Here is a 56839-nt window from a genome sequence, read left to right on the forward strand (position 1 = left end):
GCGGTGCCGCCTGCAAACGCCCCGGCGGAGGTCATGCGAGCGATCTCGGCAGGCAACCGCATCTGCACGAAACCCTACCGGCGCGGCGGAGGCCATGCGAAGTTCGAGGACAGCGCCTATGATTGCTCCGGCACGGTGTCTTATGTGCTGCACGCGGCGGGAAAACTCGACGCGCCGACCATTTCATCTGCTTTCCGCAAATACGGTCGAGGCGGGGAAGGGAAGTGGATCACTGTTTATGCCCGGAAAGGACATGTTTTCATGGAGGTGGCCGGACTCCGGCTCGACACCGGCTACAGCGACGCCGACAGCGACGGGCCGCGCTGGAGCAGCCGTTCACGTCCGACCAAGGGCTACACCATGAGGCATCCGCCTGGTTTGTGATCTAAGAATCCTATGTTCCCCGCCGAAGCCATCGTCTATCGCCCGAACGTCGCCGCCATCTTGCAGCGCGCGAACGGCGACATCTTCGTGGCCGAGCGCATCAACATCAAAGGCGCGTGGCAGTTCCCGCAGGGCGGCATTGATGACGGGGAAAACGCCGAAAAGGCGCTCTTTCGCGAGCTGGAGGAAGAGATCGGCGTGAAACGTGAGCTGTTGGAGATCGTGCAGGTGCGGGAAGGCTACCGGTATGCGTTTGCGAAGGGCCGGCTGAAATACGGCATCTACGGCGGGCAGGAGCAGACTTATTTTCTCTGTCGTTTCCTTGGCGAGGACAAGGATTTCAATCTGGACGCGACGCATCGCGAGTTCGCCGGCTTCAAGTGGATCAAGCCCTCCGAATTTCAGATGGACTGGGTGCCGAAGTTCAAGCGTGCCGTCTATCGCCAGGTCATGCTCGACTTTTTTGGCATCGAGTTCTTGTGAACGCTCAGTTCAGGCCGAAACGACGCATCCAGGGCAGCGGGGACCTCAGCCAACGCATTTTGGAGCGGAACGGCGTGTTTTCAGCGGCATCTGCGGGCGCGTGCTCGATGAGCAGCGAAACATGGAAGCCTGAGGAGCCGTCCACACGGCGGTGTTTCGGGCATGCGACGACGAAGCCTTTCAACGTGACCCATTTTCCGGGCGAAGCACCGCTGTGCTGCGCGGCCGCGGGCAGCGCTGAGCGATGAATGCGCACCTGAATCTCCGCCCCGATCTCGAATCGCCTCCGTGACCAGAAGACGAGGCCGCTGGGCGATATTTCGCACAATTCGACGACGGACTGGCTGCCACCGCTTTTCGATTTGGCATCGTGCGCGGAGGCTCCTTGCTGGTGCTGGCTGTGTTTAGCCATACGAGTCGCGGAGTGACCACAAAAAGAGGCGCACGGGGCGTTGGATGTCAAACGATGAGGCAGGAACGCCGTCAAAATGACGAAATCAGAAATCCGAATGACGAACGAATCCCAAAGTCCGAATGAAAATCACAAACCAAGCCTGGCGGAGCACGCACATGCTCTTCGGGCTTCGGTTTTGCTCATTTCTTCGTCATTCGTGATTCTGGTTTCGAGATTTCGAGGCTGTGATCCCTGCGGCTACTCGTCAGCGCCGGATGAGCTGCCTTTTGAGGGCAGCTCGCCTTTTTTCTCGGCAAGTTTCTGCTTCACGGCGGCTTCGATCTCAGCGTAAACGGCAGGGTCGTTGCGCAGCACCTCCTTGGCGGCGTCGCGGCCCTGGGCGAGTTGCGTGCCCTTGTAGCTGATCCACGAGCCGCGTTTTTGCAGGATGTCGAAGTCCATCGCCAGATCGAGAAGCGAGCCGACATTGCTGATGCCTTCGTTGTACATGATGTCGAACTCGGCCTCGGTGTAGGGCGGCGCGAGCTTGTTCTTCACCACTTTGACCTTCGTGCGGTTGCCAGTGACGGTGCCGTCGGTGGTTTTGATCGCGCCGATGCGGCGGATGTCCACGCGCACGCTGGCATAGAACTTGAGCGCCTTGCCGCCGGGGGTCGTTTCGGGATTGCCGAACATGACGCCGATTTTTTCACGGATCTGGTTGGTGAAGATGACGCAGGTGCGCGCCTTGGATATGATGGCGGTGAGTTTGCGCAACGCGGCGCTCATGAGCCGCGCCTGGGCGCCGACGGTGCTGTCGCCGATTTCGCCCTCAAGTTCCTGACGTGTGACAAGCGCGGCCACGGAATCGATGATGATCACGTCGAGCGCGTTCGAGCGCACGAGTGTTTCGCAGATGCGCAGGGCTTCCTCACCTGAGCTGGGCTGCGAGACGAGAAGTTCGTCCATTTTGACACCGAGACGGCGGGCGTAATTGGGATCGAGCGCGTGCTCGACATCAATGAAGGCCGCGAGACCGCCGGCTTTTTGCGCCTGGGCCACGCAGGTGAGTGTGAGGGTAGTCTTACCGGAGGATTCCGGGCCATAAACTTCAACGATACGACCGCGGGCGAAGCCGCCGACACCGAGCGCCTGGTCGATGAGTAGGTTGCCGGTAGGAATGACGGCGATGTCGGCCTTGTGTTCCTCTCCCATGCGCAGGATGGCGCCTTCGCCATAGTCTTTGTGAATCTGCTGGATGGCCAGATCGAGGTTCCGGGCGCGGGCCTCGGCGATCTTGTTGGTGTTCGGCTCGGCGGTTTCTTTGGGTGCTCTGGCCATGGTCGGAATTTAGTTTGGGGTGAATAAAAGCTGTTCGGGCGAACAGAAAGCGCATTTCAAAGCTGCCGTAAAGCACTTTCACTGCTGCTGGCTGATTTATTTGAGCCGTGCCGGAAGCCCGGGCGCTAGATCAGCTCACCTCAAGCTGCTTCAGCATTCCGCCGTAGTAATTGCCCATCATGGAAATGATGCGGTAGGCCACATAAAGCACGACGATGCCGTAGCCGATCTTTGGCAGCCATTGGGCGGCGCGCTGCACGGCGTCGCCAGCCTCGATGGTCTCCGCGGCGGCCCAGCGGTTCATTTCGTGGTCGAGGGTGCCGGTTTCCTCCGCCGTGGCCGTTCCATGCACAAACACCAGCGGAAAACCATGCACATCCGCCATCGCTCCGGCGATGGTTTCGCCCGCGGCGATGCGGCGCGCAGCGTCCTCTGATGCGTGCCGCAGCAAGCCGCTGTGCGAGGCCGCGCCGGCGAGCCGCATGCACTCCGTCATGCGCATGGAGGCCAGCAGGCAGGCATGGAAGACCTGCGCAAAGCGTGCCAGCGCCCAATGCCTGCGCACGCTGCCGATGAGCGGAATGCGTCCCAGCCATGTGTCCACCGCCGCCGAGACTGCTCCGAGCCGCGACAGCCAGCGCCAGAGAAGAAACGTGCTCAGCAGAATCAACCACAGGATGGCCAGCGGCATCAGCATGCCGCGCAGCGACCACGGCTCGCCCTGCATGGATGCCGTCACCATCGCGGGCAGTTCCGGCAGCACGATGCCGAGGTGTGCGAGCACGAGGGGATAAATCACCGCGCCCAAGGCCTGCCTCATCGCCATGTCCCAGGCCTCAAAATAGCGCGCCAGATGCCGGAAACCATCGGTCAACCGTCCGCTGCGCTCGCCCGCGTCGATCAGCGCCAGTTCCAGCGTGCCGGTGAAGGACTCGCAATGCTTCGTGAGTGACTCGGTGATGTTTTTGCCCTCGCTGAGGCCGCGTTGCAGGCCCAGCAACCAGGTGCGCCGGGCATGCGAGGGGCTTTGGTTGAGGAGCAGTTGGATCGAGCGGTCGAGATGAAAATCCGCGCCCACCAGCTTGGCCAGTTCGCGGTAAAGGAGCGCTTTTTCGGACAGTTTCATCGTCTGTTGAAAAATAAGCCCGCGCAGGCAATCGCGGCCAGCTTAAACTTCGTGCTTCTCACCGCCGGGGCAGCGTCTATCATCAGCATCCCCCGCATGCCGCCGCCTCATGACAAGAACGAAACACCCGACCAACGCTGGATGCATCTCGCGCTCGACCAGGCGCAGCGCGGCGTCGGCCTGACGAGTCCGAATCCGCCCGTGGGCGCGGTCATCGTCGCTCAGGGAAAGGTCATCGGGCAGGGCTTTCATCGCAAGGCAGGCGGGCCGCATGCCGAGGTGGAGGCGATCCGTGTCGCGCAGCAAGCGAATGCGAAACTGCTGCCCGGCTCAACGATTTTCGTGACACTGGAGCCCTGCTGCACGCACGGCCGCACGCCGCCCTGCACGGAGGCGATCAAGGCCGCAGGCATCAAACGTGTCGTCTTCGGCGCGCATGATCCGAACCCGAAGCATGCGGGTCGTTGTCGCGACATCTTCCTGCTTGCCGGCATCGAAGTCACCGCTGGTGTTCTGGAGTCTGAATGCAGGGCGATGATCCGCCCGTTCACAAAGTGGATCGCCACAGGCATTCCTTATGTGATCGCGAAGGCGGGCCAGAGCCTGGATGGCCGCCTCACCCGTCCGGCGGGTGAAAGCCAGTGGATCACCAGCGACGCGGCGCGCTCGCATGGCCGCAGGCTGCGCATGCGTGTGGATGCCATCATCGTCGGTGCTGAAACCGTGCGGAAAGACAATCCGCAGCTCACCTTGCGCGATGGCAGGGGTGCAAGCGGCAAAATTCAGCCCTGGCGTGTGGTTTTGACCCGTAGTGGAGACATTCCTCCGCGTTCGCATCTGCTCACGGACGAGTTCAAGGATCGCACGCTCATCATGCACGGCAAGGATCTGCCGGATGTGCTCAAGGAACTCGGGAAAAGCGGCGTGCTCTCGGTTCTCATCGAAGGCGGCGGCATCATCCTCGGCCAGGCATTCCGCGAGCGTCTCGTCGATGAGGTTTACTGGTACATCGCGCCGCGTTTGTGCGGCGGCGGCCGCCCTTCGCTCGCCGGCCCGGCGCTGCCGCAGTCCATCGAGCTCGACAAGGTAACCGTCCGTCCCATGGGTGACAACGTCCTGATGCACGGTTTCCCCGTGTGGCCGGATCAACCCCCGACGAAACCATGAGTGCCGCGAGCCGCCCTGCCTTGTTCTTTGATCGCGATGGTGTCGTCAATGTCTCGCCTGGCGAGGGCTATGTGCTTCGCTGGGAGGATTTTCATTTAGCGTCGGGGATCATCGAGGCGCTCGCGCTTTGCAAAGCACGCGGCTACGCCACGGTCCTCGTCACCAGCCAGCAGGGTGTGGGCAAAGGACTCATGACGAGGGATCAGCTCAATGACATCCATGCGCGCATGCAGGAGGAACTGGGCCGCCACGCCGCCGCCTTCGATGGCGTCTATGCCTGCACCCATCTCTCCGGCACCTGCACGTGCCGCAAGCCGAGCCCCGAGATGATTTTCCGCGCGCAAAAGGACCACGAGATCGATCTCACGCGAAGCTGGCTCGTCGGCGACCATGACCGCGACATCCAGATGGCCATCAACGCCGGCGTGCCGCGGACCGTCCGCATTTTAAGCCACCACGAGCCGAAAGTGGCGGCGGAGTTCACGCTGGAAGACACCACGCGTCTCGCGGCTTTGTTGGAAACAAAACTTCCGTCCGTTTAGCGCTTCGCCATCGCCGTTTCGAGAGCCTTGCGATAATTCACCACGGCGTCGCCGATGGCGGCGGAAACCTGTTGGCGGTAGGTGTCGGAGGCGACGAGCAGGCATTCCTGGGCGTTGGTGACAAAGCCGCCCTCAAAGAGGATGCCGGGACGTTTGCAGCCGGTAAGCACGCTCCATTGCGCGCGCTTGATGCCACGATCGACGAACTTGAAGCGGCTGATGACACTGGCATGCACGGCGGTGGCGAGCGCGATGTTCGCGGAGTCCTGTTTGTTGCCGGTAACGCCGTTCACGTTGTAGCCGCCGCCGCGCGGGATGGTGGCCGCCGCGCTTTGCGGCGTGAGCGCCCATGTTTCGATGCCGGACGCCGCGGAGCCTCCGGAATTGAAATGAAAGCTCAGGAAGATGCTTTTCGGCGTCTGGTTGGCGATGGCCACGCGTCCTCCGAGAGTGAGGAAGGTGTCCGTGCTACGCGTGTAAACCACCTTGAAGCCGCGTGCCTTGCAGGCCGCTCCAACCGCCATCGCCATCTTCAGCGCAAAGTCTTTCTCATAGCCGTAAATGCCTCGAGCGCCGGCATCGTGGCCGCCGTGGCCCGCGTCAATGACCACGGTGTCGAAGTACTCGGCGTTCTGGATGTGGCTGGGATAGAGCACCGGATCGATGAGCTTGCACAGGTCGAGGCGCGAGAAGAGCACCTTGCCGTTGTAAGACTGCACCGGGAAGCTGAGAATGAACTTGATGTTGTTGATCAGCATCTCCTGCGAGCCGACCTGCGCTTTCAGGATGAGCTTGGACGAGCCGAGCCAGAAGTGGTTTCCCTGCAGCCGGAAGGTGGTGAAGCCATAGACCGGGTTGTAAAAATTCCGGATGCTTTCTGCGGTCACGTAATCGCGTCCGCCGATCTTCACGATTTCCCAGCCGTCCTTGGAAGGAAGCACGCTGACGGCCTCGGACGAGGATGGCTTGTCATCGCTGTCTTCTTTGAACTCGCCCTTCATCGGCCCCTCATTGTCCTTCGCCACGGACTTCGTCACATCCTGGATGGATTCGGTTTTCGGCTGCGGTTTGGGCGTTTCTTTTTTCGCCGTTGTTTTGGAGGACGTGGAAGTCGCAGGCTTGTTAAGCTCGACCTTCTTCTTCGATCCGCCGGTCGTGGTGATGATCACACGGGGCGGTCTGCCGGTCTCGATGGCCGGGGCTGGCTTGGCTGGCTCCGGTTTAGACTTGGTGGCCGGAACCGGCTTTGGCGCTGGTTTTGGGTCGCTTGCAGGCGCTGGCGCTTCACTACTACCGCCTCCGAAGATCTTCTTGAAGAATCCAGGCTTGCCATCTTCTGCGCGGACGCCACCCGGCGTGGCGATGCTCAGCGCGAGCACGGACACGAAGGCTGCGGTCAAAAAGGGTTTAAAGTGCGATCCGGTAATCATGACGGGAGTGACGGCGGAAATCGGGAAAAGACGGCTTTTTATAGTCCGGGTCCGGCTCCGGCGCAAACGTTCTGACAGCCCCGGGACTTTCCCGTCCTTGATTCTCCGGGGGATTTGGCACAAGGAGCGCTGACACACCCGATTTATGGCTAAAAAACCCGTTGTTCTCATCATCCGCGACGGCTGGGGCATCAACCCCGGCGGCAAAGCTCAAGCTCAAGCCAATGGCGATGCCACGCTGCTCGCGAAGACGCCTTTCCATGATCATCTTTATGCCACGTATCCTCGCGGCACCGTCAGCGCCAGCGGCGAGGACGTGGGCCTGCCCGAAGGCCAGATGGGCAACAGCGAAGTGGGCCACCTGAACCTCGGAGCGGGCCGCATCGTCTATCAGGACCTCACCCGCATCAACAAGAGCATCCGCGATGGCGAGCTGGCGAAGATGCCCGTGCTCGTCGAGGCCTTTGAAAAGGCCAAAGGCAAGCGCCTGCACTTCCTCGGCCTCATCAGCGATGGCGGCGTGCATTCGCATCAGGATCATCTCGCCGCTTTGTGCAATGCCGCGAAGGCGGCAGGCGTCACCGATTTGATGGTCCATGCCATCACCGATGGCCGTGACACCTCGCCGACCGGCGGCGCGGCCTACATGGCGAAGCTGGAGGCCGATTTGAAGCCGAGCGGCGCTCAAATCGCCACCGTGATCGGTCGCTACTACGCCATGGACCGCGACAAGCGCTGGGAGCGCAACAAACTCGCCTGGGATGCCATCGTGCTCGGTCGCGGCGAAGTGCGCAGCGATGCGCCGAGCGCCGCCGTGAAGGCCGCGTATCCGAGCGATCCGCGTGGCGATGAATTCATGCAGCCGATGATTTTTTCCAATGCCAACGAGCAGCGCATCCGCGATGGCGATGTCATCCTCTGGTTCAATTTCCGCGCGGACCGTGCCCGCCAGCTCAGCGATGCGTTCTTGAAGGCCGACTTCGCCGGGTTCGACCGCGAAGTGACGCCGAAGACCGGCTACTACACATTCACCGAGTATGACGCGACTTACGTCGATCTCGGCGCTCGCGTGATTTTCGGCACCGAGAGCCTCAGCAACAACCTCGGGCAGACCATCGCCGCCGCCGGCCTCACACAGCTCCGTGCCGCTGAGACGGAAAAATACCCGCACGTGACCTTCTTCTTCAACAGTGGCGTCGAGGAGCCAAATCCCGGCGAAGACCGTTATTTGGCCATTTCGCCCAAAGAAGTGCCTACCTACGACAAAAAGCCGCAGATGAGCGCCCCAGACCTCACCTTTGAGGTGCTGCGTCGTTTGGAAAAGTATGACGCCGTCATCATGAACTACGCCAACCCCGACATGGTCGGCCACACCGGCGTCGTGGAGGCCGGCGTGCATGCCTGCGAGACCATCGACCTCGGCGTGCGCATGATCGTGGAAAAGGTGCTCGAACTCGGCGGCAAGCTCTTCATCACCGCCGACCACGGCAATTGCGAGCAAATGCGCAACGCCGACGGCTCCCCGCACACCGCCCACACCACGAACCTCGTCCACGGCATCTACGTCGCCGCCGATTCAGCGAACTACACCGTCCGCAACGGCATCCTCGCCGACATCGCGCCCACGCTGCTCGACATGCTCGGAGTGAAGCAACCGGCGGAGATGACGGGGAAGAGCTTGCTGCTCAAAAAGTGATCAAGTTCCTCTTCCTCTGCTCCCGCAACCATTGGCGCAGCCCGACGGCGGAGGCGGTGTATCAAAACGATCCGCGAGTGGAGGTGCGCAGTGCCGGGTTGAGTGCCTCGGCACGGCGGCGGGTGTCGGAGAAGCTGCTGCGCTGGGCGGATCTCGTGCTGGTGATGGAGGCTGCGCACAAAAAGAAGCTGCGGGAGGATTTCCCGCAGGTGATTCACGACCTGCGCATCGAGGTGCTCGACATCCCCGATGACTACGAGTTCATGGACCCCGCACTCGTCGAGCTGATCAAGACCAGCGTGGAGCCGCTGCTGGCCTGAATTCACGCTTTGCGCAGCGGAACGAGCTGCCACAGGCCGACCACATGCTCCCAGCGGCGGATGCTGGTGTCGATGAGGAAAAGGAGCAGCAGGAGCACGAGCAACGAAGGCCACAGTTCCTCGTGCTGGATGGCCTTGGTGGTTTCGAGATTGGGAAGCCGCGTTGCATCAGCAAGATAATCACCACCGGTGATCTTTGTGGCTTGCTGGAGCAACGATTCATTCACCGTACCGAGGCTGGCTTCAGACGATGGGTTGTGAACGAGGCCGGTGGTCACCATCTCCGCGCCAGACTGTGCGCGGATGAGATAAATGCCCGCCTGCGTCGGCTGGAAGCTGCTTTCATACGTTCCGGGCGCGGACTGGCGCAGCGTGAGCTTCTGCACCGGCTTCATCGCCGCGCCGAGCGCATCGGCGGCCACGTGAAACACCTCGGCTTCAACAACGGCGTTGTTCGCGCGCGTGCCGGCATCGGAAAGGAGATCGACGCCGATCCGCGCATCGTCGCCTTCCATTCGCGTGGAAAGATCCATCAGTCGTCCCTGCGGAGCGCGGGCGGTTTCACGCAGCACCTGCGACCAGAAGCGGCCGTAATCCTTCCAACGCGCGATCCAAAGCGAGGCCCAGCGGCTTTTCGCGTCGGAGGTGAACGCGGTGGCCTTGCCAAGACCGAAACGCCAGTGCGCGAGCAGCGGATCGCCTGTTTCGGTGACGAGCGGCACCTGCGCGGAGGTACGGCGCGTCGTTTTCACATAGCCGAGCAGGGTGGGGGAGTCCCATTTCTCGAATCCTGCGAGGATCGGCTGCTTCTCTTTCAACTCCGGCATGAACGGGTCCTCGCGGATCATGCGGCCCGTGTGCATAAGCGTGTCCTGCGTGAAGATGCGCGTGATGCCGCTGGCATCGAGCGTCGAGTAGCTCTGTCCGCCGCCGCTGGAGGCAATCGCCTGCAACAGCGCCACATGCGAGCCCTCACCGATCGCCACCGTGGAGATCGTCATGCCTTCACCGCGGCACTGGGAGGCGAGTTGCTCGTAACCTGCGCCTGCCGTCTGACCGTCGGTGAGGATGATCATGTGCTTCACGCGCGCCTTCGTGCGCAGCAGTGCCTCGCGGGCGAGTTGAAACGCAGGCTGCAAATTGGTGCCGCCTCCGGAGGCCACGGCAGCGATCTGTCCCGACACGGCGTTCGTGGAAGTGAGCCGCGTCATCGGTGCGACGACGTGTGCATCCGAATCAAAGGCCCACACGCCGAGCGAATCGTTGTGCCCCAGCACTTCCGCCGTCGCAATCGCCGCGCTCTTCGCCATTTCGAGCTTTTCCCCGGCCATTGAGCCGGAGCGGTCCATCACGATGGCGACAGCGGCGCTCTGCTTTTCCTCTTCATCCGGTGCTTTGAGCCGCACCGGCAGCACTTCCTCGATCGGAGTGCGATAGTATCCGCCGACACCGAACGATCCAGGACCGCCGAGCATGATCAAACCGCCCCCCAGTTTATCGACGTAATCACGCAGCGCGTTCATGAGCGGATCGCCGAGTTGATGCGCGGGAACATCGGAAAGAATGACGCCGTCATAGCCGCTGAGCTGCTCGAAGGTGATCGCGAGGTTGCCCGGCTGGCGCAAATCGAGCTCGATGCCCTCTTTTTCCATCGCCTGTGTGAGGTAGCGTGCCTCGCTGGCGTCGGATTCGATGTAGAGCAGCCGCAAACGTCCGCGCACATCGACAATCGCGAGCGCACTGTCGTTGCCGGGCAAGGTGTCGCCTTGGATGCCTTCCAGGACGGCGCGATACTGGAACGTATTCCGAGTCGAAGGTGTGCGCGTGAAGGTGACTTCCTGCGTCGCGCCCGATTTGAGCGTCACAGGCCTCTTTTCCACCTCGATGCCGTTTTCGTAGAGCTTCAGCGTGCCGCTGCCTTCGAGGGTGCTCTCAAACACGGCCTTCAGGCTCAGGCTCGCGCCTTCAAACAAGCGTGTGCGGTTTGGCGTGAGCGCGATCAGACGCGCATCTGGTCGGCGAGGCCCGGAAACCGGCAGCGCATGCAGCTTGATGCCGGAAACGGCAGCTTCGCGTGCGGCGGCGAGCAAACTGCCGCGTGTCTCATGTCCGTCGCCGATGACGAGGATGTTGCGGCTTACGCCGGGAGGAAACATCGCCTCCGCATACTCAATGGCGGCAGCGTAATGGCTGTCGCTCCCGTTTTTCTTCTGCCATTCGGCCTGCATCGCGGGGGTGCTCGCTTCGGGCAGCAGTTCCGGCTGCGCGCCGAGCTGCACGACAAATGAATCAATCCCGCTGCCGAGCGCGGCGCGCACACGGGCGGTTTCAGCGAGAGATTTCGTCAAACCTTCCGCGCCCATGCTCTGGCTGGCATCCACGACGATACCGAGCGCCTTGCGTCCTGTTTGACTCACGCGTGCCGGTCCCGCCAGCGCGGCGATGGCGAGCATCACCCCAAGCGCCCGCGTGACCAGCAGCAACCGCTTCCGCAAGCCCGACATCGGATGCGTGGAGCGTGATTCTATCCACAGCAGCAGCGCAACGGCCGGCAGGATGAGCAGGAGGAGTTTTGGTGATTCCCAGTCCAAGAGGTGCGTGGAGTTCGGTGGCGGGCCCTATTTAGAGCGCGCTGCGCAGCGCCGCCAGCAGCTTCTCGACGTCTTCCATCGTGTTGTAGCCGTGGAGGGCGATGCGGATGCGGCCGACCTGGTGCATGACGTGGATGTTTTGCGCCAGCAGCGCCTCGTTGATCTTCGTCGTGTTTTCGTGACGGAAGGCGACGATTCCACTCGGGTTGTCCGGCTGCGCTGAGCACAGCGGAGCGATGCCAAGCTCTCTCAAGCCTTCATGCACACGAGCAACCAGCGGATCGGCATGCGCGGCGATTTTGGCGACACCAATCTGATCAAGGTAACGCAGCGAGGCGTTCAGCGCATACAGCGCGGCGAAACTGGGCATGCCGACGGAAAAACTCAACGCGCCGGGTTTGATGCGGGCGTTTTCGAAACGGTCGGCGTCGAACGCATTCGAGAGGTGATACCATCCGCCGGCCTTCGTGGTGAGACGTGCGGCGGATTTCTGGGGAATGCCGATGACGCCGCCGCCGTGGATGCCGAGCGTCCATTTGTGCGTGCTTGAGATGAGGATGTCCGCGTCCTGGCAGTCGAGCACGACACGGCCGAGCGCCTGCGTGACATCGACGGCGAGCACGGCGTTCGGCGCGAGCAGGCGCACCATGTCGCGCAGCTTCGCGTAGGGGATGCGGTGGCCGTTGTAGAAGCTCACCAGGCTGACCTGAACGAGTTTGGTGCGCTCATTCAGTAGCGAGGCGAGATCGACGAGGTTCAGCGCTCCATCGCGGCTTCTCCATAGCCGCGAGACAGGCCGCGAATGCTCCGGCGCGGTGAGCCATGGCGTGGCGCCGGCGGGGAAATCGAGATCCGTGACGACGACCTCGTGCTGCGGCTTCAGATCGAGCGCGTTGGCGAGCAGGTTATAGGCTTCCGAACTGCACGAGCAGAATGAAACTTCATCCGTGTTGAGTCCGAGATGCTTCGCGGTGATTTCGCGGCATTCTTCGACACGTGGGAAGTGGAAATCGCGTCCGCGCATGCCGAAAGACTTGTGCTGCATGTATTCGGCCACCGCTTCATTCACGCACAGCGGCGGAATGCTCTCCGCGGCGGTGTTGAGGTAATGGATTCCCTTGAGGCTGGGAAAATCGGCGGCGCGGGAGGAGTCGGTGAGCATGGCGTGAGGAGTGGCGACGATTCGTCGCCAAAGCAAGACGGGAAAGGCGACGCGTCATCGCCACTCCATAAGCACCCGACGCTACTCGGCTTTCAACTCCGGCGCGTTCTCCGGTAGTTTGATCGTCGGATCGCCGCCGAGATAGCCGAGGGAGATGAGGAACTCGTCCATCTTCTTCGCCGTCACCTGAATCCACGGCGCCTTGTTGAAGAAGCCATGCGGCATGTCCGCCGCGGCCCACATTTCGGCTCGCAGGCCGAGTTCGCGGGCTTTCTTCACGTATTCGTCGCCGCCAAGCTTGAGCTTGTCGGCGGTGCCGAAGAACAAGATCGCTGGTGGTGTGTCCTTGCTGACAAAACTGTTCGGTGTGATGGCCTCGGCCATGTCGAGCGTGATCGGGCTGTCGCCGGTGTCGCGCTGCTTGAAGAGCGTGGCGATGTTCATCGCCGGATTGAAGAGCACCATCGCGTTCGGCTTTGCCGAGATGTTTTTGTCGTCGGATTCGGCGTCGTAGGCAGACACGAGGGCCGTGCAGGCGGCAAGATGTCCGCCTGCGGAACCACCGGCGGCAATCACCTTGCTGGGATCAATGCCCAACTCGGTGGAATGCCCGCGCACCCAGCGAATCGCACTTTTGGCATCCTCGACACACTTATCCGGTGTCGTTTTGTGGATGCTCGCGATGCGGTAGTCGGCGCTGATGGCGATGATGCCGCGACTGGCGAGGTATTCGGCCTGCGGGACGAATTGCAGGTAGGAACCGCTCTTCCAGCCGCCGCCGAAGAAGAACACGATGCAAGGGCGAAGCGCCGTGATCTGGACTTCGCCCGCCGGCGAGAAGACGTGGAGCTTCAACTCGCCCTGCGGCGTGGTTTTATAGACGATCTCCTTGGTCGCGACCTCTTCGGTGGTCAGTTTGATGGTGGGCTTGGTTTTGCCGGCTTTTTGAGCAACTGAGGGCAGCGACAGGGCGAGGAGCAGCAGAAGGATGAGGCGCATGGTTGCGGGTGAAACGACGGAGAGGCGCGGATGTTGCGGTTTTGGAGCGGCGGCGATAGGTAGCCCAAAAAAAAATAGTAAGTCGACGAATAGTCTCCCCACCAAAGATTGTATGGCGACGAATCGTCGCCACTCCTCACTTCAGCGTCATGAGCCACGCCACGAGATCGGCCAGGCCTTGCGGGCCGATGGCGGCAGCGAGGCCGGGGGGCATGAGGGAGTCCTTCATTTCCTCCTTTTTGGCGATGTTGGTCTTCTTGATGGCCTGCGTGGCACCGCCGGCCATTTTGAGCGTTAGTTCGGCGTCGGTCTCGCTCACGACGTAGCCGAGGACCTGCTGATTTTCCTTCGTGGTGACGGTGAGGCCAACGAAGCTGTGCTCGATGGCGGCGCTGGGGTAGAGGATGGCGGTGAAGAGGCCGTCCTGGCTGAGTTTGTTGCCGATTTGGCTGAGGTCGGGGCCGAAGTTGATGAACTGGCCTTTGACCTGATGACAGGCCACGCAACCGGCCTGCATGAACATCGCCTGACCTTTGGTGGCATCGCCTTTGAGCTTCATGAGATCGGCGAGCGGTGGGAATTTCTCAGCACCGAGCGCGGCGGGCAGGGGGAGTTCGGTGGCGGCTTGATTGCGCAGTCCGGCATCGGTGCTGCGGCTGAGGGCGAGCGCGGCGGTGGTCTTGACGGTGTCGGGCAGTTTTTTCTCGCTCTGCCATTTCAGGAGGGCGCGTCCGCCTTCGCTGCTGAGCGCGAGTGCCTCGACGATGCTGCGGCGCACGTCATCGCGTTTCTCGGGCCAGAAGGCTTGGTTCAAAACGGCCACGCTGGGCCGGTCGCTGACCTTGCCGAGCGCGGCGACGAGTTTCTTCGCCGAGGCGGCATCCGCCTTCGTGAGGAAGGCCACGGTCTTGCCGACATTCGCGGCGAGAATGCGTGCGGCGTTGATGGATTCGCCCGCATCGGGATGCGCGGTGATGTAATCGACGAGTTCCTGCTCAAACCCGGTCAAATTCAGCCGCTGCACGAGATCGATGAACTCCGGTTTGCCGATGACGGGCTTCAGCAGCGCATCCAGCCGCGCCTTAGCCTCGGGATTGGAGGTGATGACGTTGCGGTCGAGCAATGCCGTAGAGGCGAGGGCCGTTTCGGCATCGGCTTTGAGGAAGATGGTCAAAGCGGCGGCGGAGACTTCGGCGGGGTATTTGTGGGAGAGGAGTTGGAGGGAGCGGAGTGGATTGAGGTACGGAGGAAATTGGTTCGTATTGGCTGAAATGATCCGGCCTAGCATTTCAGCGGTGAGACGGCTCCGACTGCGCCAGAGCAGAGAAAAGTTTGGCTGCATTTCCGTTGTGGCCCTCTTGTTCCAATCCTGGTCGGCAGCAATGCCAAGCGCTTCAATAAGCCAGGGGTCTTCGATTTCGGTTTCAACGAGGGAGGCCCAAATTTTTGAGGCAGCCAGATCTAGATCAAACCGCAGCGCGATCGCCGCTTCACGACGGACCGCAGGCGAAGCATCCTTCGCGACCTTCGCGATCACCTCACGCAGCATCTCAGGATGCGCTTGCTGCACCAGACGACGAGCGACGCGGATGGCGGTGATGCGGATGTTGGGATCGGTGTCGGTGAGGGCTTTGGTGAGGCACTCGGGCAGCGTGAGGTCGTGCGGGTTGGGTTTGTCGGCACCGGGATTGATGCGCTCCCATTCATGCGCGGCAAGCAGCCACAAGGCACGGGCGCGATGCCGGGGGACGGATTTAGTATCGTGGAAGAGCTTGTGAAGCTCGGGCTCGGCTTCGGAGCCGAGTTCTTCGAGCTTCTTCCACGCGAGATACCGCGCTTCTTCATTCGGTGACTTCAAAGCCGCCACCGCGCCTTCGACAGTGTCCAATTTAAAACTTGGAACCTGAAACTTCTCCGCAGCCTTCGTCGTCACGCGGAACAACCGTCCACGCGTCACATCGCCCATGCCATGTCCGCCGACGCCGGGGTCATACCAGTCAGCGACGATCAAACTGCCATCAGGGGCGACGGCGACATCGCTGGGGCGGAACCAGCGGTTCTTCGTGCCTTCGAGAATGTTGACGATCTCGGCTTTGTAGCCTGCGCCGTCGGGTTGGGTGACGTAGGCGCGGACGACGTTCGGGCCGGCATCGCAGTGGAGGGGCTGGCCGTGGAAGATGCTGGGGAGGAGGTCGCCTTCATAGACTTGCATGCCGGTGGGGCTGCCTGCGCCAGTCATGAGCATGTTCGGGACGACGCCGGGGTCGTTTTGATGCCAGTGACGCTGCGGGATTTCGCTTTCCCAACCGATGCGCGGCGTCTGCCAGCCTGCGCCGGTCATTTCGTCGGAGTAGCCGTAGTTGCCGAACTCCATGACGTAGTTGATGCGCACGCCTTTGTTGCCGTCGTCGTCGTTGTCGGACTGCCACATCGTGCCGAAGCTATCGACGGCGACTTCCCAGTTGTTGCGGAAGTTCCAGGCGAGCACCTCGACCTTGCTGCCATCGAGTTCGCAGCGGAAGACCATGCCTTGCTGATACGGGCGGTTGTTTTGGTTGGTGCATTTGATGCCGTGGATGTCGGTGATGAGGTTGCCTTTGGCATCGCAGAGCTGTTTGCCAGCGTTGCCGAAATTGAAGTAGAGGCGGCCATCGGGGCCGAAGTGGAAGGCGTGGATGCCGTGGTCGTGCTGCGCACCGCCGATCTTCGTGAACATGAGCTCTTTGCGGTCGGCTTTGTCGTCGCCGTTGTCGTCGATGAGCCAGAAAACGTCGTCGCCGCAGGAGATGAGCGCTTTGTTGCCGAGCACGCAGATGCCGTGGGCGCTGTCCACATCGCGGCCCTGGTGGAAGACGGTGGATTTGTCGGCCTTCGCGTCGCCATCGGTGTCTTCGAGGATGAGGATGCGGTCGCCCTCGGCGCGTTCGCCATTGTGCTTGCGGTAGTTCACGACCTCGCAGACCCACACGCGGCCACGATGGTCGATGTCGATGCTGGAAGGCGACGCCATCATCGGCTCGCTGGCAAAGAGCTGCACGGTGAGCTCGGGATGCACGTCGAGCTGCTCGGTGGAGTCCGCAGGCTCGTGCGAGGCTCCCGCGACGGCGCTGGCTTGCAGCGGGCCGGGATTCTCCGTGTAAACGCGGAACTCGACGCTGGTGCCGCCCTGCTTCGTCCCGCCTTCATCGAGAGCACCGCGGGCTTTGAAGCGCTTCGTGCCCGCAGGCAGGTTGAAAGCGATGACGCTGTTCGCATGCGTGCCGAGGCCGTATTCGATGGTTTTGCCGGCGCTGCGCAGGGTCTGCCCTTCGCAGTTCGAATTCACCCGCACGCTGCCCCATCCGGACTGCGCGGCTTTCCACTCGACCTCGGTGAGTTTTTTCTCGCTGCCATCGGCGAGGATGAGCCGCGGTTCCGCCCAGTCCGCCCAATCGGCGGCGAAGCCGTTTCCGGCATCGGTGACGACAAGGAAGAGCTCCTTGGCACCTTCGAGCGACACGTCGATGTCCACACTGTGGTTCGGCGTGTCCTTGGTGATGACCTTGGATTGGAAGAGAGGCTTCGGCGCGGCGAGGACGAGTGTGGGGAGCAGGAGGAGGCTGAGGGATAGGCGCATGGTGCGCCTATGGGAGTGCGGACGAACGTGTCCGCCACTGATTTTTGCGGACGAGGGCGTCCGCGCTCCTATTCCACGTCCTCACCGAGGAAATTCGCGAGGTGTTTGCGCAGGTCATTGCGGGCACGGAAGAGGAGGCTCTTCAAGGCGGGAAGCGACATCTTCAAAATACCGCAAATCTCCTCGTAGGGCAGGTCTTTGCGGCCGCGGAGGATGACAGCCATGCGCTGCTTCTCCGGCAGCGCGGCGATGGCCCGGTCGAGCGCGTCGTGAAACTCGGCCTTGGCGAGGTTTTCATCCGCGCCAGGCACGCTGTGGTCGGCGTAGTGCTTTGGCGGATCGTCCTCGTTCTCCTGCTCGATGCTGACCTCCTTGCGGCGGGAGCGGCGGCGGGTCTCGTTGAAGACGAGGTTGCGCGTGATGGTGTAGAGCCAGGTGGTGAACTTCGCGGTGGGCTCGTAGCGCGGCGCGCTGCGCCAGACGCGGATGAAAACCTGCTGTGCGATGTCGTGGGCGTCGTCCACGTTGTTCAACATGCGGGCACAGGTGCCGATGATGGCGTTCTGATGCAGCTCGACGAGGCGCTCGAAGGCTTTCACGTCTCCTTCCTTCACGCGGAGCATGAGGCGCACGCTTTCCTGGTCGGACGACTCATCCACCACCTCCGCGGCGGCGGATGTGGGATGGGTTGGGGCGATCCGTTCCGGTTCAGGCATTCGAAAGGCGGGGAAGGGTGCCGCCATGCTAGCGGTGAACATGAGCGCTGTAAACACAGGCGGCGCGGAATGGTTTCACGCGAATGTTTGACGCACGATGCGCCGCCGCTAGCATCTTCGTCGATGAACGATCAAACCTGGGACACAACCTTCCGCCAACTTTTCGAACGCTGCGCCAAACTGCACAGCGCGGGCGACACACGCGCCGAAAAGTGGTTCACGGAGGCGGACAAAGCCTTCCTGACATCGATCGGCCACACGACGCAGGAGTTTTTCGACTTCGTGGACGATCACTGTCGCTATGGAGCTGAAGGGCCAACGCTTGAGACGGCGCTGCTGGTGGCGGCGGTGAGGCGCGATTACTTCAAGGTGGTGATGGGCGGCAAGTTCAGCAGCAAAACCGTGCCGCCGTCCGAACTGCCGCCCAAACCTGCGATGGTGGACGGCATTCCGTGGCTGCCCCGGCTGATCGTGAAAGCCCGTGCGAAACTGAAAGGCGAGATGGACCCGGACACGATGTTCGGCTGCGGCGGGGACCGCGCCTTCTTCCGCGAGCACAAGATTCACCCTGCGGATTTTCTGCGCGTGACTTGGGCGGCGGGCGACGATGACCGGAAGATCATCGACTTCGTGAAAACAGGGAGGATGTGAAGTGCGACGGACACTCTTGTCCGTCGATCAGGGGTTCCGAAAACTCCCTCGGTGTTTGAATCGTTCACCGGCTCACGAGCCGACGGACAAGAGTGTCCGTCGTGCTTTTCATTTCTTCGGCTCGACGCCGCCTTCCTTGGCGACTTCGTCCTTTTTCTTCTGCACAGCCTCGGAGCTGACTTCGAGGAGCTTGGGAGCCTCGCCGCCTTTGGGGACGAATTTCAGCGCGACGCCGTTGATGCAGAAGCGGCGGTCGGTGGGCGTCTTGAAGCCTTCACCCTCGAAGACGTGGCCGAGGTGCGCGTCGCAGCGTTTGCAGACGGTTTCGATGCGGCGCATGCCGTGGCTGTTGTCAGGCTTTTCGAGGACGTTCTTGGCCTTCGAGGAGTCGTAGAAGGAGGGCCAGCCGCAGCCGGAGTGAAACTTCGTGCTGGAGGTGAAGAGCTCCGCGCCGCAACACACGCAGTAGTAGGTGCCCTCGCCCTGTTTTTCGAATTCCTCGTAGATCTGGCCGAAGGGACGCTCGGTGCCGCGTTGACGCGTCACCTCGAATTGTTCAATGGTGAGCAGCTTCTTCCAGTCATCCTCAGATTTCACGACTTCGGGCTTGGGCATGGTTTTGGGATCGGTTTTGGGTTTGTCCTCGGCTTTTACGATGCAGAAGGCGGCGGCGAGGGCGGAAAGGAGGGCGAGGCGGAGTTTCATGGCGTTGGGGACTGCTGATACGTGGGAGGAGCGGGGAAGATTGCGTATTCCCGCAAAAGCGCCGGGTCAATCCTCGTCCTCACGCGCCATCTGGCCGATGTTCCAGAGCAGCATGCGGAAGCCGGCGTCCGGGTGACGGTCGGCGGCATTGGCCTGGCGGCGGAAGGAGGCGAGCAACTCCTGGCGCTCGGCGGTGGTGAATGATCCGCCGCGCAGCACGCCCTGGTCCGGCATGTCCTTCCACGAGTCGGAGACCCACTCCCAGACGTTGCCGGAGAGATCATGCAAACCGCGACCATCCGGACGGAATGAGGCGACGGGCGACGCTCCCGCGATTCCGTCGGTGTAGGACGGGATGGATTTTTTGCCGGATTTGTCGGCTGTGAGGTCGAGGTAGTTGCCAGACCGGGCCGGTGGAGGCCAGATGAAGCCCCAGGGGTAGATGCCTTCGATTTTGAGGCTGCGTTCGGCGGGAGTTTTGCCCACTTCGCGGGAAAGGTAGGCGGCCATGCTCCATTCGTCGTCGGTGGGCAGACGGTATTCCTGGTCGGGTTCGAGCAGGCCCTGGGCGCGCTCACGATCGGTGAGCCAGCGGCAGAACTGCTCGGCTTCGGAACGGTTCACCATGGTGACAGGCAGCTCGGGCTCGGAATCGAGCACGCGGCCGTCGATGGGCGGTAGATTCATGGCCTTGGCGAACTCGGCGAAGTCCTTGCGCCGTGTTTCCGTGCTGGCGAGCATGGCCTTGCCGAGCGGAACAAATTTGATGCCGAGGCTGTTCTGCCACGGCTTGCCGAACACGACGGAACCAGTGGCCTTCAGGCGCAGATTGAAGCTGACACTCTGACCTTCTTTGAGCTTTCCGGTGGCGGCCTCGGGTTTGTAGCCGGGCAGGCGCACTTCGTAATTGAAGGCATCGGCGCGCACCTTGGGCAGCGCCAGAGGGGTGCGGCCTAGGAGGCGTTCGCCGTCAAAGACCTCCGCGCCCGCAGGCGTGCTGGCGATGTTCAGGCTGCCGAATTTCACACCGATGATCTCGCAGCGGATGGCGTTGTGGCCCGGCTTGGACTTGGAGGTGCCGGGCGGGCGCGGAATGTTCGCCGGACGCCAGACATACTCGTGATCAGCGTCGAGCCGGCCGGTCTGCCGCTCCGTGGCGGTCATCCAGGCGCAGAAAGCGTCGGCTTCCAGCGCAGGAATCACCGCGGCATACATCACGGTCTTGTCCGGCAGTGTGAAAGGCGTCACCTCATATTCGGCGGCACGATAGGTTGCTTCGAGGAAGTTGCGGAAGAGCAGCGCGTCAAGCGGCAGGTCCGCGATGTGGCGGTCCTCTTTGAAGGTGAACCATTGCCTGAGCCGGTTCTGCCACGGTTTGCCGAGGGTGGGCAGCTGCGGACGCGCCGGTAGGACCGGAGGCGGCTTTATGGGCACAGGGATTTCGTAGGCCCATTCACGTTGGTGTTTCGCCATCACGAGGCCGCTGGCGGCGACGAAGGAGCCCAGTACGGTGAAAATCGCCGCGCGGCTGAAGCGGCGAACAAAGCTCTCCGGCTTCTTGTCGCCGACATGCTGCAAGGCCTCGGCAAAATCCGACGCGTTGGCGAAACGGCGGTCGAGATCGCATTCGCAGGCCTGGCAGATGACACGGTTCAAATCGATCCAGAACGGCCACTCCTCATCGGAGAGATTGTCAGGCACCTCGGGGAACTCCATGCGGTCCTTCCCGCTGCTCATTTCATAAAGCACCTTGCCGAGGCTGTAGATGTCCGCCTGCGGCGTGCCGGGGCCTTCCGGTGGCACGAAGCCTTCGGTGCCGACGAAGGTGCGCTCACCAAACGCGGCGACAAGGCCGATGTCCGCCAGCTTGCACACGCCGCCGACGAAAATGATGTTCGACGGCTTGATGTCACGGTGGGTGAGGCCGTGGTTGTGCATGTAGTGCAGCGCGTCGGCCATGTACACCCCCGCGTCGCGGCAGAAGAAGGGATCGAGGCGCCCGTGACGTTTCATGTCCGTGCCGAGCGTGCGCGGGACATAGGTCTGCACATTCGAGATGTTCGCGCCCTCCTCGGCGTCGTCCGCCAGCTCCATCACGCAGTAGTAAAAGCCGCGCTGCTCGTTCCAGCCGACGTGCAAAATGTGCACGAGGCACGGATGGCCTCGGGAGATTGGCTCGAACTGCTGGATGCCCTGGAACTCGCGGTGAAACGTGCGCGTGAGCTCGAAATCTTCCCGCCAGACGATTTTCACCGCCCGCAGCGCCCCGGTCACGCTCTGCGCCAGCCAGACCTCGCCGTAGGCACCGGAACCGATGCGCTTGATGAGCGTGTAGTCGGGAATGACGATGTCATCGCGATGCGAAGGCGGGCCGTTTTTCTGCCGCTTTTTGGGTTTCTCCGTCGGTGGGGCGATGGGTGGCGCGGGCAACTCCACGCTGAGGGATTCGGCGGATTCCTCATCCGACACCGAATCCTGCTCCACGGCAGACGCGACGTCCTCCTCGTCCGCGATCTTGGACGGTGGTGGCGGGGTGGAGGGATCGCTCATGAGGCTGGCGTGGAGGACTGCATGCACGGGACCTGCCCGGCATCGGGCGGATCAAGCGCCCGGAAATCTCCCACTAAAGCATCGTATTCTCAAGCCCCTGCACTTCTTTCTTCACCAGCGCGCCGACCCGGTGCTTGGCCAGGTAAACCTGCGCCGCATTGATGCCGAGGGCTTCGGAGGTCTTCTTCACGCCCCAGCCTTTCATGACATAACAGTCGAAAATCTGGAACTGACGAGGGGAAACCTTCGCCTTCACCCTTTCGAGCGCTGCGGCGGTGATGTTGTCGCGCCACTCGCGGTCCCAGATTTTCTCCAGCATGTTGTCCTTGTCCTGGGAGAGGCGGTCCACGATCTGCGAACTCGTGTCCTCGCTGTCCGCATTGCCCTGGTCGGCCAGGGAAGGCTGGCGTTTGCGGGCGCGGAAGACATCGAGAATGCGCCAGCGCGTCATTTGCAGCAGCCAGGCCTTGAACGAGCCGGCGCGCGGATCGTACTGTCCCTTCTGCACCTGGCGGGCGATGGCGATGATCGTCTCCTGGATGACATCAAAGGCCTCCTCACGGGTCAGACCGGCCTTCGTGGCCACGGAGAAGATGAGCCTCCAGTAAGTCTGGTAGAACTCGTTCCATGTCTTCTGGTCTTCCCAGTTGTTCAAACGCTCGATCAGGCTTTTGCGGGTCTTCTCCCACAAGCCTTTCTCTTTTTTTACTTCTTCCGGGACCTGAATCTCGGGTTCTGGAGCGTCCTTGCTCATGGGGCGCTGATTGTCAGCGTTTAAGTGACGCTGTCAAACCTTTGAAGCCCTCGTGACACGCTGAATTTTGGCGATAGAGAAATGCGTTTTGCGGCGGGGGACGGCTTCAGGCATGCATCAGTGCCGCGGCGCGATGATCAGTTCGTTCCATTGCCGGGCTTGTTCACTTCGGCATCATGGTCTGGATGGCCGGTGCGTGCGTTGACGACTCACATCCTTACTATTACAATACACCGATGCCGACTTACAACACCAAGGCCAAAGTTTCCCCGGATCACGAGCTTGAAGTGCGCCTGCCGACCGAACTTGCCGAGGGCGAGTACAGCGTGGTAATCCAAGTAAACCGTCAGTTGCGTCCCCGCGCACAGCGTGTGCCGCTGACCTTTGGCTCGCTGCATCTGGGCGCGCTGAGGGAGAAAACCTTCCGCCGGGAGGAGATCTATGGCGACGACGGCCGGTGAGGCCATCTTCGTGGACACCAACGTGGTCGTCCATGCGCGCAATGCCGACTCGCCCGACCACGAAGCCGCCGTGAACCGGTTGTCGGCCCTGGAACAGGCCGGGGCCGAGCTTTGGATCAGCCGTCAGGTGCTGCGCGAGTTTGCTGTCATCGTGTCGAAGCAGATGATGGCCCGGGATGCCTATGATGCTGAGTTGCTGGCCCAGGAGATCGACCAGCTTGAACGAGAGTACCTCGTTGCTGATGAAGATGCCGATGTGACCCGGCAATGGAAAGAACTGATCAAGACGCAACAGGTGAAGGGCAAGCCTGTCCACGATGCCAACATCGTCGCGACCATGCTCGCCTTTGGCGTGCGCCGGCTGCTGACGCAAAATGTGGCGGACTTTCGCCGCTACGAGCCGCAGATCGAGATCATGCCGCTGTGAGGTTGATGCTTCTGGCAGTGCAGAAGGCGACACCGTCTCGATGCCTTGTTTCATGTCTGTGGTCACCTCAAACGCGAGCCGTTTCACCCTGCGAAGGCATTGGGATCGAACTTTGGTTTATAAACGTGGTGATGACCGCTCACTGATCTGGTATTTGCGCCCTGCTGGTCCTGGACGCTTTGAAGGCATAGGTGCCGCAGGCGGCATCAAAGGTCGGTCCGTGATAATGACTCGCCGGTAGATGCAGGCACGGCGCATTGTCGTTCGAGCGGTTGATCACCAGCGTTGATGGAGCGTTCATGGCATGAATGAATTCATTTCATCGCCCAGCCAGATGGACAAAGCATCGCAGGTTGCGATCAGGGAGCGTCAGGCTAGTCTGGCAGCCCTGCGTCAGCTTTGTGGCGTAGTCCCTGCTTCAAAACCATGCCCGAACTGGAAAACCCCTTCCAAGAAACCCTGCTCTCACGTCATCGTGCGGAGCCTTGCACCGTGGTCATCTTTGGCGCCACCGGCGACCTGACGAACCGCAAGCTCATTCCCGCCTTTTATAACATCGCCGCCGCCGGCGACCTGCCGCCCCAGTTCAAGGTTGTCGGCTTTGCGCGTCGTGAAAAGACCGACGAGGTCTTCCGCGCCGAATTGGAGGCCGGAAACCGCAAAAACAGCCGTCAGGGCCACAATGACGAGCTGTGGGCCAGCTTCGCGCAGTGCATCCACTACCACCGCAGCGAGTTCGAAGACCCGGCGGGTTATGTGAAGCTCAAGCTCCTGCTCGATGCCTTCGACAAGGAACGCGGCACGCCCGCCAACCGCCTGTTCTACCTCGCCTCCGCGCCCGAGGCCTTCAAACCGATCCTGGAGATGATCCGCGCCGCCGGACTCAACGAAGGTGTGGGTGGCAAATGGGCGCGTGTCGTTTGCGAAAAACCCTTTGGCAAGGATCTGGCCACCGCGCGCGGCTTGAATGCCGTCGTGGCCGAAACCTTCGAGGAAAAGGACACCTACCGCATCGACCACTATCTCGGCAAGGAGACCGCGCAGAACATCATGGTGCTGCGTTTCGCGAACGCGATCTTCGAGCCGAACTGGAACAGCCGCTACATCGACCACGTCCAGATCACCTGCGCCGAGAATCTCGGCATGGAGGGTGGCCGCGGCGGCTACTACGACACCGCCGGTGCGCTGCGTGACATGGTGCAAAACCACCTCTTCCAGCTCCTCACCCTGGTGGCAATGGAGCCACCGACCGATCTCAGCGCCGACAGCGTGCGCGATGAGAAAGTGAAGGTCATCCGTGCGCTGCGTCCGCTCATCGGACCCGAGGCCGTCGGCAAAAACGTCATCCGCGCGCAATACACCGCCGGCAGCGTCGATGGCGTGGCCCGCGTTGGCTACCGGCAGGAGGATCGAGTGAATCCCGAGTCGAAGACCGAGCCTTACGTCGCCCTGCGGCTCTTCATCGACACCTGGCGCTGGCAGGGCGTGCCGTTTTACATCCGCGTGGGCAAGCAACTGCCGAAAAAGGCCACCGAGATCAGCGTGCATTTCAAAAAACCGCCGCAGGTGCCCTTCGCGACAAGCAACCTCATCAAAAACAGCGAGAACACCCTCGTTATCCGCATCCAGCCAGACGAGGGCATCGCCCTGCGCATTCTGTGTAAGCGGCCCGGCCAGGCCATGAACATGCAGCAGGTGAAGATGGACTTCCGCTACAGCAGCAGCTTCGGCAAGGCCAGCCCCGAGGCCTACGAGCGCCTCCTGCTCGACGCCATGGCTGGCGACGCCACGCTCTTTGCACGCCGTGACGAGGTCGAGAACGCGTGGAAGTTCATCGACGAGATCGAGCACGCCTGGCACAAGTCCGCCACGCCCCCGCCCATGCACGAATACCCCGCCGGCAGTTGGGGCCCCAAGGAAGCCGACGACCTGCTCCGCGCCGACGGCCGCGAATGGCGCCTGCTTTAATTTTTTGCGAGCGAAACCCACATGTCTTCCACGCTCAACGAATCCGACCTCGCCCGCCTCGGCATCGAGACGCCCATCGCGCGCATTGACCGTGCCTTGAAGCAGCTCTGGGAAAACGACGAGGCGAAGACCCGCGCCTCGCTCATCAACCTCGCAATCTACACTGAGGACAGCGCCTTCCTCGCCGTGGACAACGACCTGCTCGACCACGTCGCCGCCGAGCATGCCTGCCGTGCGCTGCTCATCCTCGCGCTGCCGCAGGCGCGGCCGCCACGTGCCCGCGCATGGATCCAGGCGCTCTGCCGCCCGTATCAGGGCAAGCAGGCCGTGTGTAGCGAGCAGATCAGCTTTGTGCTGGAGGGGGGCGACGCCGCGCAGGTGCAAAACATCGTCTTCGCCCAGCTCGACTCCGACCTCCCGCTTGTTGTCTGGTGGCAGGCCGACCTCACACAGAACTTCGAGGAGCGCTTCTACTCCCGCATCGACACCCTCATCATCGACTCCAGCCGCTGGAGCGATCCCGCGCGGCAGTTCGACGCGCTTCTCGCCGCCATGCGCGCCGAGAATGCCGATTTCGACGTGCGCGACCTCGCCTGGACGCGCTCGCACTTCATGCGCACCGCGCTCGCCAGTTGCTTCCAGGACGCCGCCGCGCTGCAAAACCTCGCGAGGCTCAAAACCATCCGCATCACTCATCTCAAAGGCCAACGCACCACCGCGCTGCTGCTGGCCGTCTGGATCAACCAGCGGCTCAAAACCACGTTGGAGCTCGAACTGATCGAAAAAGACAGCGGTCCTGCCCTCCAGAGTCTCGTGCTCGAAGGTGAAGGCGTTCGTGGCGAGGTGCGCCGCGACTGCGACTCATCCTTCATCCATGTCTGCACCTCCTGCGGTCAACACGAGCACAAGGACCTCCTCCCCGCCGATGTGGACAGCGACGCCGAGCTCGTCAGCGAGCAGCTCTCCCGCTTCCACGGCAGCACGCTCTACTCCACCATGCTTCCGCTCGTGCGTGCCATGCTGTAACGCTCATTCGTCATTCTGGTTTCCTCATTCACCACATGCTCCCCTGGCTCCATCTCGCCCGCATCTCCAACCTGCCTACGGTCTGGACCAACGTCACCGCCGCATGGCTGCTCGCCGGTGGCGCGCTGAATGACACGCGTCTCGCCTGGCTCATCCTCGCCGGATCGCTGCTCTACACGGGTGGAATGATCATGAATGACGCGGCGGATGCGAAGTTCGACATGGAGCATCGAAAAGAGCGGCCCATTCCGGCCGGGCAGGTGAGTGTGAAGTCCGCCTGGATCGTCTCGGCGGTCATGCTCCTTGCTGGTTCGACGCTCGCGGTTGTTTTTGGTGCCAATCCACGCGTCACCGCATTGCTCGTCTCTGCCATCGTCATCTACGACCTCTATCACAAGCAGTGGGCCGGCTCCGTCATCATAATGGGGGCCTGCCGAGTGTTCTTGTACTTGATGGCGGCCGGCGCGGCACTGGAGCCCGCGCTGCCAGCCGCGCTCGCGCTCGGTTGTTATGTTGTCGGCATCACCATGGCTGCGCGTCTGGAGCACAAGAACGGTTCCTTGCCTCCGGCCGCGTCGCTTCTTGCCCTCGCGCTGCTGTACACGCCGGGAATCGTCTTCGCGCTGCGGTTTGCCTCCGCGGGAGGTTCTCCCATGCAGCTTCTCCTGCTTGCGGCTTTTGCCATTCTCATCGCCCTTGCCACGCAGACCTTGCGGAAAGGCGGCCCCGCCATCGGCCAGGCCGTCGGCATGCTCCTTGCCGGCATCGTGGTTGTCGATGCGCTCGCCGTTTCCTCCGTCTCCGTCACGATAGCGCTCGGATTCGTCGCCCTCGCCCCCCTTCTGCGCGTCTGGCAGCGCTGGATCGCCGCGACGTGAGCCGCTAGAAAATGGCTTCGTGGCCCGTTTGGGCTTTCCCCGTTGACCAAAACCCCGGACAGCGGCACAGAACCCGCCCCTCTTTCCGCCCCGTCAATGCTGGAGAAAACCATCAGGCTCGAACACACGCACCGCATTCTTTTCACGCGGGAGGTTTTCGCGGCCAGGAACAACACCATCCGTGATCTCGTCACGCTCGACCACCCGCACAAGCTGCCGCGTGTGCTTGTGTTCGTCGATGAGGCTGTCGCCAATGCCAACCGCGACCTGCTCGACGACATCGTGGCTTATGGCGAGGCGCATGCCGAGGCATTCACGCTCGCCGATTCCCCCATTGTCATTCCCGGCGGCGAACCGTGCAAAAACGACCTCCGCCTCGTCGAATGCTGCTGGGATGCCATCAATGACGCCGCTCTCGATCGTCACAGCTACGTTTTCGTCATCGGTGGTGGCGCGGTGCTTGATCTCGTCTGCTTCGCTGCCTCCACCGCGCATCGCGGCATCCGTCACGTGCGTTTTCCCACCACCACGCTGTCGCAGGGGGATGGTGGTGTCGGTGTGAAGAACGGCGTGAACTACTTCGGCAAAAAAAACTGGATTGGCAGCTTCTCCGTGCCGTTTGCCGTGGTGAACGACTTCGCCTTCCTCGAATCGCTGCCGAAACGCGAGCGCCGCAACGGCATCATCGAAGCCATCAAGGTCTCCCTCATCCGCGACGGTGCCTTTTTCGAGCAAATCGAAGCCATGGCTGACGATCTCGCCGCACTGAAGCAGGAAGCGCTTGAAAAAGTGGTCCAGCGCAGCGCCGAGCTTCACGTCGAGCACATCGCCACCGGCGGCGATCCGTTTGAGCTTGGCTCCGCCCGCCCGCTCGACTTTGGACACTGGGCTGCGCACAAGCTGGAGCAGATTTCCAAATTCTCCGTCAGCCACGGCGAGGCTGTGGCCATCGGTATGGCAGTCGATCTCGTTTATTCCCGCATGCAGGGCATCCTCGATGCCGAAACCTGCGAGCGCGTGATCCAGCTCATCGAACGCATCGGCTTCGCCACCTATTCCGCGCACTTGATGGACAACGGCCGCAGCGGCGAACCCGCCATCCTTGAAGGTATTGAGGAATTCCGCGAGCACCTCGGCGGCGAACTCACCGTCACGCTCGTGCCACAGATCGGCACGAAGCTCGAAGTGCACGAAATGAATCGCGTAAAGATCCTCAATGCACTGGTCGAGCTGAAGCAGCGTGGCAAAGCCAGCGCTTGACGGTTTCGCCTCTGTCGCGTTCACTTGCCGGGTTCATGAAGCCAGCGCGCGCCATCCGCCTTGTCATCGGCCTCTTCGCATTTCTTGCGGTCGGCTGGGCGCAGGCCGTTGGCATCCATCGCGGCTACATGTGCGAGTGCGATTGCTGCGGTGAGATGAAGCTCACCCAGATGGATCACTGTCACGGCCCGCATTCCGCCGCCGGTTATCAAAGCGAGGATCATTCGACCCCGCATCAGCACGATGACGATGATGGCGACACTCATCATCATGCTGCTGTCGCCGACCCGCTGCTCGCCATGCAGCATGATGCCTCTACTGCGTTCATGGCGCCTCCGCTGTTGGTTGGCAGCGTGGACGCATTTGTTTTTGACAGTCTCCCCGTCCTGCGTGCGAAAACATTGACGGAGGATCCGCTGCGACGATGTCGAACCGCGGAAGAATGGCCGCGCAGACTTGCGCAGGTCATCGCGTTGAGGATTTGAGGCATTTGGCAGCCGGACACGATTTCCGGCCCTGTTGGCGCGTCCGCGTTCATCGCGTGGCTGCCATCCCGATGTCCTCATTCTCAGCTCGTTGTTCCCATGTCTCGTTTGTTGTTTTTCCTCCTGATGCCATCCCTGGGCATTGCCGCCGAGTTTTCGCTGCCAGCCATCGCCACCCGTGTCCGCGTGCATCATCCCATGCTCAAAGCTGCGCGGCTTACGATTGAAGAAGCTCGAGGCCGCCAACTGGGGGCCGGCAGGCTCGCGAATCCGACGCTTGAGTCCAATTTCCAAAACGAAAGCCGCGTCAGCCCGCGCACGCTTGTCTTCGGCATCGATCAGTCGTTTCCGTTGACGAAACGGCTGAGTCTGGAAAAACAGCTCACCTCCCAGCTCGTCACCGCCGCAGAGCTGGAGGTTCGCGACGTGGAGCGGCGCTTTATCGCCGAAGCCCGTGCTCACGCGGTCAAAATCCTCGCGCTCGAAAAACAACGCGCCCTCCGGCAGCAGCAGACCGATCTCGCGCACAAGCTCTCCTCGTTTGCCAAGAGCCGTGCCGAGAAGGGTGAACTCTCTCCACTGGACGCCTCGCAGGCGCAGGTCGATGCGCAGCGCCTTCTGCTCGAAGGCCGTCGTCTTGAGTCCGAGCTCGTCAGCTTGTTAGGAATGCTGAAACCGATGCTCGGCCTCGCGCCAGGCGAATCCTGTGTCATCAGCGGAGATCTGCCCGCGCTGGTGATGCCTGGCATTTCTCCATGGCAGCAACGCGCCGATTACCAGATGGCCCGGACCAAAACACAAGCCGCGCAGACCGACGCCGCTCTCGCAAAATCCAAACGCGTGCAGGATGTGAGCGCCGGATTTTTCAGCGCCCAGGAAATGCAAGACCAGGCGAATGGCCAGCGCGAGCGCACGGGCTACGTCGGCTTTCGTATCTCCATCCCGCTGCCTTTCTGGAATCGCAACGAGGGCGAGATCGCCGAAAAAAGCGCCACCGCCGAACGCCACCGTCTCGAAGCCGAGGCATTGGGCAAACAAATCGCCAGCGAGGCCGACACCGCTCGCCGCGAGATGCAGGCCAATGCTGATCTCTCGCGCGAAACTCGCCATAAGCTCCTGCCTCTGGTGCTCGAGCAAACGCAGAAGCTCGAAAAAGCCTACGAAGACGGCCAGGTCGATCTCCTGAGCGTGCTACGAGCCCGGGAGCAACGTCTCCAACTTGAATCCGCCGCGCTTGATGCCGAGCGCGACTTTCACCTCGCCCGCATCCGCTACGAAGCCGCCACCGGAGCCTATCTGCCATGAATGCCGTCAACTTTTTCAAACCGAGTGTTCAGTGCTCAGTGCCCAGTGCTCAGTCATTCTTCAAACTGAGCACTGAGCACTATTTACTGAGCATTTTGGCCACTTTGCTCCTTGGCTCGCTCACACTCGTGGCGGCTTCAAAGCCCGACATCATCCTCGACGATGTGGCCGTGGCGCACATGAACCTCGAATTCGCCGAGGCGGAGGAGACGGCGTTTGAGGAGACCATCTTCTCGCTGGGTCACATCGAGGTGTTGCCAGGGAAAAAGGCCGTCGTCAGCAGCCGCATTCCGGGTCGTGCGTTCTCCGTGCTCGTCATTCCGCATCAGGAGGTCGATGCGGGCGCGGAGGTCGCTTGGATCGAAAGCCGCCAGCCGGGCGATCCGCCGCCCGTGATCAAATTGGAGGCTCCCATCGCCGGTGTCGTGTCGAAGGTCAGCATCGCGCAGGGGCAGCCGGTGTCGCCAGATGACGCCTTGATCGAAATCTACGATCTGAGCACCGTCGAGGCCGTCGCCCATGTGCCGCAGCATCTCGCGGGCAAATTGAAGCTCGGTCAAAAAGCCCACATCCGCCTCCACGCGATGCCGGAGAAGGTTTTTGAGGCCAAACTCGCGCAAATCGCGGTCGAGGCGGATGAAACGACGGGCGTCATCGAGGCTGCGTTTCACGTCGCCAATCCCGAGAAGCTGCTTCGCCCGGGCATGAAGGCTGAGTTCAGCATCGTCGTGAGCCAGCGTGAAAGCGTGATGTCCATCCCGCGCAGCGCCGTGCAGGGCGATCCCGCGCAGCGCTTCGTCTATGTGAAGGACTTCGAGCTCAAAAACGCCTTCGTGAAAGCTCCCGTTGTGCTCGGCGCTCAAAACGATCGCTATGTCGAGGTCGTCAGCGGTTTGCTGCCCGGCGACGAAGTCGTCACGCGCGGTGCTTACGCGCTCGCCTTCGCAGGCAAAGGCAGTGTGAGCCTCAAAGAAGCCCTCGATGCTGCCCACGGCCACGCCCACAACGAAGACGGCACCGAGATGACCAAAGAGCAAGCTGCGCACGCCGATCACGATCACGACCATGAAGCGGCTCATACCGAGTGGAACACACACACGATCTTCTTCGCCAGCACCAGCGGTCTGCTGCTGGTGCTCTTGATGCTCACAGGCTTCAAACGCCGGGAGGTAGGCGTATGACGCGACAGCAAAGTAGTCATCTCGCTCCGCGAGATGAACTCAACGCTCACGATGAGCCTCATCGTGAACGCCTTCCGTTTCACCCGCCCTTTGCTCCTCTCGACGGAGCGAGAGGGCTACTTTGCTTCGCCCCATGCTGAATTCCCTCATCCGCTTCTCGCTGCATCACCGGGCGCTCGTATTGATGATCGCGCTCGTCGTGATGCTGTTTGGCGCACAGACGCTCACGGAACTGCCCGTCGAGGTGCTGCCGGACATGACGAAGCCGACGGTGACGATCCTCACCGAGGCGCCCGGCCTCGCGCCGGAGGAGGTGGAGACGCTCGTGACGCAGCCGTTGGAAAATGCGGTGCAGGGCGTCGGAGGGCTCGACAGGCTGCGCTCGAACTCCGATGTGGGCCTTTCGCTCGTGTTTGCGGAGTTTGGCTGGGGCACGGACATCTACCGCGCACGCCAGCTCGTGCAGGAGCGCATGCAGGCCGTGAAACTGCCGGAGAACGCGAAATCAGGCATGACACCCGTGTCATCGCTGATGGGCGAAATCTTGCTGGTGGGCTTGAAGAGCACGAATGGCCAAATGACGCCGCCAGAGCTGCGCACGCTCGCGGATTGGACGATCCGGCGGCGTCTGCAAAGCCTCAGCGGCGTGGCGGAGGTGCTCACGATCGGCGGCGGCGTGCGGCAGATTCAGGTGCAGCCCGATCCGAACCGGCTCGCGGCGCATGCGACGAGTTTTGAGGAGATCGAAGCCGCGGTGGCGCTTGCATCTGGCAATGCGACGAGCGGTTACCTGCAAGCTGGGCCGCGTGAGATCATGGTGCGCAATCTTGGCATGACGACGCGGCTGGAAGACATCGCGCAGACCGTCATCAAGACCGTGGGAGATCGTCCTGTGCTCATCAGCGACGTGGCGGAGGTGAAGCATGGCATCCAGCCGATGCGCGGCGATGCGAGCGTGAACGGCACACCCGGTGTGATCCTCAGCATCGACAAAGCGCCCGGTTTTGACACGCTGAAGCTCACGCAGCAGGTCGAGGCCGCGCTGGAGGAACTCAAACCGACGCTGCCGGCCGGCGTCACGGCTGAAATCCTATTCCGGCAGGGCGATTTCATCGAGCATGCCATCCACAACCTTCAAGAAGCCATCCGCGATGGCGCGATCATGGTCGCGATCATCCTGTTTCTCTTCCTGCTGAACGTGCGCACCACTTTCATCACCTTGATGGCAATGCCGTTGTCCTTCGCGGTGACGATTTTGACCTTCAAAGCCTTCGGCGTGAGTGTGAACTCGATGACGCTCGGCGGCCTCGCTGTGGCCATCGGCATGGTCGTGGATGATGCGATCGTCGATGTGGAGAACGTGTGGCGACGTTTGAGAGAAAATCCGTCCAAGATCCGGCTCGACATCATCGCGACGGCATCCAGCGAGGTGCGGAACTCGATCCTGTATGCCACAGCGCTCGTCATTTTGGTCTTCTTGCCCCTGTTTGGCCTCGAAGGCATCGAAGGACGGCTTTTCACACCGATTGCCATCGCGACGATCACGAGCATGGCGGCGTCATTTGTGGTCTCGTTGACGGTGATTCCGGTTTTGTGCTCCTTATTGCTCAAAAGTGGCGGAAAGGCTCATGGCGACGGTTTTGTGATCAAAGCGATGAAATGGCTCGTGGAGCGGACTTTCCTCAAAATGGCCCTCGGAGCTCCAGCGGTCGTTTTGGCGCTCGTGGGCATGCTTTTGATTGCATCGCTGATGCTCTATCCGCGGATGGGGCAGGAGTTTTTGCCCGCATTCAATGAAGGCAGTGCCACGATTTCGCTCGCGAGTGCTCCTGGGACCTCGCTGGACCAGACGAATGAAATCGGCGAAGCGGCGGTGCGAGTGCTACAAAGCATCCAAGGCGTCAAAAGCGTCGGCCGACGTGCAGGAAGGGCCGAGCGCGACGATCACGTGATGCCGGTGAGCGTGAATGAGTTCGACGTGGAGTTTCACGAAGGCGGAAGGCCGCGTGACGAGGTGTTTGCGGAGATCCGCGCGAGGCTCGGCAAGATGCCCGGCACGTTCTTGAACATCGGCCAGCCCATCGGCCATCGCTTGAGCCACATGCTCAGCGGAGTGTCGGCGAAGATCGCGGTGAAGGTCTTTGGGCCGGATTTGGCAGTGCTGCGTGAAAAGGGCGAGCAGATCCGCGACATCGCGAAGACGATCCCGGGGCTCACGGATGTCATTTTGGAGGCGCAGGTGCCGATTCCGCAGATCAAGATCGAAGTGAATCGCGAGCGCGCCGTCGCATACGGTGTGCAGCCTGGATCACTCAACGAACAAGTCTCCGCCCTCATCGGTGGAAAAGTGCTCGCAGAGTTGCGCGAAGGGCAGCGCACGCTCGATCTGGTGCTGCGGCTGCCGGAGACGTGGCGCGATTCGCCGGAAAAGATCGGCGAATTGCTCATCGAGACCGACCAAGGCCGCCGCATCCCGCTGCGGCTCGTCGCTGACATCCGCGAAAGCCTGGGGCCGAATGTCATCAACCGCGAAAACACGCAGCGGCGCATCGTCATCAGCGCGAACACGAGCGAGCGCGACCTGGAGGGCGTCGTGCGGCGTTGGGAAGCTGCGGTGAAGGAGCAGGTGAAGTTCCCCGAGGGCTACTTCCCGCGTTTCGAGGGTGAATTCCAGGCTCAGCAGGCCGCGGCGAAGCGCATCGCGTTCTACTTCGCGCTCGTGCTCGTCGCATTGACTGTTTTGCTCTTCAGCTACTTCCGCAGCCTGTCGCTCGCCTTGCAAGTGATGCTGAACATCCCGCTGGCGCTCATGGGGGGGCTCGCGCTGACATGGTGGCTCGTGGGAAACATCAGCATCGCCACCATTGTCGGCTTCATCGCCGTCGGCGGCGTGGCCGCGCGGAATGGCATCATGATGATCAGCCATTACCTGCATCTGATGCAGCACGAGGGCGAGGGCTTCACGCGTGCGATGATCGTGCGCGGCACGCTGGAGCGATTGGTGCCCGTTTTGATGACCGCGCTGAGTGCCGGCATCGCCCTGATCCCGCTGCTGCTCGCCGCGAACGAGCCCGGCAAAGAAATCCTTCATCCCGTGGCCGTCGTGATCGCCGGCGGCCTCGTCAGCAGCACGCTGCTCGATCTGATGGTCACTCCCGCAGTCTTTTTCCTCTTCGGCAAACAACCAACCCAAACCACAGCATGAAAACCAAACTCATCCTCCTCGTCACCCTGATCACCAGCCTCGCCTTCGCTCATGAAGGCGTCGAACTCGGCCCGAACGGCGGCCGCATCCTCGAATTCAGCGACAACGAAACCATGCACGGCGAGGTCACCGTCAATGGCGGCCAGTTTCACATCGCCGTGCTCGACAAGGACATGAAACCCGTAGCCGTGAACCAACAAAGCCTCACTGCCATGACCGGCGACCGCGCCAAGCCCGCGAAACTCGAGGTCACGAAGGACGCGAAGGGTTTCGTCATTCCTGTTGTGAAGCCCGGCGAGTGGCTCGTGCTGCGCTACAAAGAAACCGCCGACGCCAAGGCCATCACCGCCCGCTTTGAATACAACACCGCCACCTGCGAGGAGTGCAAAAACGCGGAGTGGCTCTGCAAGTGCAAGCCTGAGGCGGAGAAGAAATGAGGAGCGAGGCCATCATTTTCATTTCACCACCACCGCATGTCCCACCGCGTCCTCGTAAACGCGGTGCAGGAGAAAGGTCTGCTGAGCAGCAAGCTTCTGGCCGAACTGGGCCAGAATATAGAGTCCAAGGGCCAGCGCGATCATCGTGGCGAAGACGCCCAGGCCCCAGGCCGTCTCGCCGATGAACCACTGGCATGCGCCGAAGATGCCGGAAAAAATGCCCGCCGTCCCGACAAGGAGATAGGCGTAAAGATAGGCGGACCAGACGCTGGTGTTCGGTCCGTAGGTGCCTTCGACGCGTGTCTGGCCGGGAGCGTCGCTTTCCAAGCTCAGATTCAACTGCGGCGACCAGTAATGCTGGGCCCTTTCCGGTATGCGCAGCGTGAGGTAGCCGGGAAAGCACTTCACCTCGCAGAGGTCACCGTCATCGAGTGCCTGCCTTACGATCTTGTCCCTCATGTCCTCCATGGAGAGGTCCAGCGTGTGTGAAAAGCGTGGTCTGAGGCGGAAACTGCTCATGGTATGATCAAAACGTCGCGGAGCGGGTGTCCTGTCCTGCGGGAGAAGTGGTTTTAAGTTCCAGCCGCAAAAAAAGACACAGCCCGGATGCCATTTTCTGCCGGTGAAGTGCTTCAGCGCGGCCATGCCCTGCTGCACACGCACCTTGCCGCCGCGGGCTCGAACTGCTTTTTGTTCTTCTGGGCTTTGAGGCTCGGACCCGGATTCTGGAGGACATGGATGCCCATTTCGGGGATGAGCTTATCGGCGGTGCTTTCGATTCATTCCTTCAATTGAACCGCGCCAGGATCGAGCGAAGGGGCGAGTTCCATTGCCACGAGTTCATGTTTCTCGGCCACATCACCAACCTCGAGCGCACCTGACATCGAAGGTGCAAGCCCCAAAATACGCGGCATCTTGAGCCGGACACGAAATGACCCTGTTTGACCGACTCACGTTGCATCTCGACGCTCTTCCGCACGACGGAGCCTGGAACATGGCCGTGGACCAGGCGTGGCTGGAGATTTCAGATGTTCCTGTCCTGCGGGTGTATGACTGGGATGCCGCCACGGTGACGATAGGCTACGCGCAAAACCTGGCAAAGCTCGGCGAGGCGCTTCCTGGCTGGCCGGTGATGCGGCGATGGACCGGTGGAGGCGTTGTTTTGCATGAGAAGGATGAAACGTATTCCGTCATCGTGCCCGGCGCCCATCCGTGGGCGGAGACGCGTCCGCTGGACAGCTACCGGCTCATCCATGCGGCTCTGGCGGAGGCGCTGGTGGCCGCAGGATTCAATGGCTGTCGCCTCGCCGGACCGGACGATTTGATCGAGAATCCGTTCTGCTTCGTCGCGCCCGCTTTGCATGACGTGGTGCGCGGGAAAGTGAAAATCGCCGGGGCGGGGCAGCGGCGCGGAAAACTCGGCCTGCTGCATCAAGGCAGCGTGCAGCAGGTCGTGGTGAAGTCTGATTTCTGGCGCGGATGGGCGGCGGTTTTGGCTGAAGAGGTGATGCTTGTCAATGAACTGCCGCCGCAGATCGCGGCGCGTGCGCAGGAACTCGTGGAAAAGCGCTACTCCCTGCCGCAGTGGCTCGCCGAGAGGGAGGATTTGCTATGAGCACGCTCGTCTTCGTCTATGGCACGTTGAAGCGCGGACGTGAGAATCACGGCTGGATCGAAAAGCAGCGTTTTGTCTCCGAAGCACGAACGAAACCGCTCTACCGCATGTTCGATCTCGGTGGTTATCCCGGTATGGTCAGGGTGGAAAACGGAATCTCCATCGAGGGCGAAGTCTGGGAGGTCGATGAGGCCGGACTGGTCCGGCTCGACGTGCTGGAGGACATCGAAGGCGGTGAATACGAGCGCGTTTTGATCGAACTCGACGGCGCGTTCTCGTCGCGGCGAGTGGAAGGCTATCTCTACCTGCGCAATGTGCAGGGCAGGCGTGATGTTGGAGGGAGCTGGTGATCAACTCGCGCCAAAGAAGCCGCCGAGTTTGCGAATACGCGTCGGGTGGCGCAGCTTGCGCAGCGCCTTGGCCTCGATCTGGCGGATGCGCTCGCGGGTGACCTGGAACTGCTTGCCGACTTCCTCGAGCGTGCGGCCCGCACCGTCGCCGAGGCCGAAGCGTTGCTCCAGAACTTCGCGTTCACGCGGGTTGAGCGTGTCGAGCACGTCCTTGAGTTTGTCGCGCAGCAGGTTCATGGCGGTGAGCTCCATGGGGTCGCGCGCCTCCTTGTCTTCGATGAAGTCGCCGAACTCGTTGTCGCCATCGCTCTCGCCGACCTTCGCCTGCATGGAGACGGGCTGCTGCGAGAGTCGCAGCACGGCGTTCACACGATCTACGGGCAGGTGAATCTCCTCGGCGATTTCCTCCGGCGTGGGGTCGCGTCCCAGCTCCTGCAGCAGTTGCTTGTGCACGCGCATGAGCTTGTTGATCGTCTCGATCATGTGGACTGGGATGCGGATGGTGCGCGCCTGGTCGGCGATGCTGCGGGTGATGGCCTGTCGGATCCACCAGGTGGCGTAGGTGCTGAACTTATAGCCGCGCTGGTACTCGAACTTCTCCACGGCGCGCATGAGGCCCATGTTGCCTTCTTGAATGAGGTCGAGGAAGGAAAGGCCGCGGTTGGTGTACTTTTTCGCGATGGAAATGACCAGCCGCAGGTTCGCCTCGATCATCTCGGTTTTCGCCCGTGTGGAATCGCTCACATGCTTGAGCGTGTCGGTGACCAGGCTGCGGTAGTCTGCCGCCGCCATCCAGGCATCCCGCTCAAAGGCGCGCACGGCCTCCTTAGCCGCCTCCTGTCGCGGGTGCTCGCGCAGGTTTCTTTCCAGGCCGTCGAGATCGGCCAGCCGTTGCTGGAGCAGCGAGACAAAGTCCTCGGTGACCTTCGACTTGAAGTAAAACTTCTCGCACTGGCGGAAAAAGGTGGCGCGCAGCGCGTCAAACGCCTCCTGGCATGCGGTTTTTTTGCGCGGACCGGCGCCTTGGAGCGCCTCGAAGGCTTTCGCAGCCTTTTCGTGCGTTTCGCGCGTCTGGTCGAGCAGGGGCTTGAGCTTTTTGAAGTAGGCGTCCCGCTCGTCGGCCTTGCGGTCGCTCACGAGGCGGTCGAAACGCTCCACGCCGCTGCACAGAGCCTCGGCGAACTGAAGATACGCCTGGCCGATGAATCCGATGGTGTGCAGGCACTGGCGCAGGCTGAGGTCGGCCTTCTCGATGCGCTTGGAGATCTGGATTTCCTGCTCGCGGGTGAGCAGCGGCACCTGGCCCATCTGGCGCAGATACATGCGCACGGGGTCGTCGAAGACATCCAGCTTCGCGGAGGCGGCGTCACGCTCCGCGTTGAGACGTTCGCGTGCCGCGGCATGGCGCGCGGCCAACCCATCGACGTCCGCGTCCTCGGTGATCTTGATCTCCATGGCGCGCAGCCGCGTGATGAGCGCGTCCATGAGGTCGGGGGTGACGAAACCGGAGGGCAGGGCATCGTTGATGTCATCCCAGGTGAGATGATCCTGCTCCTTCGCGGTGCGGATGAGGTTGCGCAGGCGCGCCTGCACCTCGGGCGAGTGGATGTCGTCGTGCGTCGTGTTCGCAAAATGCGTGATGCCGCCGGCATAGCCGTTCTTCGGCGGCCTGCCTCTGCGGCGCTTCACCGGCAGCCCGTCCGGTCCCAGGACAACGGCAGGTTTCTCCTTCGGCGGATGAATGCGTGGCCTGCCGCGCCCGCGTTTGACCGGAACATCAGCGACTGCCGCCGTCTGCGGCGTGACGCTGTGAGAATGAGATCCGTTGTGATTTTTTTTGGAGACGGCCATACATGCCTCGGCGGGGGTTCCGGGAGCTGCGTCAGTCAGAGAGCGGAACTATTCGGAGAGCCTTTGGTACGGTCAAGGCATTCTTTCCTCAAGGCCGTGAGTTCCACCACCTGCTGCTGCAGGCGTTCCATTTCGGTCTCGGACAGTCCAGGCTGCCGCAGTTTGGACTGGATGCTCTGGATCAAGTTTTGCAGCCGTGCGAGTTCCAGCGTGTAAAGCGCTTGTCTCGCGTCTTCAAGCCCGCCGGGCGGACGTGCGCGTGCCTGAAGCTGCGCGAACGCCGCTTCCTCATGCTTTTGCAGGCCGGACATAAAGACGAGTTGCGAGGTCTCATCCAGCGGGTTGTAGCGGCTGCGTGCCAGCAGTGCGAGCAGCTCCGTGCCCGGCACCTCGCGCAGCATGTCCTCGCAGTCGGCCTCCCGCAGCCAGTGCAGCACCTCGGCATCGTTCAAGGCCATCTGGCAGAGCAGCACGGCGGTCTTGTGCTGCGAGGAGAGCAGCTTCTTTGCCTCGTCCTGCACGTTCACAGAGGCATCCCTCATTCCAGACTGCTTCGCGTCGTTCTTTTGCTCCGCCGCAGCCTTTTTGACCATCGTGTTGAGCTGCTCCTCGGAGATCTCCAGCAGCTTGGCCACTTTGTTGACGGCGGCGACACGTTGGGCCACGCCGGTGAAGATGCTGATCGCTCCGGCGACCTGCTCCGCCATGCGAACGCGCTCCACCGTGCTGTTGCCCTTGGCGCTGGCGCGAAGGGCGCGAATCTGATGCTCCAAAAACTCCGGCGCCTCGGAGACGATGGCGCGCAATGCGTCCGCGCCTTCCTTGCGGATGAGCGAGTCAGGATCCTCGCCCTGGGGCAGCGCCGCGACGCGGACATTGATGCCCTGCGGCGAAAGAATGCGGAAGGCCTTCTCCGTGGCCTCGCGGCCGGCGTTGTCGCTGTCATAGCAGAGAACGACCTCGTTGCAGACGCGCTTGAGCATCTTCGCGTGCAGTTCGGTGAAGGCGGTGCCCTGTCCGGCCACCACGTTCTGCAAACCGGCCTCGAACACCATGATCATGTCGATCTGGCCCTCGCAGATGATCGCCTGGTCGGCCTTCGAGATGAAGCGCTTCGATTTGTCGAAGCCGAAGAGCACGCGGCTCTTCGTGAAAACCGGTGTTTCGGGCGAATTGACGTATTTGCCGCCTTTCTGGTCCTTGTCGAGAATGCGGCCGCTGAAGGCGATCACGTCTCCGTTGTCGTTGCGGATCGGAAACATCAGGCGATGCCGCCAGCGTGCGTAAGGACGGCCAGTCTGGCCGTTTTCGTCCTCGGTGGGCTGGATGAAGATGCCGGCCTCGACCATGACGCGCTCGGGCAATTTTTGCTGCGCCATCCATTCGCGGTAAAAAGCCGTGCTTTGCGGCGCGTAGCCCATCTGCCAGCGTTTGGCCATCTCCGCGTTGATGCCGCGGGATTTCAGATAATCACGGGCGGGCGCTGCCAGTTTGTGTTTCATCAGCAGCAGGTGAAACCACTCCGCAGCCTCACGATTCGCCCGCAGCAGCAGCGAGCGCTGTTTTGCCTCCGCCTCGGCATTCGCGTCCCAAACTTCTTCGACAATGCGGATGCCCGCGGCGTCTGCGAGACGCTTCACGGCCTCCATGAACGACATGCCGTCGTGCTCCATGACAAAACGGATCGCCGAACCGCCCGCACCGCAGCCGAAGCAGTGGTAGGTGCCGCGGGAAGGGCTCACGTTGAAGGATGGAGTGCGCTCGTTGTGGAACGGGCACAGGCCGAGGTAGTTCGTGCCCGCCTTGCGCAGTTTCACGGAACGTCCCACCAGCGCCAAGATGTCCGTGGCGGCAAGCACTTGCTGGATGGTTTCCTCCGGGATGCGCGGCATGTGCTCAGAGTGCTAAGCACCGCGCCCGCCGCAACCTCATGACGAATTCTTTATTGGCCTGCTACCGTCCACTCGCTATAAACGCTTTCAGCATGCACACCAGCCCGCCCGCCTTCTCCCGCCGTCGTTTTCTCACCACCAGCGCCGCCGCGCTGGGCTTTCCCACGATCATCCCGGCGACCGCGCTGGGCAAAGGCGGACGTCCCGCGCCTTCGGAGCGAATCACCGTTGGTGCGATTGGCTGGGGCACCATCGCCGGTGACTGGACGCCTTCATTTCTGAACAACGAGAAGTGCCAGGTCATCGCCGTGGCTGATCCGATGAAGGAATACGGCCATTACGGCTACGACGGCAAGGAAACTGGCGGACGTGAGGCCGGGAAGAAGATCATCGACGAGCATTACTCCAAGGCGGCGAACAAACCGGCCAAGGTCTGCACCGCGTATGCCGATTTCCGCGAAATGATGGAAAAGGAAGACCTCGATGCTGTGCAGGTTTCCACGCCGGACCATTGGCACGCCTACATGGCCGTTTATGCCGCCCGCAAAGGCAAGCACATCTATGGCCAGAAGCCGCTCGCGCTGAACATCGCTGAAGGCCGCCTTATGAGCGATGAAGTGGCGAAGGCCGGTATCACCTGGCAGACAGGCAGCCAGCAGCGCAGCGATGTTTATTTCCGCCTCGCCTGCGAGCAGGTGCGCAATGGCCGCATCGGCAAACTCAAGCGCGTGCGTGTCGGACTTCCCGGCGGACACACGAACTGGAACGGCATGGCCGATCAGATCAATCCCGCGCCCCCGCCTGCCGATTTCGACTATGAAATGTGGCTCGGCCCGGCGGAGCAGATCGACTACCGTCCGGCGCTGCTGCCGCTGAACTGGCGTCACAATTTCAACTTCTCCGGCGGCATGATCACCGATTTCGGCGCCCATCACATCGACATCGCCCAGTGGGGCATGGGCACCGACCTCACCGGACCTGTCGAGATCAAAAACGTCTCCGGCACGCTCAACAAAGACGCGCTCTACAACACCGCGACCGCATTCACCTTCGAGTGCGTGTATGAGAACGGCGTCGTCATGCACGTCGCCAGTCCGGATCACAAGCTCATGCCGGAAGTGGAGGCCGCCCTGGCCACACCGAACGCGAAGAAGCCCTTCGACCACGTCGGCGTGATGTTTGAAGGCGACGAGGGCAAATGGATCTACGTCAACCGCGGCAAGATCACCGCCAGCAATCCGGAAATCCTGCGCGAGAAGGCCGGCAAGGATGAAATCCACCTCTACGAGAGCAAGGACCACACGGACAACTTCCTCTCCTGCATCTACGACGGCAAGCCGACCGCCACACCCATCGAAGTCTCGCACCGCAGCATCAGCATCGCCCACCTCGCGAACGTGGCCCTGCGCAGCGGCAGCACGGCATTAAAATGGGATCCGAAGACCGAGACCATCGCCGACAACGCGGCGGCCTCGAAGCTGCTCTCGAAAGAATGGCGCAAGCCGTGGGTGTTGTGAGGCGGTGATGCTGAAACTTTAAGATGGAATGACGAAGGAGAAACGAGCCACCCATGAAAGAGAACGCCGTCCGCGTGCGAGCGGCGTTTTCTCATGCGCCATGGTTCTCGCGTTGCTTTGCCCTTCATTCTCGCAGAACGCCCAACCGCCCGAGACCATCAAAATCGGCCCGCTCAAGCCGCTGGAGAACCTGCCCTCGCTTTCGCCCGCGCTTCCGATGACAGCTCCACAGGTTGTGCCGAAGGTGGAGTCTCCCGCATCCGTGCCAGCACCACGTGCTGAGCCGCCGCCGTTGCCCGCCAGCGCTCCTACGGTGATCACCGGCCCTCTGGCGCAGGCTTATCTTTATGTGGAGCCTTACCAGGCCCGGTTTGAGGTGCTCTTTGACGCCGCCACCATGCAGCAGTGGCTCGAACCAGGGGAGCAGGCGTCCGTCACGCTCACACCGGAGAGGCGGAAGCAGTTGAGCGAGGCCGCCGCGCTGCGTGCCACCGAGTGGTGCTCCCTCGGCACTTCGAATGAATCGCTGCCTGTTCCTCTGCCCATCGTTGCGGTGATCAAAGGCATGCCGGGCAATACGTTGCCGCTGAAGGAAGACGAGGACCTGCCGACCAACCAGGCGATGCTCGGTTTTATCTGGGAGTTTGCCACACCGCCCGGACCGGATGAGTTGAACGTCACCTGGAAGGGCTGGGTGAACAATCTCAAGGTGCTGCCCGTGCGTGTGTTCTTCGGCCCGTTGAGCGAGACGGGTGAAATCCACTCGGCCGTCAAAACTTATCGCTGGCGCAATCATGGCCGCCTTCCCCGTCCCGCGCCGCTGGCTGCCGTGCCGCAGTTTGAAGTGCCTCAGCCCATGCGCCTGCCACTCGGCGGTGTCATCTGGCTGCTCGTCGGGATCGCGTTTTACACGTACCTCAAGATCACCGGTTACAAGCTTCCCGGCGGCAGCCTGCCGTTTGTCGCCGTCTGGTTGCTGGGGGCCGTGCTCATGAGCCAGTTGATGGTGATTCCAGTCCAAACAGGCTCCGCCAGCCCGAAAATCGCGCAGGTCGAGGACGCGCAAAAAATCGTCTCGCCGCTCCTGAGGAATGTTTACCGCGCCTTCGATCATCACGTCGAGTCCGACGTTTATGACGTGCTCGCCCGCAGTGTCGATGGAGAGTTGCTGCGCAAGCTTTACCTCGAAACCATCCAGGCGCTCACGATCGAGGGCCGTGAGGGCACCCGAGTCACCATTGCCGAATTCTCGGCAAACGTGGACAAGGTGGAGGCGAATCCGAAGGGCGAAGGTTTTGTGGCCGACTGCAACTGGATGGCGCGCGGCATCGTCGGCCACTGGGGCCACAGCCATCCCCGTGTGAACATCTACAACGCCCGCGTCACCATCACGCCCGCCAAAGGCGAATGGAAGCTCACCGGTCTCGAAGTGCAGGAAGTGCGACGTTTGTAGTTCGGTCTTCGGGCTGCTCAACTGCAAGCATCCCTCAGGGTGGCAACGTATTGGCTTCATGCGCCGATTTCTCTGCCTCCTCGCCGTTCCCGCGTTTGCCGCCGATTTGCCACCGGACAAAGGCAACACCATCCCTGACAGCGCCAAACGACCCGTGGTGGTGACGGGAAAGTCTTCGCTCGCTTTGCCGAAACACGAGCTGCCGGAAGGTTACACGCTCGAGCTCGCGGCCGCATCGCCGCTTGTCACGCATCCCATCATGGGCTGCCTCGATGACAAGGGCCGCCTCTTCGTCGGCGATGGCACGGGCGTGAATTGGAACAAGAAACAGCTCGAGGAGAATCCGCCCAATCGCGTCCTCATGCTTGAAGACACCGACAAAGACGGCAGCTTCGACAAGAGCACGATCTTCGCGGACAAGATGACCTTCCCGCAGGGCGCATGTTGGTTGAACGGCAGCCTCTACGTCGCCTCGCCACCCTCGATTTGGAAGCTCACGGACACGGACAACGACGGCGTGGCCGATCAGCGCGAGGAGATCGTCAGCGGCTTCGACTACACCGGCAATGCCGCCGACATCCACGGCCCCTTTTTGCATCCCAACGGCCGCCTTTACTGGTGCCACGGCCGCAAAGGCCACGATGTGAAGCAGAAGGACGGCACACCGGTCGATGCCTCGCTCGCCTGCGGCATCTGGAGCTGCAAACCCGATGGCAGCGATGTCGCCTGGCACTCGCTCGGCTGCGGTGACAACCCCGTCGAAGTCGATTTCACCCGCAGTGGCGACATCATCGGCGTGCAAAACCTCTACTACACCCAGCCCCGCGGCGACACGATCATCCACTGGCTATACGGCGGCGTTTACGAGCGGGCCGATCAGCTCAAAGCCATCGCCCATCTCCCGCGCACGCTCGAAACCATGCCCGTCATGTACAACTTCGGCCACGTCGCCGTCAGCGGCAGTTGTTTCTGGCGCAGCTACGGCAGTGATGCGGGCACTCCTGCCCGCAAAGATACGCCCGAGCATTTCATGGTCACCCACTTCAACACCCAGCGCCTCGTCCGCATGGAGCTCACGCCCAGCGGCAGCACCTACAAGGCCGTCGAGAACGAATTCCTCAAACTCCACAACCCCGACATCCACCTCACCGATGTCATGGAAGACCCACGCGATGGTTCCCTCCTCCTCATCGACACCGGGGGCTGGTTCCGCATCGGCTGCCCGAGCAGTCTGATGGCGAAATCCGATCTCCTCGGCGCGGTGTATCGCATCAAACCCAAACAGCCCGCCACCTCCGAGCAAGTCCGCGCCGCCCTCGCCGAGCCCAATCTGAAATCTGAAATCCAAAATCTAAAATCTTCCGATCCTCACGCCCGCCGCCACGCCCTCGAATGGATGACGGCCAATCTCGATCCCGAGAACGGCGTGGCCGAATCGGTGAAGTCCGCCATCCGTCCGCTCTTTGATCAAGATCTCGATCCTGTGGCCGAGCATGGCCTCATCGCCGCAGCGCAGCGACTTCATCTCGTTGATGAGCATGAGTTGGAGAGTTTCAAAAGCCCCGCAGCGCTTCGTCGGGCGCTGCTGAGCATCGTCCCGAACGATCCCGGCGCGGTGAACATCACCGCCATCTTCGCTGCGAAGCATCTCGACTCCGAGGATGCCGCCCTCGCCCGCACCGCGCTGCACCTCACCACCGACCACGCCGAGGCGGATGAATGGTTCTCGAAGAACCTCATCTTCTGGCTGCGGGACGAAAAAGTCTCCGCACGCCGTCTCCAGGCTCTCATGGGCTTCTGCGGCCCTCTTCTTGAAAAGCCCGGCGCTCAAAAACTCATCACCGGCATGCTTTCCCATGCCTCCGCCGAGGTGCGGGATGCCGCGCTGAATGTCATCGCCTCTCAAAAAGGCGGCATCGTGAACAACGACTGGCTGCCCCTCATCGATAAAGCCCTCTCCGCCGCTCCGACGCCGCTCGTCCTCGACGCCATCAAAAAACTCAAAGCGCCCATCTTCGATGCCGCCCTCCAATCCATCGCCGCCGACACCAAGCGCCCGCTTTCCATCCGCCTGAAGGCGCTCGACTCCGCGACGTCCGTCAAACTCAACGGCGAGACCTTCGACATGGTCAAAAACGTCCTCGCCGATGCCGCGTCATCCTCCGCAGCGAAGATTCAAGCGGCCGGCATGCTCGCCACCGCGCCTATCGCGAAGGAGCAGATGTCTCAAATCGCCCCGCTGCTGGCCACCGTCGGCCCGGTGGAACTCAAAACACTTCTTCCGCTGCTCAAGAAGAGCAAGGAAGTGGAAATCGTGAAGACGCTGGCCCGCGAGATCGCGAAGAATCCGGCCATCGCCAGCCAGCAGGAGAGTTTATACCGCACCGCCCTGGCTGATCTGCCGCCGGAGATCTTTGAGACAATCATCCTGCCTGCTTACAACAAAGCCGTGGCCGCCACCGAGGCCAAAAAACGCCAGCTCGGCCCGCTCGCCGACAAAGTCGTCGCCAGCGGCAACGCCGCCAACGGCGAAAAACACTTCAAAGCCGGTAAAGGCACCTGTATCGCCTGCCACAAGATCGGCGACACGGGACGCGCCATCGGCCCCGATCTCACGAAGATCGGGGCCATCCGCACCGAGCGTGATTTGCTTGAAAGCATCCTCTTCCCGTCGAACACCCTCGCCCGCGACTACGAGGCCCACATCATCGAGACCGGCGACGGCCAGCAAACCCTCGGCGTCATCAAATCGCACACCGCCGAGGGCCTGCTCGTGGTGGACATCGCCGGCCAGGAGAAGAACATCCCGCATCAGCAGATCACCGGTGACACCACGCTCACCACCAGCCTGATGCCCATGGGCCTCGACCAGACGATGCCCGAGGGAGAGCTTCTCGACCTCGTGGCATGGCTCAGAAGTCTGAAGTGATGAGTTATATGTTAAGAGCTATGAGCAGAAGGTCTGAACTCATAACTTCTAACTCGTAACCTCTGCTAACCGCTACTCCGCTAGCAGGAACCGCTTCGCGGCTTGCAGGTGCTTTTTCTGCTCCGGCGGTAGCTCAGGATACTTCAGCTTCATGCTTTGCATCTCCGCGAGGATGGCGGCGCTGACGATGAGACGCATATTTTTCTTGTCGTCGGCGGGCACGACATACCACGGGCATTCATCGGTCGCCGTGGCGCGGATGGCGTCCTCGTAGGCGGTCATGTAGTCCTTCCAGTGGCCGCGTTCCTTCACATCGCCCTCCTCGAACTTCCAGTTCTTGCTTGGCGTGTCGATGCGCATGAGAAAGCGCTTCTTCTGCTCCGCTTTCGAGACGTGGAGGAAGAATTTCACGATGCGGATGCCGTTGCGGTGGCAGTAGCTCTCCAGATTGCGGATGTCTTTGAGGCGGTCTGCGAAGAGCTTCTTGAGGTTCTTCGTTGTCTCGGCAGGGAGGCGTTGGATCTTCGTGACGATCTCAGGATGCACACGGCAGACGAGCACTTCCTCGTAGTAACTGCGGTTGAAGATGCCGATGCGGCCGCGTGGAGGCAGCACGCGTGTGGTGCGCCAGAGGAAGTCATGGTCGAGTTCGGCTTCCGTGGGCCGCTTGAAGGCATGCACCTCGACGCCCTGCGTGTTCACGCCGCTCATCACATGCTTTATCGTGCTGTCCTTGCCAGCGGCGTCCATGGCCTGAAACACCAGCAGCAGCCCCTGGCGGTTTTGCGCGTACATTTTCTGCTGCAAATCGTCGATCTCCGTGCGGAACTCGGCGATGAGCGACTCGTAGTGCGCGTCATCTTGATAGACGTCCTTCACCTTGGTCTTCGCCTTCTTGATGCGAAACGGTTTGCCATCAGGCACGCGAAATTCTTCGAGATCGATCTTGAGTTTCATGGCGGAGAGTCGGTGGGGTGAACCATGCGTCAAGAAGCGAAGGCATGTTGCGTCTGCGCAAGCCACGCACGCACTATGCCAAGCCCTGACGAGTCCCGGGAGCCTTCCTGTGAATAGTGCGGGCGTGATGAACGCGCCTCACACTCAACTTGAATGCACCCATTGCGGTTCGCCGGTTCCGGCTGGTCGCGATGATGGATTTTGCTGCGCTGGATGCAGCTATGTTCACGATCTCCTGCATCAGGAGGGTTTTGACCACTTTTACGACCTGAAAGGCAACGCCGCTCTGCCGCCTGTGGCGCCGCAGGCTCTGCGGGAAAGAGATTATGAGTGGCTGACACTGCTGGCCGCGGAGGCCGAGCGCACAAGCGAGTCGGACGTCGTGGAACTGCGCCTGGCGGTGCAGGGTCTCTCGTGTGTGGGCTGCGTGTGGCTGATCGAACGGTTGTTTGCGCGTCATGCGGGCGCCTTGCGCGTGAATGTGGACGTGGTGCATGGTGAGGTGCGGCTGACGTGGCAGCGCGGGCAGTTCGATGCCGTGGCCGTGGCTCGTGATTTGCAAAGCTTCGGCTATTTGCTCGGACCGCCGCTGCAAGGAGGCGACAAAAAGGAATCCTCCAGCTTGTCGCGTCGCATGGGCGTCTGCGGGGCGCTGGCGATGAATGCGATGGCGTTTTCGCTGCCTGCGTATTTCGGCATGCCGCGTGATTTTGCCTTCGCGCACTGGTTCGACCTCATCGCGGCCTTTTCGGCGACGCTGGCGATGGCGGTGGGCGGCAGCTATTTCATTGAGCGTTCGTGGCGCAGCCTGCGTGCGGGCGTGCTGCACATCGACACACCGATCGCGCTGGGCGTGACGGCGGCGTATGCGGGTTCGATGGGCGGATGGGTCGCGGGTGTGGAGGGGTTGAAGTACTTCGACTTCGTGGCGATTTTCATTTTCCTGATGCTCACCGGTCGCTGGGCGCAGCAGGCGGCGGTGGATCGCAATCGCAGGCGTTTGATGCGTGACACATCGATCCCTGAGACGGTGAGCGTGCATAACGACGCGGGCTTGGAGGAGGCCAAGCCGGTGGCGAACCTGAAGCCGGGCATGTGTTTCATCGTGAAACCGGCGCAAACCGTGCCGGTCGCTTCGAAACTGATGAGCGAGGGCGCTTCAGTCAGTTTGGAGTGGATCAATGGCGAGAGCGAGGCTCAAGCGCGAGAAGAAGGGCAGTTGGTGCCGTCGGGCGCATTGAACATCGGCACGCAGTCGCTCACGGTGGAGGCGGTGGAGACTTGGGAGGATTCGACACTGCGGCGTCTGCTGGATGCGAGGCGTGAGGCGGAGTTTCGCGACGTACGTCTGGAGAAATTGCTGCGCGGCTATCTCGCGGTGGTGGTCGTGGTCGGAATCGCCGGTGCGGTCTGGTGGTGGGGGCATGGCGCGGGCATCGCGCAGGCGTTGCAGGTGATGATTTCCATCTTTGTGGTGTCGTGTCCGTGCGCGCTGGGCGTGGCGGTGCCGCTGGCGGAGGAGATGGCGGCGTCGCGCGCGGAGAAGCTGGGTGTGTTTGTGCGCACGCTGGGCCTGTGGAAGCGGCTGATGCGTGTGAAGCGTGTGGTGTTTGATAAAACGGGCACACTAACCTTGGAAAACCCGGTTTTGGAGAATCCCGAGGCGCTGCGAGCGTTGAATGCGGAATCGCGAGCGGCCCTGCGACATCTGGTGACGGGCAACCTGCATCCGGTCAGCCGCAGCTTGTATGACGCGGTCGCTTTTGAGGGCGATTCTCGAGTTTTTGACCGCTGCATGGTCAAGGAGGTTGTGGGACACGGTCTGGGTTTCCTCGACGAAAACGGGCGTGAGTGGCGTCTCGGGCGCCCGGAGGCTGGAACGGCGGGTGATGCGGTGCTGACGCTGGATGGCGTGGTTCTGGCCGCGTTTCGCTTCCGCGATGAACTGCGAGCCGAATCCGTGCAGGAAGTCCGCCATCTGCGCGGGCGTGACATTGAGGTCTGTGTGCTCAGTGGAGACCGTTCACGCAAGGTGGAGGAAATTGCGCGGAAGCTGGAACTGTCAGCGGCCTGCTGGCGTGCTGAATTGACGCCGGAGGCGAAGGCGGATTGGCTGCGTGAGCGCAATCATGATGACACGCTTTATGTGGGCGATGGGGCGAATGACAGCCTGGCCTTCGACGCGGCCTTGTGCGCGGGCAGTCCGGTGACGGGACGCAGTTTCCTGGAGCAGAAGGCGGATTTCTTCTTCCTGGGCCACAGCCTGCGCTTTGTGAGCGGACTCATGCAGGTGGCAAAGCTGCACCGCAGAGCGACACGGCGGGTGTTCGCGTTTTCGGTGAGCTACAATCTCATCACGGCCGTGGCCGGGCTGATGGGGCATCTGAGTCCGCTGGCGGCGGCGATTTTGATGCCGCTGAGCTCGCTCTGCACACTGTCGCTGGTGGCGCTGACCTTTAGACGATCAAAATCCGCCCAAGCGAACCCTTTTACCGGTCCTCTTCCCGAAGGTGCGACGGACAGGGAAGTGCTGGCGGTTGTTTGACAGACGCGAGCATGAAAAAAGGGCGGCTGTGATGCCGCCCTTTTTGAATTTTGTCTTTTCCCAACGCGGTGGATTAAGCGGCAGGAGCGGCTTCGCCAGGAGCGGCGGGCGCCTTCGGCAGGGTGAAGCGGAAACGAATCTTGCCACGCTTGGCAGCGGCACGGGCTTTGCGCTTCGTGCGCTCTTTGGGAGTTTCGTGGGCACGAAGGCGACGGACTTCCTCGAGAATGCCGTCCATTTCGAGACGGGTTTTGAGACGCTTGAGAGCGCGGTCAACAGGTTCGCCTTTGCGGATTTGAACTTCGGTCATATCAAGTTTGGGGGTGGTGGGAAAAGGGGCGCGAAAGTAGGGGCAGGATGACGGGCGTCAACAGGAATGTAGGCTCAAGCCACCAGCGTCTGCTCGCGGGCCGGACCAACGCCGAGGAGGCTGATTTTGGCTCCGGTGAGTTCCTCCACGCGTTTGAGGTAGGCTTTCGCGAGCGGCGGCAGGTCGGAGAACCGGGTGATGCCGCTCAGATCCTGCTTCCAGCCTTGGTGGGTTTCATAGACGGGCTCGCAGGCTTCGATGTCCTCCACCGTGCTCGGCGGATACTGGAGCGTCTGGCCGCGCAGCTTGTAGGCGGTGCAGATCTGGACTTCATCGAGGCCGTCGAGGCCGTCGAGGTTGGTGATGGCGAGTTCGTCGGCGCCATTGACCATGACGGCGTAGCGCAGCAGCACGGCGTCGAGCCAGCCGCAGCGGCGGGCGCGGCCGGTGGTGGCGCCGAACTCGCGGCCCATGTTGTGCAGCATGTCGCCGATGTCGTCATTCTCCGTGACAAAGGGGCCGCTGCCGACGCGGGTGGTGTAGGCTTTGCAGACAGCGACCACCTTGTCGATCATGCGCGGTGGCACGCCGGAACCCGTGCAGGCACCGCCGGTGGTCGTGTTTGAACTGGTGACGAACGGGTAGGTTCCGTGGTCGATGTCGAGGTAGGTGCCCTGCGCGCCTTCAAAAAGCAGGCTCTTGCCGGCCTTGATGGCCTCGTGGCAGACGACGGTGGTGTTGGTGATGTGCGGGGCGAGTTCCTTGGCGGCGGCGAGGATCTTTTCGACCGTCTCCTCAACCGGGACGGCCTCGATGCCAGAGGCGACGATGAATTCGTTGTTGCTCACGATCCGTTCGCGCAAGGCTTCGGCCAGTTTCTCCGGCTGAGTGAGGAGGATGGCCCGCAGCCCGTTGCGCTCCACCTTGTCCGCGTAAGCCGGGCCGATGCCGCGGCCGGTGGTGCCGATGGCGTTCTTGCCGCGACGTGCCTCGCGGGCGCGGTCGAGGGCCTTGTGGTAAGGCATGACGAGATGGCAGGTCTCGCTGATGCGAAGGTTTTGCGCGGTGATCTTCACGCCCTGGCCGCGTAGCTTGGCCATTTCTTCGAGGAGGCCGACCGGGTCGAGCACGACTCCGTTCCCGATGACGCAGAGTTTGTCCTCCCAAAGAATGCCGCTGGGGATGAGGTGCAGGATGTATTTCTGACCGTTGCTGATGACGGTGTGGCCGGCGTTGCTGCCGCCTGCGGCGCGCACGACTACGTCTGTTTTTTCTGTGAGGAAATCGACGATCTTTCCTTTTCCTTCATCGCCCCACTGGGCGCCGACAACGATGGTATTGGACATGGGAGTTTCTTTCTGATCTGGGGGCGGCGCAACAGGCCGCGAGGGGTTGGGATGGGCGCGCAAGTGACACCAGCGCAGCCGTTTCAGGCCGCAAGGCTCCGGTCATCACGAAGCTGGTGCCGCAGGCTCGCAGGAACGAGGTTCAAGAGGCTCCCATCTGCGAGGCGAAATACATGGCAGCACCGCATGCCAGCAGGGCCACGATGCCGAGAAGGGTGAGCAGTCCGCCGCCCGAGCTCTTTTCCTTGGCCTTGGGGCCGAATCCACGACGGAGGCTGCGGTCGTAGGGATGCGAGCCGTATCCGGCGGTTGACGGCGTACTGACGGTCATCGTAGGCGCCGAGTAAGCGGCTTCTTCGCCATCACCGACAAACACGCAGTTCACATTGCCGAGCTGGAAGGATGCGCCGGGAGTCAGGGCGATGCTTTCGACGCGGGAACCGCCGACTTTGGTGCCGTTGGTGGAGCCGAGGTCGGTCAGTGTCCAGGAACTGCCGTCGAAGGAAACCTCGCCGTGATGGCTGGACACGGAATCATCGGTGATGATGAGCTGGTTGTCGTCGGCACGGCCGAGGGACATGCGTTCGGCGTCGAGTTCGAGAGCGCCGGAGGCACCATCTGGGGTGGTGAATTGGATACGAGGCATAGCAGGGAGTTTTTTAGCAGGTCGGGGCAGGGGTGGCAAGGGGGGATTCACGGGCTTGCGCGGGCGGGGGTTCTCGCTAGGGAGGGACGGAACCATCCCCCGATCTCCCTGTGACCCAAGTCTTCGAAATCCTCGGCAAATTCGACACCGAAAGCGACTGCCACAAGCTGCTCTACGCTCCCCATCCGCTGCCGCTGAAGTATCGCGAAGGACGCGTTTATAAAATCGAGTTCGAGGGCGACGAGGCGGCTTTGAAAAACTTCGTGGGGAAGGTGCTGATCGACCCCATCAGCCAGGAGGCGCGTACCGGCGGGCAGCCGGCGTTCGAGAAGGCGGCCTTCGTGCTGGAATACGGCATGAAAGGCGCGGCGCTCGACCTTGAGAAGGAGATGATCCTCAATTACTACCGCAGCACGCCGAATCCCGGCTTTGAGCTCAAAAAGCTCACGCTGCGCACCCGCATTTACGTTTTCGGCGAAGGCGCCGAGCCATCGCAGTTCGTGCGCGACATCGTGAATCCGGCGATTCACACGCACGAGGTGCTGGCCGCATGAGACGGCAATGACGAAATCAGAACGAGGAATGAGTTCATTCCTCATTCGGAATTCTTCATTCGTCATTTTCAGAGCGGATAGCCCGGCCCCGTAAGCGGCGTTCTGGTTCCCACCATGGAACCAACCACCACCAACCATCGCCTCCTCTCCCTCGACGCATATCGAGGTTTCATCATGCTGCTGATGGCCTCCTCGGGCTTTGGCATCGTGCAGATGGCGGCAGCGCATCCGGGTTCGTTCTGGGAGTTCATCCAGCCGCAGTTTGCGCACCAGGCCTGGCAGGGCTGCTCGCTCTGGGACCTGATCCAGCCGAGCTTCATGTTCATGGTCGGTGTGGCGGTGCCGTTTTCGTGCATGAAGCGGCGGGAGCACGGCCAGTCGTTCCTCGGCATGGCGTGGCATGCGCTGACGCGCTCCATCCTGCTCGTGGCGCTGGGCGTGATGCTGGCCACGCATGCGGGTGACAAGCACACGGTGTTTCTGTTCACCAATGTGCTGGCGCAGATCGGGCTGGGATATTTCTTCCTGTTCATCTTCTCCCGCATGGGCTGGGAATACATGGTGTCCGCCATCATTTTAATCCTCGCCGGTTACACCTGGTTCTTCATCAATCATCCGCTGCCCTCCGCTGAGCAACTGGCGGCTGTGGCGGGCATGAAGGGCACGGAAAACGCGATCCTTCATGGCTTCTCCGGCCACTGGAGCATCCACACCAACGCGGCGGCGGACTTTGACCGCTGGTTTTTGAACCTGCTGCCTCAGGCGAAGCCCTTCGACTACAATTTGGGCGGCTATCAGACGCTGAACTTCATCCCTGCGCTGGCCACGATGCTCGGCGGTGCGGTTACGGGAGATTTCCTCATCCGCAGCCTGCACTCTGAAAAACGCAAATGCGCCACGCTGCTCATTGCCGGGTTGATCCTTGTGCTGATCGGCACGGGGCTCGATCTGAAAATCCTGCCGGTCATCGGTGCGAAATTCGATCATCTCACGGTGCTGCCGGTGTTGAAGCGCATCTGGACGCCCTCGTGGGCCGTCCTCAGTGGCGGCTGGGTGCTCGTCCTGCTCTCATGCTTCTACTGGCTCGTTGAGATCGCGGGCATGAGGCGACTGGTGTTTCCGCTGGTCGTCGTCGGCATGAACAGCATCACGATTTATTTGCTGCACAGCCTGTGCGCCGGCTGGATTCGCGAAAACCTGCACAAGCATCTGCCGGAGAGCGTCTTTGTGCCCGGCTGGGAGCCGGTGATCGAGCGGTGTGGCGTGTTGTTTGTGCTTTGGCTCGTGTGTTTCTGGCTGTATCGGCAGAAAGCCTTCCTCAAGCTGTGATCCCGCGTTTTTTCCTCCCGTTCATCCTCCTGATTTCCGCCTGTCAGAGCAAGCCGCCTGCCGCGACGGCCGGACGCGATTTGAAAGAAGAGGAGCGGCTGCACAAAGCCGGCCTCGTGCTCATTCCTGATCTCCAGCATGCCAGCGCGTGGGAAAAACTCATCCACGCCGACATGGGAGTGCCACCACGGAAAATCGAGGTGCAGGCCGGACCCGGCTTCACCACGGTGATCATCAAGGACCTCGCCAACCGAGCCGACGCAGAAACCGTGGCGCAGGAATTCCGAGCGCTCGTGGACAAGCAGCCGGACAAATTCGGCCCCACGAAGGTCGAATTGCGGCTCGTGAATGCCGCGCCCACGATCAATCCCTTCTCGCTGCCCACGCAGCAGGCCCCATCGACGGTCAATCCTGGATCGGCTCTCCCAACGCTCTCATTACCGCCTCTCCTGCCTTCCGTCCGCTGATCAGCGCCCCGTTGATGGAGACATCCTCGCACCAGTCACCGCAGCGATACAACCCTGGCTCAATCACGGCAGGGAATGCCCCCGAGCCGAGCTTCAACTGCCTTCCTTCCGGCTGCGCATGGCGGATCTGGTAGGTGCGCAGGTGCCGCCACTTCGCGACGGTGTGTTCCCCAAACCAGCGCCGCATCTGATCGCGCACGACCTGCTCCAGCTCCGTGCTCGAAGGCGAGCCGATGATCGAGGCGGAGATCAAATGCCGTCCTGGAGGCGCGTAATGGGGCGAGATGCGGGAAAGCACCATCACGCTGTTCACCGGCCCGCGCCCGTCACCATCGAGGTGGATGATCGGATCACCCGGCGGCAGTTCATCCGTGGTGAAGTAAAGACATGTCGTCGAGCGGCTGGGCAAGGGCGCGGGCATGCCGCTCTGCGGCAGCAGGCGGTGCGCCGTCTCCTCGCTCACCGCCACAATGACGTGATCCGCATGCAGCACCTCGCCGCTGTCCAAAGTCACCTCTCCGGCACGCACACCGGATACCGGCGCGTTCAGACGCAGGCTGCCGGGCGGCAGCGCCACGGCGAGCTGGTTCGGAATGGCCTGCATGCCGTGCGCGGGCAGCGCGCTGCCGCCGCGGTCGAACATGGCGAAAAGGAATTGAAGCATGGCGGCGCTGGTGCGCAGATCCTTCTCCAAAAAAATGCCGCCGAAGAACGGCCGGAAAAAGCGGTCGATCATCGTCTCGGAGAAGCCGAAATCGCGCAGGTAATCCTCCGTCTCCATGTCCCCCAAGTCTCGCGGCGGCTGGCGGAGGCCGAAGACCTCCTTGCGCAGCAGCAGCGTGGTCCATTTGTCACGCAGCGAGACGATTTCATCCCGGAAGTTTTTCATCGCCGTCAGCGGATGCGCCAGCGGGTCGGCCATGCGGTGGAAGCGGTCCTTCACAAAGACGTCCGCCCCGCGATAAATCGGCCGCAGGTCGAGCCCGTCGTAATCAAGCACCCTCCGCGCCTCCGGGTAAGCAGGCAGGAAGACCTGGAAGCCGCGATCCAGCAGGAAGCCCTCCACGTGATCCGTCCGCACGCGGCCGCCGACGGCGTTCGAACCCTCCAGGATCGTGAACTTCCGTCCTGCCGCCGACAGCACACGCGCGCACGCCAGCCCTGCGAGGCCGGCGCCAACAATCACAATCCTGGGGTGTGCGTCACTCATCCAAAAAACGTCCTGCATGCACCTTTGGGCATGCCTTTTGGCTTTGCAAGCTCGGGAGGCTTGGCAAGCATGCGTCATGCCATCGTCACGCCTCCTCATCCTCGGTTCCAACGGCGGGCTCGGGCGTACCTTGACGCGCCAGCTTTCGCAGACGCATCAGGTCACTGCCTGGACGCGTGCGGAACTCGACCTGGAGCGCCCGGAAGCTGTCGCGGCGGCGCTTTCACGGTGTGATTTCGACGTGCTGCTCAATCCCGTCGCCCTCACCAGCCCTGATGTGTGCGAAGCGCAGCCAGACAAGGCACGGCTCGCCAACGTTGAAGGCCCGCAGGCTCTCGCGGAGGTCTGTCAGGCGCGTGGAGCGCGCCTGATCCACTTCAGCACCGACTACGTTTTCAGCGGCGAGCCGCATGATCTCTGGCACGAGGACGATGAGACGCGGCCGGTGAATGTTTATGGCCGCACCAAGCGCGAAGGCGAACTGGCCGTGCTCAAAGCATGCCCGGACGCCCTCGTGGCCCGCGTTTCATGGCTCTTCGGTCCTGACAAACCGAGTCATCCCGACTTGATGATCGAACGGGCGCTGCAGAGCGACGATGTCTGCTCCG

General features: G+C 61.7%; 50 protein-coding genes (2 of these 50 cut by a window edge). 28 read left to right on the forward strand and 22 right to left on the reverse strand.

Translation table 11 applies throughout. From position 1 onward, the window contains the following. Window positions 1-384, forward strand: the 3' portion of a protein-coding gene (locus ACILSE_RS06465; RefSeq protein WP_395716549.1) for a peptidoglycan endopeptidase. Its footprint begins 132 nt before the window's first position; 384 of the gene's 516 nt are visible here — the last part of the coding sequence; the start codon falls outside the window, past its left edge; the stop codon is at window positions 382-384. 12 nt (window positions 385-396) lie between these two features. Further along, window positions 397-867 (forward strand): RNA pyrophosphohydrolase, encoded by a 471-nt coding sequence (locus ACILSE_RS06470; RefSeq protein WP_395716550.1) that lies wholly within the window; start codon window positions 397-399, stop codon window positions 865-867. Between the two features lie 4 nt (window positions 868-871). On the opposite strand, the gene ACILSE_RS06475 is transcribed toward ACILSE_RS06470, so the two are convergent. The 3 genes from ACILSE_RS06475 to ACILSE_RS06485 all read right to left on the reverse strand — a co-directional run bounded on the left by ACILSE_RS06475 (window position 872) and on the right by ACILSE_RS06485 (window position 3728). Continuing rightward, window positions 872-1279 (reverse strand): hypothetical protein, encoded by a 408-nt coding sequence (locus ACILSE_RS06475; RefSeq protein WP_395716551.1) that lies wholly within the window; start codon window positions 1277-1279, stop codon window positions 872-874. A 240-nt stretch (window positions 1280-1519) separates the two neighbouring features. Next, window positions 1520-2602, reverse strand: coding sequence for a recombinase RecA (gene recA / locus ACILSE_RS06480; RefSeq protein WP_395716552.1), 1083 nt, complete (start codon window positions 2600-2602; stop codon window positions 1520-1522). 130 nt (window positions 2603-2732) lie between these two features. After that, complete coding sequence (locus ACILSE_RS06485; RefSeq protein ID WP_395716553.1) at window positions 2733-3728, reverse strand: type II secretion system F family protein; 996 nt, start codon at window positions 3726-3728, stop codon at window positions 2733-2735. A 96-nt stretch (window positions 3729-3824) separates the two neighbouring features. Between ACILSE_RS06485 and ribD the strand changes: the two genes are divergently transcribed. Beyond that, entirely contained in the window at window positions 3825-4895 is a 1071-nt protein-coding gene (ribD, locus tag ACILSE_RS06490) for a bifunctional diaminohydroxyphosphoribosylaminopyrimidine deaminase/5-amino-6-(5-phosphoribosylamino)uracil reductase RibD (RefSeq protein ID WP_395716554.1), read from the forward strand. After that, entirely contained in the window at window positions 4892-5437 is a 546-nt protein-coding gene (locus ACILSE_RS06495; RefSeq protein WP_395716555.1) for a D-glycero-alpha-D-manno-heptose-1,7-bisphosphate 7-phosphatase, read from the forward strand. The genes ribD and ACILSE_RS06495 overlap by 4 nt, the downstream gene beginning before the upstream one ends. Here the strand turns inward: ACILSE_RS06495 and ACILSE_RS06500 are convergent. Next, window positions 5434-6867 (reverse strand): N-acetylmuramoyl-L-alanine amidase, encoded by a 1434-nt coding sequence (locus tag ACILSE_RS06500; RefSeq protein WP_395716556.1) that lies wholly within the window; start codon window positions 6865-6867, stop codon window positions 5434-5436. The two genes, ACILSE_RS06495 and ACILSE_RS06500, sit on opposite strands and share 4 nt — an antisense overlap. 145 nt (window positions 6868-7012) lie before the next feature. On the opposite strand from ACILSE_RS06500, the gene gpmI reads away from it, so the two are divergent. Both gpmI and ACILSE_RS06510 read left to right on the forward strand, forming a co-directional pair. Continuing rightward, the gene (gene gpmI, locus ACILSE_RS06505; RefSeq protein ID WP_395716557.1) at window positions 7013-8563 is read left to right on the forward strand and encodes a 2,3-bisphosphoglycerate-independent phosphoglycerate mutase; all 1551 of its coding nucleotides are present in this window, start codon (window positions 7013-7015) and stop codon (window positions 8561-8563) included. Then, window positions 8560-8883: a low molecular weight protein tyrosine phosphatase family protein gene (locus ACILSE_RS06510; protein ID WP_395716558.1), complete on the forward strand. Its 324-nt coding sequence runs from the start codon at window positions 8560-8562 to the stop codon at window positions 8881-8883. The genes gpmI and ACILSE_RS06510 overlap by 4 nt, the downstream gene beginning before the upstream one ends. Window positions 8884-8885: 2 nt before the next feature. Here ACILSE_RS06510 and ACILSE_RS06515 read toward each other — a convergent pair whose 3' ends face one another. The 5 genes from ACILSE_RS06515 to ACILSE_RS06535 form a co-directional block, all read right to left on the reverse strand. Then, complete coding sequence (locus ACILSE_RS06515) at window positions 8886-11474, reverse strand: VWA domain-containing protein (protein WP_395716559.1); 2589 nt, start codon at window positions 11472-11474, stop codon at window positions 8886-8888. Between the two features lie 31 nt (window positions 11475-11505). Then, window positions 11506-12636, reverse strand: coding sequence for an aminotransferase class V-fold PLP-dependent enzyme (locus tag ACILSE_RS06520; RefSeq protein WP_395716560.1), 1131 nt, complete (start codon window positions 12634-12636; stop codon window positions 11506-11508). 81 nt (window positions 12637-12717) lie between these two features. Beyond that, on the reverse strand, window positions 12718-13635 hold the full coding sequence (locus tag ACILSE_RS06525) for an alpha/beta hydrolase (protein ID WP_395716561.1): 918 nt from the start codon (window positions 13633-13635) through the stop codon (window positions 12718-12720). A gap of 136 nt (window positions 13636-13771) precedes the next feature. Then, window positions 13772-17251, reverse strand: a complete 3480-nt coding sequence (locus ACILSE_RS06530; RefSeq protein WP_395716562.1) for a PVC-type heme-binding CxxCH protein — start codon at window positions 17249-17251, stop codon at window positions 13772-13774. Window positions 17252-17319: 68 nt separating this feature from the next. Next, window positions 17320-17967 carry an RNA polymerase sigma factor gene (locus ACILSE_RS06535; protein WP_395716563.1) on the reverse strand — a complete coding sequence of 216 codons (648 nt, stop codon included), beginning with the start codon at window positions 17965-17967 and terminating at the stop codon, window positions 17320-17322. Window positions 17968-18090: 123 nt separating this feature from the next. Between ACILSE_RS06535 and ACILSE_RS06540 the strand changes: the two genes are divergently transcribed. After that, window positions 18091-18618, forward strand: coding sequence for a hypothetical protein (locus ACILSE_RS06540; RefSeq protein WP_395716564.1), 528 nt, complete (start codon window positions 18091-18093; stop codon window positions 18616-18618). Between the two features lie 108 nt (window positions 18619-18726). Here ACILSE_RS06540 and msrB read toward each other — a convergent pair whose 3' ends face one another. From msrB to ACILSE_RS06555, 3 genes are all read right to left on the reverse strand, one after another. After that, complete coding sequence (gene msrB / locus ACILSE_RS06545) at window positions 18727-19323, reverse strand: peptide-methionine (R)-S-oxide reductase MsrB (protein ID WP_395716565.1); 597 nt, start codon at window positions 19321-19323, stop codon at window positions 18727-18729. A 66-nt stretch (window positions 19324-19389) separates the two neighbouring features. Then, the gene (locus tag ACILSE_RS06550) at window positions 19390-21873 is read right to left on the reverse strand and encodes a protein kinase domain-containing protein (RefSeq protein WP_395716566.1); all 2484 of its coding nucleotides are present in this window, start codon (window positions 21871-21873) and stop codon (window positions 19390-19392) included. Window positions 21874-21946: 73 nt separating this feature from the next. Then, window positions 21947-22627 (reverse strand): RNA polymerase sigma factor, encoded by a 681-nt coding sequence (locus ACILSE_RS06555; protein ID WP_395716567.1) that lies wholly within the window; start codon window positions 22625-22627, stop codon window positions 21947-21949. Between the two features lie 236 nt (window positions 22628-22863). On the opposite strand from ACILSE_RS06555, the gene ACILSE_RS06560 reads away from it, so the two are divergent. Next, window positions 22864-23088, forward strand: coding sequence for a hypothetical protein (locus tag ACILSE_RS06560; RefSeq protein ID WP_395716568.1), 225 nt, complete (start codon window positions 22864-22866; stop codon window positions 23086-23088). Next, window positions 23069-23515: a type II toxin-antitoxin system VapC family toxin gene (locus tag ACILSE_RS06565; RefSeq protein ID WP_395716569.1), complete on the forward strand. Its 447-nt coding sequence runs from the start codon at window positions 23069-23071 to the stop codon at window positions 23513-23515. The genes ACILSE_RS06560 and ACILSE_RS06565 overlap by 20 nt, the downstream gene beginning before the upstream one ends. A gap of 139 nt (window positions 23516-23654) precedes the next feature. Here ACILSE_RS06565 and ACILSE_RS06570 read toward each other — a convergent pair whose 3' ends face one another. Further along, a complete protein-coding gene (locus tag ACILSE_RS06570; protein WP_395716570.1) occupies window positions 23655-23816 on the reverse strand; it encodes a hypothetical protein in 162 nt (53 codons plus the stop codon). A 125-nt stretch (window positions 23817-23941) separates the two neighbouring features. Between ACILSE_RS06570 and zwf the strand changes: the two genes are divergently transcribed. The 4 genes from zwf to ACILSE_RS06590 all read left to right on the forward strand — a co-directional run bounded on the left by zwf (window position 23942) and on the right by ACILSE_RS06590 (window position 28647). Next, the gene (zwf, locus tag ACILSE_RS06575; protein WP_395716571.1) at window positions 23942-25483 is read left to right on the forward strand and encodes a glucose-6-phosphate dehydrogenase; all 1542 of its coding nucleotides are present in this window, start codon (window positions 23942-23944) and stop codon (window positions 25481-25483) included. 21 nt (window positions 25484-25504) lie between these two features. After that, window positions 25505-26509, forward strand: coding sequence for a glucose-6-phosphate dehydrogenase assembly protein OpcA (locus tag ACILSE_RS06580; RefSeq protein WP_395716572.1), 1005 nt, complete (start codon window positions 25505-25507; stop codon window positions 26507-26509). 35 nt (window positions 26510-26544) lie between these two features. Next, window positions 26545-27387 (forward strand): UbiA family prenyltransferase, encoded by an 843-nt coding sequence (locus ACILSE_RS06585; RefSeq protein ID WP_395716573.1) that lies wholly within the window; start codon window positions 26545-26547, stop codon window positions 27385-27387. Window positions 27388-27483: 96 nt separating this feature from the next. Next, window positions 27484-28647, forward strand: coding sequence for a 3-dehydroquinate synthase (locus ACILSE_RS06590; protein WP_395716574.1), 1164 nt, complete (start codon window positions 27484-27486; stop codon window positions 28645-28647). 20 nt (window positions 28648-28667) lie between these two features. On the opposite strand, the gene ACILSE_RS06595 is transcribed toward ACILSE_RS06590, so the two are convergent. Continuing rightward, on the reverse strand, window positions 28668-28955 hold the full coding sequence (locus ACILSE_RS06595; protein ID WP_395716575.1) for a hypothetical protein: 288 nt from the start codon (window positions 28953-28955) through the stop codon (window positions 28668-28670). Between the two features lie 276 nt (window positions 28956-29231). Here ACILSE_RS06595 and ACILSE_RS06600 point away from each other — a divergent pair, with 276 nt between their 5' ends. The 4 genes from ACILSE_RS06600 to ACILSE_RS06615 all read left to right on the forward strand — a co-directional run bounded on the left by ACILSE_RS06600 (window position 29232) and on the right by ACILSE_RS06615 (window position 35260). Next, window positions 29232-30437: a TolC family protein gene (locus tag ACILSE_RS06600; RefSeq protein WP_395716576.1), complete on the forward strand. Its 1206-nt coding sequence runs from the start codon at window positions 29232-29234 to the stop codon at window positions 30435-30437. 95 nt (window positions 30438-30532) lie between these two features. Beyond that, window positions 30533-31618: an efflux RND transporter periplasmic adaptor subunit gene (locus ACILSE_RS06605; protein WP_395716577.1), complete on the forward strand. Its 1086-nt coding sequence runs from the start codon at window positions 30533-30535 to the stop codon at window positions 31616-31618. Between the two features lie 133 nt (window positions 31619-31751). After that, the gene (locus ACILSE_RS06610) at window positions 31752-34823 is read left to right on the forward strand and encodes an efflux RND transporter permease subunit (protein ID WP_395716578.1); all 3072 of its coding nucleotides are present in this window, start codon (window positions 31752-31754) and stop codon (window positions 34821-34823) included. Further along, window positions 34820-35260: a hypothetical protein gene (locus ACILSE_RS06615; protein ID WP_395716579.1), complete on the forward strand. Its 441-nt coding sequence runs from the start codon at window positions 34820-34822 to the stop codon at window positions 35258-35260. The genes ACILSE_RS06610 and ACILSE_RS06615 overlap by 4 nt, the downstream gene beginning before the upstream one ends. A gap of 18 nt (window positions 35261-35278) precedes the next feature. Here ACILSE_RS06615 and ACILSE_RS06620 read toward each other — a convergent pair whose 3' ends face one another. Beyond that, window positions 35279-35779 (reverse strand): hypothetical protein, encoded by a 501-nt coding sequence (locus tag ACILSE_RS06620; RefSeq protein WP_395716580.1) that lies wholly within the window; start codon window positions 35777-35779, stop codon window positions 35279-35281. Between the two features lie 215 nt (window positions 35780-35994). On the opposite strand from ACILSE_RS06620, the gene ACILSE_RS06625 reads away from it, so the two are divergent. Genes ACILSE_RS06625 through ACILSE_RS06635 form a run of 3 tightly spaced genes read left to right on the forward strand, consistent with a single transcriptional unit; the run spans window position 35995 to window position 37225 of the window. Then, window positions 35995-36141 (forward strand): hypothetical protein, encoded by a 147-nt coding sequence (locus ACILSE_RS06625; RefSeq protein ID WP_395716581.1) that lies wholly within the window; start codon window positions 35995-35997, stop codon window positions 36139-36141. A gap of 50 nt (window positions 36142-36191) precedes the next feature. After that, window positions 36192-36875 carry a biotin/lipoate A/B protein ligase family protein gene (locus ACILSE_RS06630; protein WP_395716582.1) on the forward strand — a complete coding sequence of 228 codons (684 nt, stop codon included), beginning with the start codon at window positions 36192-36194 and terminating at the stop codon, window positions 36873-36875. Further along, the gene (locus ACILSE_RS06635; protein ID WP_395716583.1) at window positions 36872-37225 is read left to right on the forward strand and encodes a gamma-glutamylcyclotransferase; all 354 of its coding nucleotides are present in this window, start codon (window positions 36872-36874) and stop codon (window positions 37223-37225) included. Before ACILSE_RS06630 ends, ACILSE_RS06635 begins: the two co-directional genes overlap by 4 nt. Here ACILSE_RS06635 and rpoD read toward each other — a convergent pair whose 3' ends face one another. Together rpoD and dnaG are read right to left on the reverse strand one after the other, a co-directional pair. Further along, on the reverse strand, window positions 37226-39076 hold the full coding sequence (gene rpoD, locus ACILSE_RS06640; RefSeq protein WP_395716584.1) for an RNA polymerase sigma factor RpoD: 1851 nt from the start codon (window positions 39074-39076) through the stop codon (window positions 37226-37228). Between the two features lie 35 nt (window positions 39077-39111). After that, complete coding sequence (gene dnaG, locus ACILSE_RS06645; RefSeq protein ID WP_395716585.1) at window positions 39112-40968, reverse strand: DNA primase; 1857 nt, start codon at window positions 40966-40968, stop codon at window positions 39112-39114. 92 nt (window positions 40969-41060) lie between these two features. Between dnaG and ACILSE_RS06650 the strand changes: the two genes are divergently transcribed. From ACILSE_RS06650 to ACILSE_RS06660, 3 genes are all read left to right on the forward strand, one after another. Then, complete coding sequence (locus ACILSE_RS06650; RefSeq protein WP_395716586.1) at window positions 41061-42485, forward strand: Gfo/Idh/MocA family protein; 1425 nt, start codon at window positions 41061-41063, stop codon at window positions 42483-42485. A gap of 100 nt (window positions 42486-42585) precedes the next feature. Then, entirely contained in the window at window positions 42586-43938 is a 1353-nt protein-coding gene (locus ACILSE_RS06655) for a hypothetical protein (RefSeq protein WP_395716587.1), read from the forward strand. 58 nt (window positions 43939-43996) lie between these two features. Further along, entirely contained in the window at window positions 43997-46867 is a 2871-nt protein-coding gene (locus ACILSE_RS06660; protein WP_395716588.1) for a PVC-type heme-binding CxxCH protein, read from the forward strand. A 72-nt stretch (window positions 46868-46939) separates the two neighbouring features. On the opposite strand, the gene ACILSE_RS06665 is transcribed toward ACILSE_RS06660, so the two are convergent. Then, window positions 46940-47824, reverse strand: a complete 885-nt coding sequence (locus ACILSE_RS06665) for a polyphosphate kinase 2 family protein (RefSeq protein ID WP_395716589.1) — start codon at window positions 47822-47824, stop codon at window positions 46940-46942. A 127-nt stretch (window positions 47825-47951) separates the two neighbouring features. Between ACILSE_RS06665 and ACILSE_RS06670 the strand changes: the two genes are divergently transcribed. Continuing rightward, entirely contained in the window at window positions 47952-50369 is a 2418-nt protein-coding gene (locus ACILSE_RS06670; RefSeq protein ID WP_395716590.1) for a heavy metal translocating P-type ATPase, read from the forward strand. A gap of 73 nt (window positions 50370-50442) precedes the next feature. Here ACILSE_RS06670 and rpsU read toward each other — a convergent pair whose 3' ends face one another. The 3 genes from rpsU to ACILSE_RS06685 form a co-directional block, all read right to left on the reverse strand. Further along, complete coding sequence (rpsU, locus tag ACILSE_RS06675; protein WP_395716591.1) at window positions 50443-50679, reverse strand: 30S ribosomal protein S21; 237 nt, start codon at window positions 50677-50679, stop codon at window positions 50443-50445. A gap of 74 nt (window positions 50680-50753) precedes the next feature. Continuing rightward, the gene (locus tag ACILSE_RS06680) at window positions 50754-52025 is read right to left on the reverse strand and encodes an adenylosuccinate synthase (RefSeq protein WP_395716592.1); all 1272 of its coding nucleotides are present in this window, start codon (window positions 52023-52025) and stop codon (window positions 50754-50756) included. A 142-nt stretch (window positions 52026-52167) separates the two neighbouring features. After that, on the reverse strand, window positions 52168-52671 hold the full coding sequence (locus ACILSE_RS06685) for an FHA domain-containing protein (RefSeq protein ID WP_395716593.1): 504 nt from the start codon (window positions 52669-52671) through the stop codon (window positions 52168-52170). Between the two features lie 110 nt (window positions 52672-52781). Between ACILSE_RS06685 and ACILSE_RS06690 the strand changes: the two genes are divergently transcribed. The 3 genes from ACILSE_RS06690 to ACILSE_RS06700 all read left to right on the forward strand — a co-directional run bounded on the left by ACILSE_RS06690 (window position 52782) and on the right by ACILSE_RS06700 (window position 55021). Further along, the gene (locus ACILSE_RS06690) at window positions 52782-53225 is read left to right on the forward strand and encodes a hypothetical protein (protein ID WP_395716594.1); all 444 of its coding nucleotides are present in this window, start codon (window positions 52782-52784) and stop codon (window positions 53223-53225) included. Window positions 53226-53339: 114 nt separating this feature from the next. Continuing rightward, window positions 53340-54554, forward strand: a complete 1215-nt coding sequence (locus tag ACILSE_RS06695; RefSeq protein WP_395716595.1) for an acyltransferase family protein — start codon at window positions 53340-53342, stop codon at window positions 54552-54554. Beyond that, window positions 54551-55021, forward strand: coding sequence for a hypothetical protein (locus tag ACILSE_RS06700; protein ID WP_395716596.1), 471 nt, complete (start codon window positions 54551-54553; stop codon window positions 55019-55021). Before ACILSE_RS06695 ends, ACILSE_RS06700 begins: the two co-directional genes overlap by 4 nt. On the opposite strand, the gene ACILSE_RS06705 is transcribed toward ACILSE_RS06700, so the two are convergent. Continuing rightward, the gene (locus ACILSE_RS06705) at window positions 54960-56207 is read right to left on the reverse strand and encodes an NAD(P)/FAD-dependent oxidoreductase (RefSeq protein ID WP_395716597.1); all 1248 of its coding nucleotides are present in this window, start codon (window positions 56205-56207) and stop codon (window positions 54960-54962) included. The genes ACILSE_RS06700 and ACILSE_RS06705 overlap by 62 nt on opposite strands. 100 nt (window positions 56208-56307) lie before the next feature. On the opposite strand from ACILSE_RS06705, the gene rfbD reads away from it, so the two are divergent. Continuing rightward, window positions 56308-56839: the 5' portion of a dTDP-4-dehydrorhamnose reductase gene (gene rfbD, locus ACILSE_RS06710; RefSeq protein ID WP_395716598.1), read on the forward strand. It continues 347 nt past the right edge of the window; the window shows 532 of its 879 coding nt (coding positions 1-532); its start codon is at window positions 56308-56310; the stop codon falls past the right edge of the window.

The sequence above is a fragment of the Prosthecobacter sp. genome (assembly GCF_044236155.1).
GTDB lineage: Bacteria > Verrucomicrobiota > Verrucomicrobiia > Verrucomicrobiales > Verrucomicrobiaceae > Prosthecobacter.

Coding starts and splice junctions, on each gene's coding strand:
- ACILSE_RS06470 (WP_395716550.1), top strand. CDS start 397: ATGTTCCCCGCCGAAGCCATCGTCTATCGCCCGAACGTCGCCGCCATC.
- ACILSE_RS06475 (WP_395716551.1), bottom strand. CDS start 1,279: ATGGCTAAACACAGCCAGCACCAGCAAGGAGCCTCCGCGCACGATGCC.
- recA (WP_395716552.1), bottom strand. CDS start 2,602: ATGGCCAGAGCACCCAAAGAAACCGCCGAGCCGAACACCAACAAGATC.
- ACILSE_RS06485 (WP_395716553.1), bottom strand. CDS start 3,728: ATGAAACTGTCCGAAAAAGCGCTCCTTTACCGCGAACTGGCCAAGCTG.
- ribD (WP_395716554.1), top strand. CDS start 3,825: ATGCCGCCGCCTCATGACAAGAACGAAACACCCGACCAACGCTGGATG.
- ACILSE_RS06495 (WP_395716555.1), top strand. CDS start 4,892: ATGAGTGCCGCGAGCCGCCCTGCCTTGTTCTTTGATCGCGATGGTGTC.
- ACILSE_RS06500 (WP_395716556.1), bottom strand. CDS start 6,867: ATGATTACCGGATCGCACTTTAAACCCTTTTTGACCGCAGCCTTCGTG.
- gpmI (WP_395716557.1), top strand. CDS start 7,013: ATGGCTAAAAAACCCGTTGTTCTCATCATCCGCGACGGCTGGGGCATC.
- ACILSE_RS06520 (WP_395716560.1), bottom strand. CDS start 12,636: ATGCTCACCGACTCCTCCCGCGCCGCCGATTTTCCCAGCCTCAAGGGA.
- ACILSE_RS06525 (WP_395716561.1), bottom strand. CDS start 13,635: ATGCGCCTCATCCTTCTGCTGCTCCTCGCCCTGTCGCTGCCCTCAGTT.
- ACILSE_RS06530 (WP_395716562.1), bottom strand. CDS start 17,251: ATGCGCCTATCCCTCAGCCTCCTCCTGCTCCCCACACTCGTCCTCGCC.
- ACILSE_RS06535 (WP_395716563.1), bottom strand. CDS start 17,967: ATGCCTGAACCGGAACGGATCGCCCCAACCCATCCCACATCCGCCGCC.
- ACILSE_RS06540 (WP_395716564.1), top strand. CDS start 18,091: ATGAACGATCAAACCTGGGACACAACCTTCCGCCAACTTTTCGAACGC.
- msrB (WP_395716565.1), bottom strand. CDS start 19,323: ATGAAACTCCGCCTCGCCCTCCTTTCCGCCCTCGCCGCCGCCTTCTGC.
- ACILSE_RS06550 (WP_395716566.1), bottom strand. CDS start 21,873: ATGAGCGATCCCTCCACCCCGCCACCACCGTCCAAGATCGCGGACGAG.
- ACILSE_RS06555 (WP_395716567.1), bottom strand. CDS start 22,627: ATGAGCAAGGACGCTCCAGAACCCGAGATTCAGGTCCCGGAAGAAGTA.
- ACILSE_RS06560 (WP_395716568.1), top strand. CDS start 22,864: ATGCCGACTTACAACACCAAGGCCAAAGTTTCCCCGGATCACGAGCTT.
- ACILSE_RS06565 (WP_395716569.1), top strand. CDS start 23,069: ATGGCGACGACGGCCGGTGAGGCCATCTTCGTGGACACCAACGTGGTC.
- ACILSE_RS06570 (WP_395716570.1), bottom strand. CDS start 23,816: ATGAACGCTCCATCAACGCTGGTGATCAACCGCTCGAACGACAATGCG.
- zwf (WP_395716571.1), top strand. CDS start 23,942: ATGCCCGAACTGGAAAACCCCTTCCAAGAAACCCTGCTCTCACGTCAT.
- ACILSE_RS06580 (WP_395716572.1), top strand. CDS start 25,505: ATGTCTTCCACGCTCAACGAATCCGACCTCGCCCGCCTCGGCATCGAG.
- ACILSE_RS06585 (WP_395716573.1), top strand. CDS start 26,545: ATGCTCCCCTGGCTCCATCTCGCCCGCATCTCCAACCTGCCTACGGTC.
- ACILSE_RS06590 (WP_395716574.1), top strand. CDS start 27,484: ATGCTGGAGAAAACCATCAGGCTCGAACACACGCACCGCATTCTTTTC.
- ACILSE_RS06595 (WP_395716575.1), bottom strand. CDS start 28,955: ATGCTGCATGGCGAGCAGCGGGTCGGCGACAGCAGCATGATGATGAGT.
- ACILSE_RS06600 (WP_395716576.1), top strand. CDS start 29,232: ATGTCTCGTTTGTTGTTTTTCCTCCTGATGCCATCCCTGGGCATTGCC.
- ACILSE_RS06610 (WP_395716578.1), top strand. CDS start 31,752: ATGCTGAATTCCCTCATCCGCTTCTCGCTGCATCACCGGGCGCTCGTA.
- ACILSE_RS06615 (WP_395716579.1), top strand. CDS start 34,820: ATGAAAACCAAACTCATCCTCCTCGTCACCCTGATCACCAGCCTCGCC.
- ACILSE_RS06620 (WP_395716580.1), bottom strand. CDS start 35,779: ATGAGCAGTTTCCGCCTCAGACCACGCTTTTCACACACGCTGGACCTC.
- ACILSE_RS06625 (WP_395716581.1), top strand. CDS start 35,995: ATGGATGCCCATTTCGGGGATGAGCTTATCGGCGGTGCTTTCGATTCA.
- ACILSE_RS06630 (WP_395716582.1), top strand. CDS start 36,192: ATGACCCTGTTTGACCGACTCACGTTGCATCTCGACGCTCTTCCGCAC.
- ACILSE_RS06635 (WP_395716583.1), top strand. CDS start 36,872: ATGAGCACGCTCGTCTTCGTCTATGGCACGTTGAAGCGCGGACGTGAG.
- rpoD (WP_395716584.1), bottom strand. CDS start 39,076: ATGGCCGTCTCCAAAAAAAATCACAACGGATCTCATTCTCACAGCGTC.
- dnaG (WP_395716585.1), bottom strand. CDS start 40,968: ATGCCGCGCATCCCGGAGGAAACCATCCAGCAAGTGCTTGCCGCCACG.
- ACILSE_RS06650 (WP_395716586.1), top strand. CDS start 41,061: ATGCACACCAGCCCGCCCGCCTTCTCCCGCCGTCGTTTTCTCACCACC.
- ACILSE_RS06655 (WP_395716587.1), top strand. CDS start 42,586: ATGGTTCTCGCGTTGCTTTGCCCTTCATTCTCGCAGAACGCCCAACCG.
- ACILSE_RS06660 (WP_395716588.1), top strand. CDS start 43,997: ATGCGCCGATTTCTCTGCCTCCTCGCCGTTCCCGCGTTTGCCGCCGAT.
- ACILSE_RS06665 (WP_395716589.1), bottom strand. CDS start 47,824: ATGAAACTCAAGATCGATCTCGAAGAATTTCGCGTGCCTGATGGCAAA.
- ACILSE_RS06670 (WP_395716590.1), top strand. CDS start 47,952: ATGAACGCGCCTCACACTCAACTTGAATGCACCCATTGCGGTTCGCCG.
- rpsU (WP_395716591.1), bottom strand. CDS start 50,679: ATGACCGAAGTTCAAATCCGCAAAGGCGAACCTGTTGACCGCGCTCTC.
- ACILSE_RS06680 (WP_395716592.1), bottom strand. CDS start 52,025: ATGTCCAATACCATCGTTGTCGGCGCCCAGTGGGGCGATGAAGGAAAA.
- ACILSE_RS06685 (WP_395716593.1), bottom strand. CDS start 52,671: ATGCCTCGTATCCAATTCACCACCCCAGATGGTGCCTCCGGCGCTCTC.
- ACILSE_RS06695 (WP_395716595.1), top strand. CDS start 53,340: ATGGAACCAACCACCACCAACCATCGCCTCCTCTCCCTCGACGCATAT.